52 protein-coding genes (1 of these 52 only partly in view) are annotated in these 57300 nt (G+C 70.9%); 22 read left to right on the forward strand and 30 right to left on the reverse strand.

Features of this window, described 5'->3' with window-relative positions; translation table 11 throughout:
• Positions 1-35: 35 nt before the first annotated feature.
• The 3 genes from KBX63_RS20695 to KBX63_RS20705 form a co-directional block, all read right to left on the reverse strand.
• Positions 36-1799, reverse strand: a complete 1764-nt coding sequence (locus KBX63_RS20695; RefSeq protein ID WP_210913106.1) for a carbohydrate-binding protein — start codon at positions 1797-1799, stop codon at positions 36-38.
• A gap of 160 nt (positions 1800-1959) precedes the next feature.
• A complete protein-coding gene (locus tag KBX63_RS20700) occupies positions 1960-3129 on the reverse strand; it encodes an ROK family protein (protein WP_210913108.1) in 1170 nt (389 codons plus the stop codon).
• Between the two features lie 73 nt (positions 3130-3202).
• Positions 3203-4252, reverse strand: coding sequence for an SEC-C domain-containing protein (locus KBX63_RS20705; protein ID WP_210913110.1), 1050 nt, complete (start codon positions 4250-4252; stop codon positions 3203-3205).
• Positions 4253-4480: 228 nt separating this feature from the next.
• Here KBX63_RS20705 and KBX63_RS20710 point away from each other — a divergent pair, with 228 nt between their 5' ends.
• Both KBX63_RS20710 and KBX63_RS20715 read left to right on the forward strand, forming a co-directional pair.
• Positions 4481-7009, forward strand: a complete 2529-nt coding sequence (locus KBX63_RS20710; protein WP_210913112.1) for an alkaline phosphatase D family protein — start codon at positions 4481-4483, stop codon at positions 7007-7009.
• Between the two features lie 212 nt (positions 7010-7221).
• The gene (locus KBX63_RS20715) at positions 7222-8265 is read left to right on the forward strand and encodes a DUF6461 domain-containing protein (protein WP_210913114.1); all 1044 of its coding nucleotides are present in this window, start codon (positions 7222-7224) and stop codon (positions 8263-8265) included.
• Positions 8266-8371: 106 nt separating this feature from the next.
• Here the strand turns inward: KBX63_RS20715 and KBX63_RS20720 are convergent, their stop codons facing one another.
• Genes KBX63_RS20720 through KBX63_RS36775 form a run of 3 tightly spaced genes read right to left on the reverse strand, consistent with a single transcriptional unit; the run spans position 8372 to position 8836 of the window.
• Complete coding sequence (locus tag KBX63_RS20720; RefSeq protein WP_210913117.1) at positions 8372-8572, reverse strand: DUF397 domain-containing protein; 201 nt, start codon at positions 8570-8572, stop codon at positions 8372-8374.
• Positions 8565-8738 (reverse strand): Scr1 family TA system antitoxin-like transcriptional regulator, encoded by a 174-nt coding sequence (locus tag KBX63_RS20725; RefSeq protein WP_210913119.1) that lies wholly within the window; start codon positions 8736-8738, stop codon positions 8565-8567. The genes KBX63_RS20720 and KBX63_RS20725 overlap by 8 nt, the downstream gene beginning before the upstream one ends.
• Positions 8693-8836 carry a hypothetical protein gene (locus KBX63_RS36775; RefSeq protein ID WP_374102252.1) on the reverse strand — a complete coding sequence of 48 codons (144 nt, stop codon included), beginning with the start codon at positions 8834-8836 and terminating at the stop codon, positions 8693-8695. Before KBX63_RS36775 ends, KBX63_RS20725 begins: the two co-directional genes overlap by 46 nt.
• Positions 8837-8978: 142 nt before the next feature.
• Here KBX63_RS36775 and nhaA point away from each other — a divergent pair, with 142 nt between their 5' ends.
• Positions 8979-10913, forward strand: a complete 1935-nt coding sequence (nhaA, locus tag KBX63_RS20730) for a Na+/H+ antiporter NhaA (protein ID WP_210913121.1) — start codon at positions 8979-8981, stop codon at positions 10911-10913.
• Between the two features lie 19 nt (positions 10914-10932).
• Here the strand turns inward: nhaA and KBX63_RS20735 are convergent, their stop codons facing one another.
• Both KBX63_RS20735 and KBX63_RS20740 read right to left on the reverse strand, forming a co-directional pair.
• Positions 10933-11991: a tartrate dehydrogenase gene (locus KBX63_RS20735; RefSeq protein ID WP_210913123.1), complete on the reverse strand. Its 1059-nt coding sequence runs from the start codon at positions 11989-11991 to the stop codon at positions 10933-10935.
• Entirely contained in the window at positions 11988-13652 is a 1665-nt protein-coding gene (locus KBX63_RS20740; RefSeq protein ID WP_210913125.1) for a DASS family sodium-coupled anion symporter, read from the reverse strand. Before KBX63_RS20740 ends, KBX63_RS20735 begins: the two co-directional genes overlap by 4 nt.
• A 396-nt stretch (positions 13653-14048) precedes the next feature.
• Between KBX63_RS20740 and KBX63_RS20745 the strand changes: the two genes are divergently transcribed.
• The 7 genes from KBX63_RS20745 to KBX63_RS20775 all read left to right on the forward strand — a co-directional run bounded on the left by KBX63_RS20745 (position 14049) and on the right by KBX63_RS20775 (position 22754).
• Entirely contained in the window at positions 14049-15263 is a 1215-nt protein-coding gene (locus KBX63_RS20745; RefSeq protein WP_210913127.1) for an MFS transporter, read from the forward strand.
• A 124-nt stretch (positions 15264-15387) separates the two neighbouring features.
• Complete coding sequence (locus KBX63_RS20750) at positions 15388-17064, forward strand: ABC transporter substrate-binding protein (protein ID WP_210913129.1); 1677 nt, start codon at positions 15388-15390, stop codon at positions 17062-17064.
• A gap of 6 nt (positions 17065-17070) precedes the next feature.
• The gene (locus tag KBX63_RS20755) at positions 17071-18027 is read left to right on the forward strand and encodes an ABC transporter permease (RefSeq protein ID WP_210913130.1); all 957 of its coding nucleotides are present in this window, start codon (positions 17071-17073) and stop codon (positions 18025-18027) included.
• On the forward strand, positions 18024-18911 hold the full coding sequence (locus KBX63_RS20760; RefSeq protein WP_247662779.1) for an ABC transporter permease: 888 nt from the start codon (positions 18024-18026) through the stop codon (positions 18909-18911). Before KBX63_RS20755 ends, KBX63_RS20760 begins: the two co-directional genes overlap by 4 nt.
• Positions 18908-19969, forward strand: coding sequence for an ABC transporter ATP-binding protein (locus KBX63_RS20765; protein WP_210913132.1), 1062 nt, complete (start codon positions 18908-18910; stop codon positions 19967-19969). The genes KBX63_RS20760 and KBX63_RS20765 overlap by 4 nt, the downstream gene beginning before the upstream one ends.
• Positions 19966-20967, forward strand: coding sequence for an ABC transporter ATP-binding protein (locus KBX63_RS20770; RefSeq protein ID WP_210913134.1), 1002 nt, complete (start codon positions 19966-19968; stop codon positions 20965-20967). The genes KBX63_RS20765 and KBX63_RS20770 overlap by 4 nt, the downstream gene beginning before the upstream one ends.
• Positions 20964-22754, forward strand: a complete 1791-nt coding sequence (locus KBX63_RS20775; RefSeq protein ID WP_210913136.1) for a gamma-glutamyltransferase family protein — start codon at positions 20964-20966, stop codon at positions 22752-22754. Before KBX63_RS20770 ends, KBX63_RS20775 begins: the two co-directional genes overlap by 4 nt.
• Here KBX63_RS20775 and KBX63_RS20780 read toward each other — a convergent pair.
• A complete protein-coding gene (locus tag KBX63_RS20780) occupies positions 22751-23431 on the reverse strand; it encodes a GntR family transcriptional regulator (protein ID WP_210913138.1) in 681 nt (226 codons plus the stop codon). The two genes, KBX63_RS20775 and KBX63_RS20780, sit on opposite strands and share 4 nt — an antisense overlap.
• A gap of 161 nt (positions 23432-23592) precedes the next feature.
• Between KBX63_RS20780 and KBX63_RS20785 the strand changes: the two genes are divergently transcribed.
• Entirely contained in the window at positions 23593-24219 is a 627-nt protein-coding gene (locus tag KBX63_RS20785) for a YoaK family protein (protein ID WP_210913139.1), read from the forward strand.
• Positions 24220-24247: 28 nt separating this feature from the next.
• Here the strand turns inward: KBX63_RS20785 and KBX63_RS20790 are convergent, their stop codons facing one another.
• Genes KBX63_RS20790 through KBX63_RS20805 form a run of 4 tightly spaced genes read right to left on the reverse strand, consistent with a single transcriptional unit; the run spans position 24248 to position 27508 of the window.
• A complete protein-coding gene (locus KBX63_RS20790) occupies positions 24248-24874 on the reverse strand; it encodes a response regulator transcription factor (RefSeq protein WP_074310980.1) in 627 nt (208 codons plus the stop codon).
• Positions 24871-26121: a sensor histidine kinase gene (locus KBX63_RS20795; protein WP_210913141.1), complete on the reverse strand. Its 1251-nt coding sequence runs from the start codon at positions 26119-26121 to the stop codon at positions 24871-24873. The genes KBX63_RS20790 and KBX63_RS20795 overlap by 4 nt, the downstream gene beginning before the upstream one ends.
• A 5-nt stretch (positions 26122-26126) precedes the next feature.
• Positions 26127-26582, reverse strand: coding sequence for an ABA4-like family protein (locus tag KBX63_RS20800; protein WP_210913143.1), 456 nt, complete (start codon positions 26580-26582; stop codon positions 26127-26129).
• Complete coding sequence (locus tag KBX63_RS20805) at positions 26579-27508, reverse strand: hypothetical protein (protein ID WP_210913145.1); 930 nt, start codon at positions 27506-27508, stop codon at positions 26579-26581. The genes KBX63_RS20800 and KBX63_RS20805 overlap by 4 nt, the downstream gene beginning before the upstream one ends.
• 168 nt (positions 27509-27676) lie before the next feature.
• Here KBX63_RS20805 and KBX63_RS20810 point away from each other — a divergent pair, with 168 nt between their 5' ends.
• The 4 genes from KBX63_RS20810 (at position 27677) to KBX63_RS20825 (ending at position 30133) form a co-directional block, all read left to right on the forward strand.
• Complete coding sequence (locus tag KBX63_RS20810; RefSeq protein ID WP_210913148.1) at positions 27677-28426, forward strand: glyoxalase; 750 nt, start codon at positions 27677-27679, stop codon at positions 28424-28426.
• Between the two features lie 101 nt (positions 28427-28527).
• A complete protein-coding gene (locus KBX63_RS20815) occupies positions 28528-29295 on the forward strand; it encodes a hypothetical protein (protein ID WP_210913149.1) in 768 nt (255 codons plus the stop codon).
• Entirely contained in the window at positions 29211-29507 is a 297-nt protein-coding gene (locus KBX63_RS35335) for a beta-propeller fold lactonase family protein (protein ID WP_247662780.1), read from the forward strand. Before KBX63_RS20815 ends, KBX63_RS35335 begins: the two co-directional genes overlap by 85 nt.
• Before the next feature lie 203 nt (positions 29508-29710).
• Positions 29711-30133 carry an ASCH domain-containing protein gene (locus tag KBX63_RS20825; protein WP_210913152.1) on the forward strand — a complete coding sequence of 141 codons (423 nt, stop codon included), beginning with the start codon at positions 29711-29713 and terminating at the stop codon, positions 30131-30133.
• Positions 30134-30992: 859 nt separating this feature from the next.
• Here KBX63_RS20825 and KBX63_RS20830 read toward each other — a convergent pair.
• On the reverse strand, positions 30993-31754 hold the full coding sequence (locus tag KBX63_RS20830) for a hypothetical protein (RefSeq protein ID WP_210913154.1): 762 nt from the start codon (positions 31752-31754) through the stop codon (positions 30993-30995).
• Positions 31755-32100: 346 nt separating this feature from the next.
• Between KBX63_RS20830 and KBX63_RS20835 the strand changes: the two genes are divergently transcribed.
• Positions 32101-33057: a LysR family transcriptional regulator gene (locus KBX63_RS20835; RefSeq protein WP_210913156.1), complete on the forward strand. Its 957-nt coding sequence runs from the start codon at positions 32101-32103 to the stop codon at positions 33055-33057.
• Here the strand turns inward: KBX63_RS20835 and KBX63_RS20840 are convergent.
• From KBX63_RS20840 to KBX63_RS20875, 8 genes are read right to left on the reverse strand one after another with little or no spacing between them, the layout of a single operon-like run.
• Positions 33018-34220, reverse strand: coding sequence for a VWA domain-containing protein (locus KBX63_RS20840; RefSeq protein WP_210913158.1), 1203 nt, complete (start codon positions 34218-34220; stop codon positions 33018-33020). The two genes, KBX63_RS20835 and KBX63_RS20840, sit on opposite strands and share 40 nt — an antisense overlap.
• Entirely contained in the window at positions 34217-34888 is a 672-nt protein-coding gene (locus KBX63_RS20845; RefSeq protein WP_210913160.1) for an SRPBCC family protein, read from the reverse strand. Before KBX63_RS20845 ends, KBX63_RS20840 begins: the two co-directional genes overlap by 4 nt.
• Complete coding sequence (locus tag KBX63_RS20850) at positions 34885-35754, reverse strand: MoxR family ATPase (RefSeq protein ID WP_210913162.1); 870 nt, start codon at positions 35752-35754, stop codon at positions 34885-34887. The genes KBX63_RS20845 and KBX63_RS20850 overlap by 4 nt, the downstream gene beginning before the upstream one ends.
• On the reverse strand, positions 35751-36326 hold the full coding sequence (locus KBX63_RS20855) for an NTP transferase domain-containing protein (RefSeq protein WP_210913164.1): 576 nt from the start codon (positions 36324-36326) through the stop codon (positions 35751-35753). The genes KBX63_RS20850 and KBX63_RS20855 overlap by 4 nt, the downstream gene beginning before the upstream one ends.
• Positions 36327-36329: 3 nt before the next feature.
• Entirely contained in the window at positions 36330-37196 is an 867-nt protein-coding gene (locus KBX63_RS20860; protein WP_210913166.1) for an XdhC family protein, read from the reverse strand.
• 10 nt (positions 37197-37206) lie between these two features.
• Complete coding sequence (locus KBX63_RS20865; RefSeq protein WP_210913168.1) at positions 37207-39597, reverse strand: aerobic carbon-monoxide dehydrogenase large subunit; 2391 nt, start codon at positions 39595-39597, stop codon at positions 37207-37209.
• Positions 39594-40142, reverse strand: coding sequence for a (2Fe-2S)-binding protein (locus KBX63_RS20870; RefSeq protein ID WP_210913170.1), 549 nt, complete (start codon positions 40140-40142; stop codon positions 39594-39596). The genes KBX63_RS20865 and KBX63_RS20870 overlap by 4 nt, the downstream gene beginning before the upstream one ends.
• A 2-nt stretch (positions 40143-40144) precedes the next feature.
• Positions 40145-41017 carry a xanthine dehydrogenase family protein subunit M gene (locus KBX63_RS20875; RefSeq protein WP_210913172.1) on the reverse strand — a complete coding sequence of 291 codons (873 nt, stop codon included), beginning with the start codon at positions 41015-41017 and terminating at the stop codon, positions 40145-40147.
• 118 nt (positions 41018-41135) lie between these two features.
• Here KBX63_RS20875 and KBX63_RS20880 point away from each other — a divergent pair, with 118 nt between their 5' ends.
• The 5 genes from KBX63_RS20880 to nrfD all read left to right on the forward strand — a co-directional run bounded on the left by KBX63_RS20880 (position 41136) and on the right by nrfD (position 48445).
• The gene (locus KBX63_RS20880) at positions 41136-42218 is read left to right on the forward strand and encodes an XdhC family protein (RefSeq protein ID WP_210913174.1); all 1083 of its coding nucleotides are present in this window, start codon (positions 41136-41138) and stop codon (positions 42216-42218) included.
• A 75-nt stretch (positions 42219-42293) separates the two neighbouring features.
• Positions 42294-42860, forward strand: coding sequence for a hypothetical protein (locus KBX63_RS20885; RefSeq protein ID WP_210913176.1), 567 nt, complete (start codon positions 42294-42296; stop codon positions 42858-42860).
• Between the two features lie 307 nt (positions 42861-43167).
• The gene (gene fdh / locus KBX63_RS20895) at positions 43168-46443 is read left to right on the forward strand and encodes a formate dehydrogenase (RefSeq protein ID WP_256443129.1); all 3276 of its coding nucleotides are present in this window, start codon (positions 43168-43170) and stop codon (positions 46441-46443) included.
• A gap of 2 nt (positions 46444-46445) precedes the next feature.
• Entirely contained in the window at positions 46446-47489 is a 1044-nt protein-coding gene (locus KBX63_RS20900; protein WP_210913181.1) for a 4Fe-4S dicluster domain-containing protein, read from the forward strand.
• Entirely contained in the window at positions 47486-48445 is a 960-nt protein-coding gene (gene nrfD / locus KBX63_RS20905; protein ID WP_210913182.1) for an NrfD/PsrC family molybdoenzyme membrane anchor subunit, read from the forward strand. Before KBX63_RS20900 ends, nrfD begins: the two co-directional genes overlap by 4 nt.
• Before the next feature lie 61 nt (positions 48446-48506).
• Here nrfD and KBX63_RS20910 read toward each other — a convergent pair whose 3' ends face one another.
• From KBX63_RS20910 to KBX63_RS20945, 8 genes are all read right to left on the reverse strand, one after another.
• A complete protein-coding gene (locus tag KBX63_RS20910) occupies positions 48507-50063 on the reverse strand; it encodes an OFA family MFS transporter (RefSeq protein WP_210913330.1) in 1557 nt (518 codons plus the stop codon).
• A 550-nt stretch (positions 50064-50613) separates the two neighbouring features.
• On the reverse strand, positions 50614-52191 hold the full coding sequence (locus KBX63_RS20915) for an MDR family MFS transporter (protein ID WP_210913183.1): 1578 nt from the start codon (positions 52189-52191) through the stop codon (positions 50614-50616).
• A gap of 74 nt (positions 52192-52265) precedes the next feature.
• The gene (locus KBX63_RS36030; RefSeq protein ID WP_210913184.1) at positions 52266-52886 is read right to left on the reverse strand and encodes a TetR family transcriptional regulator; all 621 of its coding nucleotides are present in this window, start codon (positions 52884-52886) and stop codon (positions 52266-52268) included.
• 9 nt (positions 52887-52895) lie between these two features.
• Complete coding sequence (locus KBX63_RS20925) at positions 52896-53783, reverse strand: alpha/beta fold hydrolase (RefSeq protein WP_210913185.1); 888 nt, start codon at positions 53781-53783, stop codon at positions 52896-52898.
• A gap of 2 nt (positions 53784-53785) precedes the next feature.
• The gene (locus KBX63_RS20930; RefSeq protein ID WP_210913186.1) at positions 53786-54652 is read right to left on the reverse strand and encodes an SDR family oxidoreductase; all 867 of its coding nucleotides are present in this window, start codon (positions 54650-54652) and stop codon (positions 53786-53788) included.
• Entirely contained in the window at positions 54642-56135 is a 1494-nt protein-coding gene (locus KBX63_RS20935; protein WP_247662781.1) for an NAD(P)/FAD-dependent oxidoreductase, read from the reverse strand. The genes KBX63_RS20930 and KBX63_RS20935 overlap by 11 nt, the downstream gene beginning before the upstream one ends.
• On the reverse strand, positions 56135-56434 hold the full coding sequence (locus KBX63_RS20940; RefSeq protein ID WP_210913189.1) for a DUF4873 domain-containing protein: 300 nt from the start codon (positions 56432-56434) through the stop codon (positions 56135-56137). Before KBX63_RS20940 ends, KBX63_RS20935 begins: the two co-directional genes overlap by 1 nt.
• The gene (locus KBX63_RS20945; RefSeq protein WP_210913191.1) at positions 56431-57159 is read right to left on the reverse strand and encodes a TetR family transcriptional regulator; all 729 of its coding nucleotides are present in this window, start codon (positions 57157-57159) and stop codon (positions 56431-56433) included. Before KBX63_RS20945 ends, KBX63_RS20940 begins: the two co-directional genes overlap by 4 nt.
• A gap of 48 nt (positions 57160-57207) precedes the next feature.
• On the opposite strand from KBX63_RS20945, the gene KBX63_RS20950 reads away from it, so the two are divergent.
• Positions 57208-57300 carry the start of a diiron oxygenase gene (locus KBX63_RS20950; protein WP_210913193.1) on the forward strand. It continues 804 nt past the right edge of the window, so 93 of the gene's 897 nt are visible here — the first part of the coding sequence; its start codon is at positions 57208-57210; its stop codon lies beyond the right edge, outside the window.

Here is a 57300-nt window from a genome sequence, read left to right on the forward strand (position 1 = left end):
GCCCGGGGGGCCGGGCGGGCCCGCGCCGGGGTACGTCAGAGGGTCTGCGGCACGTCGATCTTGTCGATGTCGGGGGAGTACCAGGTGCCGCTGTCGAACGTGATGGTGTTGGCGCCGGCCTTGAGGGCCAACTGGACGCTGACGGTCTCGGCCGTGCCCCAGTCGCCGGTGGAGGGGAACTTCAGGCTGGTGCCGTTGCCGCTGTTGGAGGAGACGGTCACCGAGCGCGCGTCGCCGCTGACGTAGGCGACGGTGATGGTGTAGATCCCGTCCTTCCGCACCCGGACGTCGTTGAACCGCACCTTGCCGCCGAGGTAGAGGTTGCCGACCTTCCTGCCGCCGGAGCAGGCGTCGCACCCGCCGACGGAGGCGTTGCCGCTCAGGGTGTTGGCCGCGGACTCGGCCTCGTAACTCGCCGGAACCAGAGTGGTGCCGCCGGGCCGGACGGTGAACAGTCGGGAGCCGTGCGCCGGCAGCGTAGCGGTGATCTTGTTCTTCTGCGTCCCGAGGTTCCTGCTGTTCCACACGTCACGGACCGACGCGTTGCCGGTGAACCCGAAGGCCGCCCAGTGGGCGGTGACGGACGCCGGCGCGTCGCCGAGGTTGAACAGCGCGACGGTGTAGCTGCCGTCGGGGTTCTTCGAGCCCCAGACCTGCTGGTCGCCGGCCGGTGTGACCGGCCGGGCCGGCGCGGCGCCGTTCTGGTCGATGGCGATGACCTCGCGGTTGGTCAGCAGGGACAGCCCGTAGTCGTCGAGGCGGGTGAGGTCGTCGCCGCTGTACAGCGGCGACTTCGAGATCGCCCACAAGGTCGCGTACGTCTGTCGCTCGGCCCGCGTGAGGCCGTCCATCTCGCCGTTGCCCACGTTGAGCGAGTCGAGGTCGTTCCAGCCGCCGGGGCCGGCCTTACGGCTCCAGGCCGGCGCGTCGTCGAACCGGTCGTCGACCGAGTTCTCCCAGGTGACCAGGGTGTTGCAGTAGCACTCGACGTCGGTGTCGATCCGCCAGCCGTTCGAGTACCGCTTCCAGTCGGCGGCGTGGTTGATGTCCAGCGACCAGGACAGTTCGAGGTGGATCGGGCGGCCGGCGGTCGCGATGGCCTGCTGCCAGGCGGCCACGTCGGCGACGTTGTCGTAGTTGTCGCCGGACTTGAACGAGCCCGGGCCGACGCCGTCGAGCTTGAGGAAGTCGTAGCCCCAGTCGGCGAACATCTGCGCCTGGGAGTCGATGTACTTCTGTGCGCAGGGGTTGTCGAAGTTCAGCTTGTAGGCGCTGTCCCAGCCGTTGGTGGTGCGCAGGTCCGGGTAGACGATGTCGGCGGTGGTGCAGCCGTCGGCGTTCCAGATCGGTGCGACGCCGTTGGCGTACGCCTCCTTCTCCAGCCCGACCGGCAGGTAGATGCCGGCCTTCAGGCCCTTGGCGTGGATGTGGTCGGCGACGGGCTTCATGCCGCGGGGGAAGCGCGCCGGGTCGGCCGCCTGCCGGGCGTGCTGGTCGAACTTCGGCACCCAGCCGGTGTCGCGCCACCAGCCGGCGTCGATGTTGACGTACTCGTAGCCGTACGGCTTCAGCTTGGCGGCGAGAGCGTCCGCCTGCTTCAGCACGTTCGCCTCGGTGAGGTAGCTGTAGTCGCCGTCGGGGTTCAGGCCCGGGTACTTGGAGGACTGCATGCTCCAACTGGTCCACCCCATGAATGGACGCTCGGCGACGGCCGCCGCCGGCACCACGTCGTTCGACCTGGGCGACTCCGTCGGCGCGGCCTGGGCCGGGACGGCGCCCGCGCCGAGGAGCACGGCCACCGCCGCGGCGATGAGAGGGGAACCGGGTCGGCTTCGCCGGCCGACGCCTTTCTGCGGCTCGTTACGGGGTGTCGACGGTGACTGCAAGGTCAACCTCCTGGGGGCACGGTGGGTCGAGTCGAGCGCTATGGACGGCCGATGGCCGGGTTGACGCCGTGGGTCAGGGGAGAACGAGCGATTGGATGCTGACCGCGGCCGCGCCGCGGGCCCACTCCTCGAAGGGCAGCGGACGGATCGAGAGGGGGCACCGCGCGGCGGCGCCGAAGGCCTGCCGCTCGAAGCTCGTGCGGATGTGGCTGTCGAACAGGTCGTACGCGGCCAGGCCCTCGCCGGACACGACGATCCGGGTGGGGCCGACCAGGTTCGCGACGGCCGCGATGCCGCAGCCGATCGCGCTGCCGGCGCGGGTGAAGACGGCCCGGACCTGCTCGTGGCCGCCGCGCGCGAGCGCCACGGCCTCGTCGATGGTGAGGTCGGGGCGGCCGGTGCGGACGCGGGCCTGCGCCACGATGGCGTCCGTGCCGGCGATCGACTCGACGCAGCCGCGACCACCGCAGTGGCAGTCGGGGCCGGTGGCGTCGACGGCGAGGTGGCCGATCTCGCCGGCCACCCCGTACGAGCCGGACACCAGTCGGCCGTTGACGACCAGTCCGCACCCGATGCCGGTGCCCACGGTGACCAGGGCGAACGACTCGGCGCCCACCCCCTCGCCGAACCAGTGCTCGGCGGCGGTCAGCGCCTTGACGTCGTTCTCCACGGTGACCGCGAGACCGGTGCGCTGTGCCACGAGCCGGCCCAGCGGCACGTCGCGCCAGTGCAGGAACGGCGAGTAGCGGACCAGGCCGGTGGTGCGGTCGATGTCGCCGGAGAGGGAGAGCCCGAGCCGACGGATCCGGGCCCGGTCGCCGGGGAAGGCGCCGAGCAGGTCGTCGGTGAGCCGGCCGACCTCGATGAGGACGGCCTCGACGTCAGGGTCGGTCAGTGGCCGGCGGGCGGTGGACCGTACCTGCGCGCGCAGGTCACAGACCACGCCGATCAGCTCGTCAGCGGTGATCTTGACACCGATGAAGAACTCGCGGTCGGCCCGGACGGCCAGCGGGCTGGCCGGCCGGCCGGCGCCCGGTCCGGTGCGCTCGGTGGCGGCCAGTTCGTGCAGGTAGCCCAGGTCGATGAGGGGGCGGGCGGCCTTGGTGACGGCGGCGGAGGACAGCCCGAGTCGACGCGCGAGTGCGACCCGACTGACCGGCCCCTCGGTCAGCACGGCCGTGAACACCGCCGTCGCGGCCGGTGCCGCCGGCGGCCCGGCCAGCGTGTCGCTTCCACGAAACATGGACGGAATCTAGGGCGAATATTTAACTTCTTCAAGTATTGATTCTGCTCAGTGCTCCGCCCTAGAGTCGGCCTCAGCTACGGGAGCGCGGCAGGCAGTCCTTCTTGTACTTCAGGCCCGAGCCGCACCAGCAGGCGTCATTGCGCTCCGGTGGCCAGGGGATCCGCGCGTCGGGTCGAGCCGCGAGTTCGCCGGCGTAGCCGGCCCGGGTCTGCGGGTCGGACGGATCGCCGTTCCGTCGGTTGGCGTGGGCGTCCAGGCCGGCCACCGTCGCGCTGAGCACGCCCAGACCGGTCCCGCCAGCGTTCGCCAGCCGGACCAGCTCCTTCTCCAACCGGGCCCGGTGCGCGTCCCAGTCCGGCCCGTACGCCTCGGTCAGGGCGGGGTGTTCGGCCAGCAGGCGGTCGAACTCGGCCCGGGGCCAGAAGAGCAGGTCCGGCTGGCCGCCCTCCCGCTGCGCCGCCCGACGGACGAGCTGGGACTCCAGCCGGTCCGCGAGATCGTCGTGCCGGTCGTGCGGCAGGTTGAGATCCCGGCGTACCCGGTGCCGCTGTTGCAGCAGGAAGAAGAGGACACCGGGCGATTCCGGGGGGCCGACCTCGACCGCGGGCTCCACGGCGGTGATGGCCTGCGCCGGGGCTCCGGCGACGGTGGCGCGCTCGCCGAGCAGGGTGTCGACCGCCTCGCTCAGCCACCTCTCCGCGATCGCCGAACGGCCACCGGAGTCCAACGCCGCGCTCACGTAGGCGGCGGCGTCGGGCTGGACGAGCAGGAGCGGGCGAAGCGCGGTCAGCTCCGCCATCGCCTCGTCCTCCCGGCCGGCGGCCTGGAACAGGGTCCGGGCCCGCAACGCTCGGGCGAACCCGGCCCGGGGATCGTCCCCCGACGGGTACGCCGCCAGGGCGCGGTCCGCGTACCGGAGCGCGGCATCCGATCTCCCCCGGATCTCGGCGATCTCGGCGGCCAGGGTCAGCGCGTCCCCGGCGTCATCCGGATCTTCCAGCCGGTCCCGCTCCACCGCATCGGCGATCTCGGCGGCGACACCGAGCGGATTGGCCGTCCCGAGCGCCGAGCGGCGAAGTTCGGCGAGGTCAGCCTTGGTGAGTACGTCTTTCGTCGGCACGATCTCACGCTACGTCGGGGTGCTCCCGGTGTGCCGGCAGATCAGCTGTAACGCCGCTCTCACGCTTCTCGGTGTTGCGACCACGCGCATTCAGGCGAACCGGCCCGGATGCCGGGTGACATCTTTCCACCCGCCGTACCTCCGCCCTTCACATGATCTTCAGGAGACGGGCGGACGGACTGCCGAGGCTGTCGGGACGATCTCGTCTCGATCAAGGCAGGTGTGGCAGTGCCCGACCCATCCACCATCAGCCGTCGACGGTTCCTGACCATCGCGGGCGGTACCGGCGGCGTGATCGCGGTGAGCCAGCTGGTCGCCGAGCTTCCCGCGGCGTACGCCGACGACCTGGACCCGGCGCCGTTCACCCTCGGCGTCGCCTCCGGCGAGCCGGACCACACCGGCGTCGTGCTGTGGACACGCCTGGCCCGGGACCCGCTCGACGCGGCGGACGGCGGTATGCCGCCGGAGCCCGTACAGGTGCGGTGGGAAGTGGCCCGCGACCCGCAGTTCCGCCACGTCGTCCGGTCCGGTGAGGTGACGGCCACGCCGACGGCGGCACACACCGTGCACGTGCTCGTGGACGACCTGGCCCCCGACCGTTGGTACTGGTACCGCTTCTTCGCCGACGGGGTGACCAGCCGCACCGGGCGTACCCGGACCATGCCGCCGCTAGGCGCAAAGGCCGACCACATGCGGTTCGTGTTCGTCTCCTGCCAGTCCTGGGCGGGCGGCCCCTACCCCGCGTACCGGGACCTGGCCGAACAGGAGCTCGACTTCGTCGTGCACCTCGGCGACTACATCTACGAGACCACCGACGGCAGCCTGACCGAGTTCCGCCGGCTGCACGCGCTCTACAAGACCTCGCCCGACCTGCGCGCCGCGCACGCCCGGTTCCCGTTCGTCATGACCTGGGACGACCACGAGGTGCAGAACAACTACGCCGGTGCGGTGCCGTCCGGGGCGGGCGATGGCCGGCCCTTCCTGGAGCGCCGCGCCAACGGCTACCAGGCCTACTACGAGCATCTGCCGCTGCGGCCCGAGCAGCGCCCCAGCGGGCCGGACATGTTGATGTACCGGCGGGTCGACTTCGGCCGGCTGGCCCAGTTCAGCGTGCTCGACACCCGGCAGTACCGCAGCGACCAGGCGCTCGGCGACGGGCGCAAGGAACCGACCGGCGAGGTCTTCGACCCGACACGCACGATGACCGGCCCCGAGCAGGAGCGCTGGCTGCTCGACGGGCTGCGCCGGTCGAAGGCCCGCTGGAACGTCATCGCCCAGCAGACCATCATGGCCGCCTTCGACTACGACCTGGGGCCGGGGCGGATCGTCAACCTCGACCAGTGGGACGGGTACCCGCCGGCCCGCTCCCGCATCCTCGACTTCATCGCCACGCACCGGGTGTCGAATCCGGTGGTCCTCGGCGGAGACTGGCACACCCACTGGGTGAACGACCTGAAGACCGACTTCACCGACCCCGCCGCGAAGACGATCGCCACCGAGTTCGTCGGCACGTCGATCTCCTCCGGCGCCGGCTGGGACGCCGACGTGCGGGCCGGCCTCGCCGCCAACCCGCACGTCAGGTTCTACAACGGCAGCTACCGCGGCTACGTGATCTGCGACGTCACCGAGCGGCGCTGGCGTGCCGACCTGCGCATCGTGCTGGACGCGCGGGACGCCCTCTCCCCGGCGTACACGATCGCGGCGTTCGAGGTGCGCGACGGCGTACCCGGGGCGTACCGGATCGACGCCGGGGACGGCATCGTCGGTCGGGTCACCGACGCCACGACCGGCGCCGCCCTGCCGAACGTGCAGGTGACCGTGTTTCGGGCGGACGGCAGTCGACTGGTGGCGAGCACGACCGACCCGTCGGGTGAGGTCCTCGCCTTCGCACCGCCGGGCAGTTACACCGTCGCCGTGAACGGGGTCGGCTACGAGCCGGTGAGCCGTCAGGTGACGGTCGCCCAGGGCACGCCGACGAAGCTCGACTTGCGGCTGACCCGGGCGGCGACCACGGCCGGAGTCGGCCGCGTCATCCCCGGCCCGCAGGCCGAGGCGAAGGCATCCGATCTGGTGCTCGGCAACGACCTGGTGGCCCTGGCCGTCTCGGCCGGCACCGACGACCCGCAACTGTCGGGGGTCACCGTCGGCAAGCCCCTGGACCTGGCCGCGATCGGACGCCTCGACCAGCTCGACTGGATCAACCTGCCGTACGCCTCGGCGACGCAGCCCCGTGGCACCAGCGCATGGCAGCAACGGACCGTTCGCTCCAGCGCCGTCGAGGTGCTCTCCGCGACCGGCCCGCTGGCGTCCGTCCGCGCCACCGGCGTCAGCACGGCCGTCGCCGACCTCCAGGTCGTCACGACGTACACCATCCGGCCGAACGAACCGTGGGTGCTGGCGGAGAGCGTCTTCACCAACCTCGGCACGGTGCCGCGCACCTTTTGGACCGGCGACGCGCTCGACCACGACGGCGCCGGCCAGCGCAGCGGGATCCCGGGGCACGGCACCATCACCAGCAGCACCCCGGCGGACTACCCGCCCGCCGCGCCGTGGATCGGCATGACCGGCTCCGACCGGCAGACCTACGGCCTGCTCTACGAGGATGCCGGGTTCGTCGCGTACGCCGCATACAACTGGGTGATGAGCCAGCGCCAGGTGACCCTCGCCCCGGGCGGGACGTTCACGCTGCGGCGCCGGATCGTCGCCGTCGACAGCGGCCCCGGCGCCGACCCGTTCGCGGTGCTCGGCCAGCTCTGACGGCTGGCGTGGGCGGGCGGCGGCGAGCCGCCCGCCCGCGCTGGAACTGGAGAAGGCGCAGGTTGAGGTCGGCGGGGTCACGTGGCAGGGTCGTGCCTCCTGCGCGAACAGTTCGACGGCTTAACCGGGACAGCAGCCTGGGACACCAAGGCCCAGCGCGACGCGGCATTCTGGGAGCCGGTCCGGTTCGAACGAGTGGGAGGCTCAGGTCCATGGCCGACGATGACGTGGAGTGGTATCAGAAGCTGCTCGAAGCGAAGCCGGAACTGATCGACGAGGTGCAGTGCTGGACAGTCATCCAGCCGTTGACGAAACCAATCACGGTGGCCGAGGTGGTGTGCCGGCTCGGTGGGGACCCAGCGGAGATCGAGCACCGGACCGGATGGGACCCCGATGCCCCGACATCGGTGGTGCACCTCAACCAGGTCGGTCCGGCCGTGGTCATGGCGGAGGTGATGGACGCCGAGGGTATCCGCGAGGAGGTGCTGCGGTGGCTGTCCGACGGCGCCGTCGTGCACAGCTCGTGGTGGGGTTCCGGCAACGGACGCAGTTTCCTGTGCTACGCCGCCTTCGGCCGGTTGATGACCCAGTTGCAGCATCTCGATGACGACCGGCCGGGCGGCGAGCAGCCCGAGGCCCTCGACGAAGATCGCGCCGCGCTGCGCGGGCTCACCGACGATCCAGACCTGGACTATCCGGCGCAGCTGGCCCTGGTGGAGCGACGCACCGGGGTCCGGCTGGACGCCGCCTGGTTGGACCAGCCGCACCCGACAGTCGTGCTGCGCAAGCCGATCCCGGACGACCCACGCCCACCGGGCAGCTTCGCCGCAACAGACCCGGACCTGGCGGCCATGCTCCTCATGGCCGACGAGCCGACACGCCGCGCCGCACTGCGCTGGGTGCTCGACCTGCTCGCCGACGAGCAGGGCCTGCGTGGCGAGCCACTGGTCAACGCGGTGCTCGAGACGTTGACGCACGACTGGCCCGCCAGCAGCGACCTGGGGCAGGAGTCTCACGCCATGAATATCCGACTGAGCGAAGAAGTCAACAACAGCCCGGGAATGTCGCCTGAACGCTGGCGACGGTACTACCGCATGCGCGCCGGTCAAGCCTTCGCCGCGACGGTCATCGACCCCAACGACCGGTTGAAGCCACTGGACACGCTCTGGTACGCCCAACAGGCGCTTCAGGAGCGATGGCCCGCCATCCGCGCCGAACTGTGGCGGCGGGCACGGCACCAACGCAGCACGCTGTAGTGCCGCCGCTGCATCGCCCGGCGCAACGAGCACACCGTCGACGAGTGGCCACACCAGGTCAATGTGGTGCAGGTGCTATCGATGTCGCCGGTGGTGGGGACGGTACTCAGTGGAACGCGTTGCGATCGACGGCCTTGATGAACTCACTCCAGGCGTGCGGCCGGAAGGTGAGGACGGGGCCCTGCCGGTCCTTGGAGTCCCGGACAGCCACCACGCGGAGAAGGTTCGTGGCGACCTCGACCCAGTCGCCGCCGTTGTCGCCGCTGCGGGTGCTCTTGCACCAGGCGGCGCCGGTCAGGTCAGTCATGCCGAATCTCACCAGCGATACTTTTGATCATGTCTCTCGATTCCGCCTCGAGAAGGGCAAGCGCATCCAGTCCTCGCCAGACGCGTTCGTAGGCGGCCAACTCGTCGGGCTTGTCGAGGATCACGAAGGAGCTCGCAACCGCCCCGGGCACCGCCTCAGACAGCACGGGCTCCAGCCGGGGGCGGCCGGCAACCGCCGAAAGAGCGACGCCTGCCGTTGAAGTCGGACCTGTACCGCCCGGTCGCGTTCTTCCTCGCTCAGCATCCCGCCAAGGCGGTAGAGCGCGTGAGCGTACTCCTTGGTTTGAACAAGCTGCTCCGGTGCGGGCCGCGCGTCATCCTGACCAGCGGTCGCCTTGTGCCCGAATCCGGACCACGTGGCGATCAGGTCGAGGAAGATTGTCCCCGTGACGAGCGACGACCCGCGCCGGGGATGGTCCGCCCGGACCGCCTGGGTCGGCCGGTTCAACTCCCCGCTGCGCTCGTTCCTGCACACCGAGACCGGCGGCGCACGGGTGGTGCTGGTCGCCACGGTGCTGGCGCTCTTGTGGGCCAACCTCGACGTGTCGTCGTACGAGTCGCTCTGGAGCACCTCCTTCTCCGTCCAGCTCGGCGACTGGCGCCTGTCACACGACCTGCGTACCTGGGTCAACAGCGGACTCATGACGTTCTTCTTCCTGGTGGCCGGGATGGAGTTGCGCCGCGAGTTCGACATCGGCGAGCTGCGGGAGCGACGTCGGCTGGCGGTGCCGGTGCTGGCCGGGCTCGGCGGCATGCTCGTGCCGATCGTGATCTACCTCGCGTTCAACGCCGGGCGCACCACGGCCGCTGGCTGGGGTGCGGTGATGGCCACGGACACGGCGCTCGCGCTCGGCGCGTTCGCCGTCTTCGGGCCGCGCTTCTCGGATCGGTTGCGGGGTTTCCTGCTGACGGTCTCCGTCATCGACGACCTGGTCGCGATCGCGGTGCTGGCGATCGCCTATCCGGAACATCCTTCGCCGCCGGCGCTGATCGTCGCGGCGGCGATCTTCGGCGTCGTCCTGCTCGTCCGGGCCTGGGGCGTGCGGTTCGGGTTGGTCTACGCGCTGCTGGGGGTGGCGGCCTGGGTAGCGGTCTCGGAATCGGGTGTCGACCCGGTCGTGGTGGGTCTGGTCATGGGGTTGCTGATCTACGCCCACGCCCCCGGGCGCAGCGAACTACAGCGGGCGAGCGACCAGTTCCGCCTCTTCAGGGAACAGCCCACCCCGCAGCTCGCCCGTGTGGCCCGGGCCGGGCTCGCCTCGGCGCTGTCGCCGAACGAACGGCTGCAGATTCTCTACCATCCGTGGGCGAGCTACGTGATCGTGCCGCTCTTCGCGCTGGCGAACGTCGGGATCGTGATCGACGGCGAGCTCCTGGCCAGGGCCGTGACCTCGCCTGTCACGCTCGGCGTCGTGGCGGCGTACGTCGTCGGCAAGCCGGCCGGGATCGCGGCCACCTCGTGGCTGGTGGCGCGACTGAGCCGCGACCGGTTCCGGCCACCGGTCGGCTGGCTCGCCGTCGCCGGGGTCGGCACGGTCTCCGGCATCGGGTTCACCGTCGCCCTCCTGATCGCCACCCACGCGCTGAGCGGCACGGCCCTGGAGGAGGCGAAGCTCGGCATCCTCGTCTCGACGATTGGTGCGTCCGTCGTCACCTGGCTGGTGTTCCGCTCTGCTGCCCGGCTCGCGCCGGCGCGGCGTGCGCGCGCGATGCTGGGCGTCGCCGAGGGCATCGTCGACCTGATGCTGCCGGTCGACCCGGAGCGCGACCACGTGCGCGGGCCGCGCGAGGCGCCGGTGACGGTCGTGGAGTACGGCGACTTCGAGTGCCCCTACTGCGGGCAGGCCGAGCCGGTGGTCCGGGAGCTGCTGGCCGACTTCGCCAACGTCCGGTACGTCTGGAGGCACCTGCCGCTCACCGACGTCCACCCGCATGCCCAACTCGCCGCCGAGGCCGCGGAGGCGGCGGGCGAGCAGAGCGCGTTCTGGGAGATGCACGACCTGCTGCTCACGCACCAGGACGCCCTCAGTCCCGCCGACGTGCTCGGCTACGCCGAACAGATCGGCCTAGACCTCGACCTGTTCCGGGAGCACATGGTCAAGTTCAAGGGCGCGAACCGGATCGCCGAGGACATCGACTCCGCGGACCTCAGCGATGTCACCGGAACCCCGACCTTCTTCATCAACGGCCGGCGCCACCACGGCGCGTACGACATCGCCGCGCTCTCGGCTGCTGTGAAGTCGGCGTTCGACAGCGCGAAGCTTCGCCCCGAGTACCGTCGCGATCCCGGGCGCCGCGGCGGGGACGGACCAGCGAGCTGAACGCGCGGGCGCGTTGCCGTCAACCGGCCACGTGGTCGACGAGGGCCGCGGTAACCTCCCGGGTGTCGGCGGTCCCGCCGAGATCGCGGGTACGGGTCGACTCCTCTCGCAGCGTCGCCTCCATGGCGGTCAACACGTCCCGCGCCGCCGCCGGGTGCCCGAGGTGGTCGAGCATCATCGCCGCCGACCACACCGCCCCGACCGGGTTGGCCACCCCCTTTCCGGCGATGTCCGGCGCCGACCCGTGTACCGGTTCGAACATGGACGGGTAGGTGCGGGTCGGGTCGAGGTTGCCGGAGGGAGCGATGCCGATCGAGCCGGCCACCGCCGCGGCGAGGTCGCTGAGGATGTCGCCGAACAGGTTGGACGCCACCACCACGTCGAAGCTGCCCGGTTGGAGGACGAATTTCGCGGCCAGGGCGTCGATGTGCTCGCTGCGCCACCGCACGTCGGGGAAGGCCGCCGCCCGTTCGGTCACCACCTCGTCCCAGAACGGCATGGTGTGCACGATGCCGTTCGACTTGGTCGCGGAGGTGACGTGGCGGCGGCGGGTACGCGCGAGTTCGAAGGCGTAGTCGGCGATCCGGCTGACCCCGGCCCGGGTGAACACCGACTCCTGCACGGCCATCTCCTCGGGGTGGCCGCGGCCGAGCCGGCCGCCGATCTCGCTGTACTCGCCCTCGACGTTCTCCCGTACGACGACGAAGTCGACCTCGCCGGCCCGGGCGTCCCGCACCGGGCTGTCGACGCCCTCGAACACCCGCACCGGACGCAGGTTGACGTACTGCCGGAACGCACGCCGGATCGGGATCAGCAGGCCCCACAGCGAGACGTGGTCGGGCACGCCGGGCGCGCCGACCGCGCCGAGCAGGATCGCGTCGTACGGCCGCAGCACGTCCAGCCCGTCGGCCGGCATCATCGAGCCCGCGCGCAGGTAGCGCTCGCACGACCAGTCGTACTCGTCGTAGCTCAGCTCGATACCGTGCCGCCGGCAGACGGTGTCGAGCACGGTACGCGCGGCCGCGGTGACCTCGGTGCCGATGCCGTCGCCGGGGATCACGGCGATCCGCTGGCTCATCGGCCGACCCCGGTGACGGCGAGCATCAGCGGCAGGAGAAGCAGGATGACGATCGCCCCGATGACGTCGAACGAGGCGCCGGAGCGGATCATCCGGGTGATCGGTACCGTGCCGGAGCCGTAGACCACCGCGTTCTGCGGCGTCGACACGGGCAGCATGAAGCCGAAGGACGCCGCGAAGGTGGCCGCGAGCGCGGGCACGAACGGATCCACGCCGGCGGCCACGGCGACCGGGATGATGATCGGCACGACGACCGCGGCGGAGGCGGTGTTGCTGGTCGTCTCGGAGATGATGATCGCGAGCAGCACGGCGAAGGCGGTGATCGCGAAGACGTTGCTCAGGCCGAGCCAGTCGGAGCTGGCGTTGCCGATGGTCTTGGCCAGGCCGGTGTCGTCGAGCAGCGCCCCGAAGATGATGCCGGTGCCGAAGAGCAGGATGGTGCCCCAGTCGATGCGGGCGGCGTCGCTCCAGTTGAGCGTGTACTCGCGGTTGCGCCAGTTGGTGGGCAGCAGGAAGAGCAGGGACGCACCGAGCACGGCGACGATGCCCTCGTTGAGCCGGCCGCTGACCGTCTCGTAGACGCTGGACTCGGTGCCCGCGACCAGGGCGACGATGCCCGGCAAGATCCACAGTGTCACCGTCACCGCAAAGGCGATCAGGGTGTTCTTCTCGGCCCGGGACAGCTTGCCCAGCCGGGCCCGCTCGGCGGCGACGTACTCTTCCACGCCCTCGATCCGGCGGATCTCCGGCTTGTTGAGCAGCAGCAGGATGGTCGCCAGGGCCAGGAACATGATCAGGCAGATCGGGAACGCCGTGGCCATCCAGCCGGCGAACGAGATCCGCTCCCCGGTCGCCTCCTCGATGAGGGCGCGGCCGATCAGGTTGGGTGGCGAGCCCACGGGCGTGAGCAGGCCGCCGACGCTGGCCCCGTACGCGAGCATCAACATCAGCGCGAACCCGACCCGCAACCGGGTCGGGTCCCAGCCCGGCTTGGTCAGGCCGCGGCTCTGCAGCAGCTTGGCGATGACGGCGAGGATGCCCAGCGCGGTGGGCAGCAGCATCGCCACCGTCGCGGTGTTGGAGACGAACGCCGACAGCAGGCACGTGATCACGCCGAAGGCGATGATCACCCGACCGGTCGTCTTGCCCACGCCGGGCAGCGACAGGATGCGGTACGCGAACCGTTGCGCCAGCCCGTGCTTGAGCATGGCCTGGGCGAGGATGAAGGCGCCGACGAAGGTGAACACGGTCGACGAGCCGAACGGCTGCAGCACGTCGCCGGCCGGTGCGACCCCCATCAGCACGATCACGCCGACGCCGATCAGCCCGCCGACCGGGATCGGCACCGCCTCGGTGATCCACAGCGCGATCACGCCGATCAGGATCCCGGCGAGGGTCTGCTGGCTGGGCGGCATGTCGAGCGGTAGGGCGAGAAAGATCAGCGCCAGTGCGGGCGCGAGGACCAGGCCGACCGTGCGGCGCCGCTTCTCGAACCGCTCCTCACCCTCGGAGAGCCGCTGTTCGGCGACGCCGCGATAGGTGGCACCACCGAGCAGCGCCTCGTCGACGTCGACCCGGGCCGCGTCGTCCGCCCGGTCGTCTCGTCGTTGCTCAGGCACGATCGCCCGTGATTCACGTCCATCTGCGTCGATGTCTGCCATCCGTCGATGGTCCGACTGTGAGCCGGGTCACGCAAGGGGCTGATCGCCAGATCCGAAACGGCCGCGACGAGCCCCGGCGAGGTCGTCAACGAGCCTGATATCTCAGGGTCATATTCATGACTCTGAGGTGTACCGCTCACAACACCGACCGCGCCTCGCCGTGTCCACCGCAGGATGCGGACGAACCGACGACCACCAGCGGGTGCCGCGGCACCGGGCTACGGCCCTCGTAACCGCCCGGCGGTGAGCCCTGCGCCACCTGATGAGGGCGTTTAGGGCCGTTGCCGCACCTCAGTCGATGGCCACGGCGCATGCTGCACGGGGGCCAGGTGCCGCCGACGGGAGGGTGCGGGCGGAGAAGGCCCGCAGCGGGGTCCGAGCCCGGAGGGACCGATCATGTCCAACGCCGGTGGCGCGATGGCACGGTCCAGTTCCACCTCAGGCGCCGTGCGGGTCGCGTTCGCCTTCTGGATCACGCTGGTGGGCACGACCGTGCCGACCCCGCTCTACCCGCTGTACGAGATGGAGTTCGGCTTTTCGTCGAGGACCGTGACAGTGGTCTACGCGGTGTACGCGCTCGGCGTGGTGGTCGGTCTGCTGGTTTTCGGCCGGCTCGCGGACCAGATCGGCCGCCGCCCGGTCATTCTCACCGCACTGGTCCTGTCCGTCGCCGCCGACGCCGTGTTTCTGGCCGCCATGGACCTGGCGATGATCGTCGTGGGCCGACTGCTCGCCGGTCTCTCCGCCGCGCTGGTCATCGGAGCGGCGACCGCGGCGCTGACGGAACTGATCAGCCCGCGGCATCCGAGGCGGGCCGCCACCGTGGCGATCTTCGCCAACCTGGGTGGTCTCGCGGCCGGCACCCTGCTGGCCGGGATCGTGTCGGACGTGGCGCCCGAACCGCTGCGGCTGCCCTGGGCGATCGTGCTGGTCCTGGCGGTGATCGCGATCATCGCGATGGTCGGAGTGCCGGAGACGGTGGCGCAGCGTTCCCCGATGACCCTGCGTCTTCAGCGGCTGTACATACCGCCGAACATCCGTGGTGACTTCCTCCGCGCCGCGATCACCGCCGGCGCGGGCTTCGCCGCGCTCGGCGTACTCACGGCGGTGAGTGGGTTGTTCCTCGGCAAGGTCCTGCACGAGTCCTCGCACACCCTGGCCGCGCTGGTGGTCTTCCTGGCATTCGCCGGCGCCGCGTTCGGGCAGCTGCTGACCCGCGTACTGTCCTCGCGCGCCGCGCTGGCCTCGGCCTGCGCCGGCCTGATCGTGGCGGCTGGCCTGCTCGCGTTCAGCATGTGGATGGCGGTGCTGGCGACGTTGATCGTCAGCGCGACGATCAACGGGGTTGCGTCCGGAGTGGCGGCCGGGGAGGGCATCGCGACGATCACGATGAACGCCCCTCCGCAGCACCAGGCCGAGGCGGTGTCGACGTTCTTCGCCATCCTGTTCACCATGCTCGGCCTGCCGGCGGTCGGGGTCGGCCTGCTGATCCAGGTCGTCGGCCTGCGCCCCGCCGGCGAGGTCTTGAGCGCGGTGGTGGCGGTGCTCGCGCTGGTCGTCCTGCTCAGCCTGCTCCGGGCCCACCCGACCCGAACGCGGGCCGCCGGCTGACGCAGTCTGGTTTGTCCACGATGCCCCGACGGGGCGCGGTGCCCGAGAGGCATCCACGAGGGTCTTGCGTGGGTCATCGTATACAACATACGCTCCCCGGCATCGCCCACTCGAGGAGCTCCCCATGACGAACCTCTCCCTCAGCGAAACGAGCCTGCCCCGGCGCCGTTCACTCCGGGCCGCGGTGGTGGCGGTCGCTGTTGCCTGCGCGGTCGTTGCCTGCTCACCGGTGTCGAACGACGGGGATGGCAACCAGTCCGGCGACAACCAGTCGGCAGGCCAGGATTCCTTCGGTACGCCGGCAGACCCCGCCGCCGTGAAGCAGGGCGGCAAGCTGCTCATCGCCCTCTCGGCAGAACCCGACGCGCTGGACCCGACACTGTCGCGAAGCCTCTACTCCCGCTACGTCTTCCAGGCGATGTGCCAGAAGCTCTACGACGTGAACGAGCAGGCGCAGGTCGTACCGCAGCTGGCGACCGCCCTGCCCACCACGAGCAGCGACGGCCGGACGGTGACCATCCCGCTGCGCCAGGGCGCCCGCTTCGCGGACGGGACGCCGTTCGACTCCGCCGCGGTGAAGGCCACCATCCAGCGGCACCTGACCAACGCCCGGTCGGCGCGCAAGAGCGAACTCGGTCCCATCGACGGCGTCGACACCCCCGACGCGCAGACCGTCGTCCTCCGGCTCAAGCAGCCGTTCGCGCCCCTCCTCGGCGCTCTCGCCGACCGCGCCGGCATGATCATGAGCGCCAGGGCGTTGCAGAGTCTCGGCGACGACTTCGCCACGGCGCCGGTCTGCGTCGGACCGTTCAAGTTCGCCAAGCGGGTGCCGCAGAACTCCATCGACGTCGTGAAGGACCCGAACTACTACGAGGCCGACAAGGTCCACCTCGACGCCATCTCCTGGCGCATCCTCAGCGACGCCAGCATCCGCGCGGCCAACCTGCGCTCCGGCGACGCCCAGGTCGCCGACAGCATCTCCACCCAGGACGTCGCCTCCCTGCGGCAGGACGCCTCGGTCTCCGTCCTGCAGTCGCAGTCCCTCGGCTACCAGGGCCTCACGATCAACATCGGCAACGTCGACGGGGTCGGCAGCGCACCCAAGCCGATCAACCGTCCCCTGGCCCAGAACGCCAAGGTTCGGCAGGCCTTCGAGCACGCCATCGACCGGAAGGCGCTGGTCGACGCCGTCTTCAACGGCATCCACACCGCCGCCTGCTCACCCATCTCGCCCGCCAGCCCGTTCTCGTCCCCGGAGGCGCAGAACTGCCCGGCGCACGACCCGGCCAAGGCCAAGCAGCTCCTCGGCGAGGCGGGCGTGCAGACGCCGTACACCATCACGATGCTCGCGTCGAACACGCCCGACACGCTGCGTCTCGCGCAGGCGCTCCAGTCCATGCTCAAGGACGGCGGATTCGATCTGAAGATCAACCCGGTGGAGTACTCCTCCCTCCTCGACGAGCAGGACCGCGGCAACTTCGAACTGCTGCAGCTCGGCTGGAGCGGGCGGATCGACCCGGACGCCAACATCACGAACTTCGTCGGCACCAGGGCGAGCCAGAACGTCGCCGGCTACAGCAACCCGCAGCTCGACGCCCTGCTGACCCAGGCCCGCCAGTCCGGTGACATCGAGGAGCGCAAGAAGCTGTACGGGCAGGCGGTCACGCTGCTCCAGCAGGACGACGCGCTGGTCTACCTCTACCGGCAGCGGAACCTCACCGCCGTCAGCAAGCAGATCCAGGGCCTGCAGGTCTTCCCGGACGGCGTGATCCGCGCGGCCTTCGCCGGATTCACCAAGTAGGTCGCCGTGGCCCGGTATCTCCTCACCCGCGCCTGGCAGTCGGCGCTGACCCTGCTGTTGTCGACGATCGTGGTGTTCTTCGGTGTACGGGCGCTCCCCGGCGATCCGGCCCTCGCGCTGGCCGGGGAGGACCGGTCGCCGGAGGCCCTCGAAGCCATCCGTCGGCACTACGGGCTCGACCAGCCGCTGCCACTGCAGTTCGCGCAGTACGTGGAACGCATGGCGCAGGGCGACTTCGGGGTGTCGATCCGCACCGGTACGCCGGTCTCGTCGATGCTCACGACCGCCCTGCCGGTGACCGTCGAACTCTCCGTCCTGGCGATCCTGCTCGCCACGGCGCTCGGCGTCGGCGCCGGGGTGCTCGCGGCGGTACGCCGCGGGCGCCCGGCGGAGTGGGTGGCCAACGGCATGGCCCTGATCGGCCTGTCGGTGCCGCACTTCTGGCTCGGGCTGCTCGCGATCCTGTACCTGTCCGTGGCGACCGGGCTGTTTCCCGCCTCCGGCTTCGTGCCGATCCTGGAGGACCCGGTGGACAACCTGCACCACATCGTCCTGCCGGCGGTGATCCTCGGGACCGGCCTCGCCGCCATCATCATGCGACAGACCCGGTCGGCGATGCTGGACTCGCTCTCCTCCGACTACGTACGGACGGCGAAGGCGAAGGGCCTGCGGCCGCGAGCCGTCATCACCCGGCACGCCCTGCGGAACAGCCTGATCGTGGTGGTGACCGTCGTGGGCCTCCAACTCGGCGGCCTGATCTCGGGCGCGGTCGTCACCGAGCAGATCTTCGGGCTGCCGGGCTTCGGCAAGATGACCATCGACGCGGTTTTCCAGCGGGACTACCCGGTGATCCAGGCCGTCGTGCTGCTCACCGCGACGGCGTACATCGTGATCAACTTCTTCGTTGACCTGCTCTACTCGGTCATCGACCCACGCATCCGGGTGACGGGAGATCCGGCATGACCGTCCTCACCGTTCCCATGGCGGAGACCGGTTCCGCCAGCATCACCCGGCGTACGCGCGTTCTGCGGCGGCTGCGACGCAACCCGCTCGCCGTCGTGAGCTTCGTCGTGCTGGCGCTCGCCGCCGTCATCGCGCTGCTCTCGCCGTGGATCGCCCCCTACTCCGTCGACCAGACCGACTTCGCCCGCACGTTCGCACCCCCCGGCAGTCCCGGCCACGTGCTCGGCACCGACGACCTCGGTCGGGACGTGCTGTCCCGGATCATGCTCGGGGCGCGGGCGTCGCTCCAGGTGGGACTCCTCGCGGTGGCCACCTCCCTGGTCATCGGTGTCCCGCTCGGTCTCGCCGCCGGTTACTTCCGCGCCTGGGACGCCGTGATCTCGCGCTTCACCGACCTGCTGCTCGCGTTCCCGTTCCTGATCATGGCGGTCGGGCTGGCGGCCATCCGGGGCGCCAGCCTCGGCAACGCCGCCGTGGCCATCGGCATCGCCCAGATCCCCGGGGTGATCCGGGTGGTGCGTTCGGACACGCTCCGGCTCAAGTCGCTGGACTTCGTCGCCGCCGCCGTCGTGGACGGCGCGAGCGACCTGTGGGTGCTCGCCCGGCACATCCTGCCGAACGCGACATCGGTGATCCTGGTGCAGGCGACGGTTGCGATCCCGGCCGCGATCCTGGGCGAGGCGGTGCTCTCGTTCCTCGGCCTCGGCATCCAACCCCCGGCCCCCAGCCTGGGCACCATGCTGGCCACCGCCCAGCAGTTCGCCGCCCGGGCCCCGTGGGCGGCGGTCCTTCCCGGTGTCGTGATCATGGGGCTGGCGCTCGCGTTCAACGTCTTCGGCGACGCGCTCCGGGACGCACTCGACCCGAAGGGAGACCGGGGATGACCACGGCCGAACGGGCAGGAGCCGTTGCGGCGGTCGCCACACCCGTCCTGGCGGTACGCGACCTGTCGGTCTCGTTCCCTACCGAAACCGGAACCGTCTCGGCGGTCGACGGGGTCAGCCTGGATCTCGCATCCGGGGAGATCGTCGGGATGGTGGGCGAGTCGGGCTGCGGCAAGAGCGTCACCGCGATGAGCATCGCGGGCCTGCTCCCCGGCAGCGCCCGGATCTCCGGGTCGGTGCGGCTGGACGGCACCGAGCTGGTCGGCACCCGCGAGTCGGCGCTTCGCCGTGTACGCGGCAAGGAGATCGCCTACATCTTCCAGGAGCCCATGACATCGCTCAATCCCGTGCTCACCGTCGGGCGTCAGATCGGCGAGGTGCTCCAGATCCACGAACGGATGTCCCGGCGAGCCGCCCGGGCACGCGCCGTCGAACTGTTGACGCTCGTCGGGATCCCGTCCGCCGCGAAACGCGTCGACAACTATCCGCATCAGCTCTCGGGAGGCATGCGCCAGCGCGTGATGATCGCGATGGCGGTCGCCTGCGGCCCGAAGGTGCTGGTGGCCGACGAACCGACCACCGCGCTGGACGTCACGGTCCAGGCCGGTATCCTCCAGGTGCTCCGGGACCTGCGCGACCGCCTCGGCACGAGCATCCTCATCATCACGCACGACCTCGGCGTGATCGCCGACATCGCGGACCGCGTCGTCGTCATGTACGCCGGGCGGGTGGTGGAGCGGGCACCGGTCACCGACCTGTTCGCGCACCCGTACCACCGGTACACGGCAGGGCTCCTGTCGGCGTCACCGACGCCGGGGAGACACGCGGGCACCGAGCGGTTGCAGGAGATTCCCGGTCTGGTGCCCGTCCTGTCGGTCCAGCCGGATGCGTGCACCTTCGCGGACCGCTGCCCCGCCGCCGACGCGCGGTGCCGCGAGTCCGCGCCGCCCCTGGAGGTGGCGAGGACCGGCGGCACACTCGCCGCGACCGGGCACCTCGCGGCATGCTGGCACCCCTGCCCGCAACCCCGGACGCAACCCGAGGAGGCGAACCGATGACGCCCCAGCCGGACGCGCTGGAACTCGAGGACCTGGTGATGCACTTCGGTCCGGTACGCGCCGTGGACGGGGTGTCCCTCACGATTCCGAGGGGTCGGGTCACGGCCCTGGTGGGGGAGAGCGGTTCCGGAAAGTCGACGGTGGGCCGATGCGTGGTGCGGCTCGTGGAACCGACCGCGGGTGTGGTCCGGATCGCCGGGACGGACGTCACGCACCTGTCCCGGCGACAGCTACGCCCGCACCGCAGTGCGGTGTCGATCGTCTTCCAGGACCCCGCCGCCTCACTGGACCCCCGCATGCTGGTGGGCGAGGTGGTGGCCGAGCCGTTGCGGCTGTCCGGGAGGCGGATCCCGCGGCGTGACCGGGAGGCCCGGGTCGCCACCGAGCTCGAGCGGGTGGGTCTGCGCGCCGAGGTGGCGCGCCGGTACCCGCATGAACTCTCCGGCGGGCAACGCCAGCGGGTCAGCATCGCGCGGGCCCTGATCTCCGAGCCCCGGTTGCTCATCGCGGACGAACCGACGAGCGCACTCGACGTGTCCGTGCAGGCGTCGGTGCTCAACCTCCTCGCCGACCTGCAACGCGACATCGGGTTCGCCTGCCTCTTCATCACCCACGACCTGTCCGCCGTCGAGTACCTGGCGGACGACATCGCCGTCATGTACCTGGGCCAGCTCGTCGAGAAGGGCTCGCGCGAGCGGATCTTCGCCCGGCCAGCCCACCCCTACACGCAGGCGCTGCTGTCGGCGGCGCCGGTGGCTGACCCGGTCCGTCAACGGCAGCGTCAGCCGGTGCTGCTCGGCGACGACCTTCCGTCCGCGCTGGATCCGCCGTCCGGCTGCCGGTTCCGCACCCGGTGCCCGCTCGCGTTCGACCGGTGCGCGTCGGAGGTGCCGGCACAGGTGGGGATCGGCGACGGCATGGCCGCGTGCCACCTGGTCCAGCCGGACGGCAGCGGGCCCGACGTCCGGGCCGCACAAACGAGTGAGGTGTTGTCATGACGTTCACCACCAGACCGACGCTGCAGGGAACCTTCGGCATGGTGTCCTCGACGCACTGGCTCGCCAGCCAGGCGGCCATGGGGATCCTCGAACGCGGCGGCAACGCCTTCGACGCGGCGGTCACCGCCGGGTTCGTCCTGCACGTCGTCGAGCCACACCTCAACGGGCCGGGCGGCGAGGTGCCGGCCATCGTGGCGACCGCCCAGGACCCGACCCCGAAGGTGCTGTGCGGGCAGGGGCCGGCGCCGGCCGGTGCCACCATCGCGCACTTCCGGTCCCTCGGGATGGACCTCATTCCCGGATCCGGCCCGCTCGCGGCCGCCGTGCCCGGCGCCGTGGACGCCTGGCTCCTCCTGCTGCGCGATCACGGCACGCTCTCCCTCGACGAGGTTCTGGAGCCGGCGATCGGCTACGCCGGCGCCGGCCACCCGCTGGTGGGCCGGGTCGGGGACACCGTGGCGGCCGTGCGGTCGCTGTTCGAGGAGCACTGGCCCACCTCCGCCCAGCTCTGGCTGCGCGACGGCCGGCCCCCGACAGCGGGGGAGCTGTTCGCCAACCCGGCCTACGCGCGTACCCTGCGGAAACTGGTTCAGGCCGGGCAGGCGGCCGGCGCGGACCGGGAGGCGCAGATCGAGGCCGCGCGGCGGGCCTGGAGTACGGGGTTCGTCGCCGAGGCGATCGACCGGTTCAGCAGGAGGCCGTTCCAGGACTCCAGCGGGAGCCCCCACGCCGGGCTCGTCACCGGCGCCGACCTGGCCGCCTACTCGGCGACCTGGGAGGAACCGGCCACCCTCGACTGGCACGGCTACTCGGTGGCGAAGACCGGCTTCTGGGGTCAGGGCCCGGTGCTGCTGGAGACGCTGTCCGTCCTCGACGCGCTCGACGACGCCGGCGCGTACGACCCGTCGACCGCGGCTGGCATCCACGCCCAGGTCGAAGCGCTCAAGCTCGCCTTCGCCGACCGCGAGGCCTGGTACGGCGACGGCGCCGACGTGCCCGCCAAGGCACTGCTCTCCCGGGAGTACGCGCGGGAGCGGGCAGCCCGGATCGGCGCCCGAGCGTCAGCCGAGCTGCGACCGGGGCGCCCCGACGCGGCGGAACCGCACCTCCCGGCCCACGTCCGACCCGGTGCCGTGCGTCGTGCCGACCCGGCCGACCCGACCACGGGGGAGCCGACGGTGCAGTCGGACGGGGTGACCCGCGGCGACACCTGCCACGTGGACGTGGTCGACCGCTGGGGCAACATGATCTCCGCTACCCCGAGCGGTGGCTGGTTGCAGAGTTCGCCCACCATTCCGGAGCTCGGCTTCCCGCTGGGCAGCCGGCTGCAGATGTTCTGGCTGGAGGAGGGGCTCGCCTCGTCGCTCGCCCCGGGTCGACGACCGCGCACCACGTTGAGCCCGACCATGGTGCACCGCGACGGGGAGCCGGTGCTGGCGTGCGGCACACCCGGTGGCGATCAGCAGGACCAGTGGCAGCTGCCGTTCCTGCTCCGCCACCTCGTCGGCGGCCAGTCCCTTCAGGAGGCCATCGACGCGCCCGCGTGGCACACCGTCAGCCTGCCGGGGTCGTTCTACCCGCGGGCCATGGAGCCCGGTGTCCTGGTGGTGGAGGACCGGTACGACGAGGACGTGCTGGCGGCGCTGCGGGCGTACGGGCACGAGGTGCGGCTCTCCGACGCGTGGAGCCTGGGCCGGCTCTGCGCGGTGACCCGCGACCCGGCCACGGGCGTGCTCGCTGCCGGCGCGAACCCGCGAGGCATGCAGGGCTACGCGTGCGGTCGTTAGCGGGCGCCGTAGCCGCCCTCGGCGTTCTCGTAGGCGGCCGCGGATGCCGCGTCGAGATGGGCGAGGGCGGCCCGCTCGGCGCGGTCGCCGTCACCTGACTCGATGGCGTCGACCAACTGGATGTGCTCGGCCCACGAGTGTGGCGCCCGTTCCGCGGCCCCCAACCGGAAGACCCACTGGACATGGAGGTACAGCGCCTTGGCGATCGACGACAGCCAGGGATTACCGCTGATCTGGAGGATCCGCAGGTGCAGGGCGCTGTTCAACTCGGCGACCCGGCGCAGGTCCTGCCGCTCCGTCGCCGCACGGCCCTGCTCCAGCAGCACGCGCAGGGCGGCAACGTCCGTCGCGGTCGCCCGCTCGGCCGCCAGCCGGGCGGCCAGTGCTTCCAGGCGCTCGCGGACGACGAACATGTCCGAGATGGTGCCGCTGCTCGGGGAGGCGACGACCGCACCGCGGCGGGGGAGGATCACGACGAAGCCCTCCGCCTCGGCGACGCGCAGCGCCTCCCGGACCGGGTTGCGGGAGACGCCGAAGTCTTCGGCCAGCCGGTCCTCGGTCAGCCGCTCCCCGGGCAGGTAGTCGCCGTCGATGATGGCGGCCCGCAGGGCGGCGAGGACCTGGTCGCGTAGCGGCAGATGTTGAGCGCCGAGCTTGTCCCGCAGATCTTCAGCCACCTGGATCGCCTCTCCGTGAATCGTCCGGGGCAAAGTGTATACGAAGAACAATCTCTGGAGGATAGCCGACAGTGTCGAGCACAGCGCCCCACGTCATCAGCCCCTCCACCACAGCGCCGGGACGGCAGCGCCTTCTGCGGCGCCGGCACGCCCTCGTGGTCGTGCTCACCTTCCTGACCGGGAGCGCCGACGCCATCGGCTTCCTCGCCCTGGGCGGAGCCTTCTCCAGCGTCATGACCGGCAACATGGTCCTGCTCGGACTCTCGGCCGGTAGAGGTGACGCCGAGCTGGCCCTGACCTCGGGATGCGCCATCGTCAGCTTCATCGTCGGCGTCCTCGCGGGTGCCCGCCTCGTCGGCTCGGCACAGCCGGACGACCCCGTCTGGCCGCGGCGGGTCACCTGGGCGCTCGTCCTGGAACTCCTGGTCTTCGTCGTGTTCCTCATCGTCTGGGAGGTCAACCTTCCCCACCACGACGACCATGTCGATCTCGCGCTCCTGTTGCTGTCGGCAGCGGCGCTGGGCGTGCAGAGCAGTGCGATTCAACGCTTCGGCGTACCGGGCCTGTCCTCCACGTACCTGACCGGGACCCTGACGAGCCTGATCGCCGGCGTCGCCGCGCGGAGCCCGTGGGGCAGCCTGCGGCCCAAGGCGCAGGTCCTGCTGGCATTGATCACCGGCGCGGCGATCGGTGCCCTGGTCGCCCTGCACCTGCCCGTGGTCGCGCCGGCGTTGCTGATCGTGCCCCTCGTGCTCGTCATCGTCGTGTCCGCGCGGATGAGGTCCTAGACGTCCAGCGAGCCGCGGGACGCGCGGGTCAGGCGCCGCGGGCGAACAGGGCCAGGCGTACCCGGTTGGGGCTGTCGGTCTTGGTCATTAAGTTGGTGATGTGCGTCTTGACCGTGGTGACGCCGATGTGCAACCGGTCGGCGATCTCGGTGTTGGACAGGCCCTCGGCAACGAGGTTCAGCACGTCCTGCTCGCGCGCGGTCAGGCCCTGTACCGGCCGCGGCGTCTCGGCGCGGGCGTGCACCGCGCGCTGGACCAGGCGTTGCAGCACCTCGGGGCTGAACGGGCTGTCACCCACGGCGGCCCGGCGGATGCCGTCCAGCAGCTCGGTCGGTGGTGCGTCCTTGAGCAGGAAGCCGCAGGCGCCGGCGGTCAGGGCGGGATAGAGGTGGTCGTCGTCGCCGAAGGTGGTCAGCACCAGGACGCGGGTGGCGGGGCGCTCGGCGAGGATGCGGCTGGTCGCGGTGATTCCGTCGACGCCGGGCATGCGCAGGTCCATGACGACGACGTCGGGGATGAGCCGTGCGGCGAGCGGGATCGCGTCGCGGCCGTTGTCGGCCTCACCGACCACCTCGATGTCGGGTTGGGCGTCGCAGAGCATGCGCAGGCCCGCGCGGATGAGGTGCTGGTCGTCGACCAGCAGGACGCGGATCACGCCGGCTCCGGCGCGGGCGACCCCGCGGGGGCCTCGCGGTCACGGGGCACCGACACGCCCGACGTCCCGGCGGGTGCGGAGGCCACGGCCGGGAGGACGGTGCGCACCCGCCACCCCGTCCCGGTCGCGCCCGCCTCCAGCCGCCCGCCGAGCACCTCGACGCGTTCGCGCATGCCGGTGATGCCGTGACCGCCCCCGGACGGCACCGCCGCTGGCACCGCGCCGCGCCCGTTGTCCGAGACCTCCCAGTGGACGGCGCCGTCGCAGACGGCGACCACGAGGTGGGCCAGCGCGGACGTCCCGGCGTGCTTGGCCACGTTGGTCAGCGCCTCCTGGGTCAGTCGCAGCACGGCCAGGCCGCGTACCGCGTCGAGTGAACCGATCGCCGGGTCGATGTCGGCCTCCACGGTGATACCGGCCTGACGGGCCCGGTCGACCGTCGCACCGAGTGCCGCCGGGAGCGCCGACGGCTCGATCGCGGTCAGCGCCGCGTCACCGCGTACCCCGTCGGGGTTGCGCAGCACCGTGACCAGCCGGCGCATCTCGGCCAGCGCGGCGGTCCCCGTGCCGTGCACGTCGTCGAACACCTCGCCCACCCGGGGGTCCAGATCCGTGAGCACGTGCCTAACCACACCGACCCGCAGCACCATCGACGCCACGTGATGCGCGACGACGTCGTGCAGCTCGCGGGCGATCGCGCTGCGTTCGTCGGCGCGCGCGGCGCGGCTCTCCGACTCGTGCCGGCGCTGCTCCGCCTTCGCCCGCTCCACGGCCTGCCGGCCGAGCTCGCGGTTGGTCCGGATGACCAGGCCGAGCAGCAGCGGCACGCCGACCTCCAGGGTCAGCCCGAACACACCGGAGGCGACCCGGCCGATCGAATCACCGATCGAGTCGGTCAGGTCGACCACGGCCAGCAGCCCGGTGGCGAGCCAGATGGTGCGTGCTCGACGCACCCGCATGGTCACCTCGAGCAACGCCCAGCTGGCGCCCACCTGGTTGATCGTGACGTCGTCGATCAGGGGGAAAGCGACCACCAGCAGCCCGGCCTGCACCGCCAGGTTGACCAGCGGCCGACGGTGCAACACCAGCCCGAGGGCGAACGCGACCACCGCGAGAACCCACTGCGTGACCGTCGGCGGGCGGCCGGCCTGCGTACCGAAGACCAGGTAGCCCACGCCGCTGAGGTCGAGCAGCACCATCCGCACGAGCGTGTCCCGTGCGTCGAAGAGCCGTCCCGCCCACCTCACAGAGGTCAGCCTAGGCGCTGCGGCTCGGGGCCATGAGCGACCGTCGGCCGCCGCCACCGGGCGCGAACCGCGAGGTAGGCGGCCAGGCCGAGCGGTCCGAGCAGGATGGTCAGCACCAGCACCGGAGCCATGACCAGCGCCGGCACCCCCCGTTCCCGGCTGTCCAGCCACGCCCACCTGCCGACGAACAGATCGAACGCGATCATGTGCGCCCAGGCCGCCGCCGCGCCGTCGGAGGTGCCAAGCAGGTCGCGTACCCCCTGCAGGGTCGGCGACGCCACGGCCGGCAGCACGTCGCCGAACGCCGGGATCACCAGCAGCGCGTAGATCACCACGACCGGCAACACGATCAGCGGCGAGGAGATGATCCGGAAGGTCCACGACCAACGCGGCAGCAGGATCATCAGCGCCCAGAACGGCGCGGCCACCGCGAACGTCAGGGTGAACAGCGTGGCGGTCATGCGGCCAGCGCCAGTTCCGGGCTGCGCCGGCGAGCCAGCACCAGGCCGGTGGCGGTCGCGGTCGCGACCACCAGGGCCGCGACGGCGGCCAGCGTGAGCGCGTCCGGGCGCAGCAGCGGCTGTCCGCGCAGGGCCTGCCAGGTCAACAACACCGTGAGTACGCCGTACGCCCCGCCCGCCACGGCCACCAGCCGTGCCCGGGTGTGCTCGTCCAGCCGCGTCCCGAGGAACCGGCTCAGCAGGATCGCCAGGATCGGCAGCGCCTGCAGGGCGTGCAGCCCCACGAAGTGCCCGATCCGCAGGTCCCCGCCGGTGGTGCTCCAGCCGACCAACGGCAGCCCAGGCCCGCCGTCGAGTACGCCGACGGCGTGCGCCCCGGAGACCCCGTCGATCCCCGGCTCCTGCATCGGCAGCACCATCGGCACCGCCGCGAGCATGCCCAGCAGCGACAGGCCGAGCCCCCACCCGACCGCGCGAGCGGCGGCCCGATCGGGGATCCGCCGCAGCAGCACCACGATCCCGATGACGAAGTGCGCGGCGAACAGCACCATGATCGCCGCACCCATCGCCGTGAAGAGGGCGGCGTTCAGTGGGCTGGTCCCGTTGTAGTGGCTGGTCGTACCGCGCAGCACCTGCCCGACGATCACCACCATCTCGATCAGCGCCATCGCGACGATGACCGTGCCCGCCCACTCCGCGACCCGGCTCCGGCGCGGCAGCAGGGAGAGCATCCAGGCGAGGGTCGTGCCGTACACCACGAAGGACACGGCGAACTTGAACGGCTTGAGCCAGATCGGCGACCCGGTGAGGACGCGCGAGTCGACGGCGATGCCGACCGCGGAGATGACGGTGAGCACCGCCATCGCGTAGACGAAAACCATCAGTGGGCGGTGCCAGTGTGCCGCCCGGCGCAGCGCGATAGTCATGTCTGTAGATGCTCCCGACCGCGCGCGCCGATCGCGTCCGACCGCGAGCCCCGGTTGCGGCCACCGGTCGGAGTGGCGCCTCCTCCCTGGGTAGGAGACGAAACACGGTCGTTCCCCTTCGTCGACGCTGGCACAATGTCCGCTCTGTCGACCGGACCGGGAGTGGCGATGACGATCAACGAGGGCCGTGTCCAGCCGAACGAGACCACGGTGCCGCTGCTGCACTGCGTGTCGCCCGAGGAGACCCTGGCATTCTGGCGTGCCCTGGGGTTCGAGGTGACCTACGAGCAGACGAAACCGTACGTCTACCTGGCCTTCCGGTGGAGCGGGTTCGATCTGCACTACGGCCGCGCGCCGCTCGGGCTGGACCCGTCGGCGGAGAACACCGGCGGTTGCCTGGTGATGGTCGACGCGGTCGCGGCGTACCACGCGGCGTTCACCGAGGCGATGCGCCGCACCTACGGCAAGGTGCTCGCCAAGGGACTGCCCCGGATGACCCGCTACCGGCCCGGCGCGTCGCGGTTCAGCATCGTCGACCCGTCGGGCAACACCATCATCTTCATCCAGCGGGATGAGCCGGCGGAGCTGGAGTACGGCGGGTCGAAGACGTTGCAGGGGTTGACCCGGGTGCTCGACAACGCGCGGATCCTGCGCGAGTTCAAGAATGACGACCGGGCAGCCTTCCGGGCGCTCAACTCGGGGCTGCGCCGGCACGGCGACAGCGCCCCGGCGATCGAACAGGGGTTGGCGCTCGCCGGGTTGATCGAACTGTCGGTAGTGCTGGGGGAGCCGGAGCGCGTGCCTGACTGGGGGACCCGTCTCCGGGCTCTGGAGCTGACCGCTCAGGAGCGTGCGCAGGTGGCGAAGGCCGTCGCCGACCCCGCCGCGCTCGGGCCGTGGTTGCCCGACGCGAGCTGAGGCCCCCCCGCGTGGTGACCTCCTGGAGCTGCCTGCCCGGGCGACAATCGTTTCGGTCGGCTCGTCGCAGGGCATGACTGGGCAGAGCCGAAGAGGTGATGATGAACCGCCACACGCCGCCACTGACCGTCCGCGCACGAAGGACGCTCGCGCTGATCCTGCCGATGCTCGGCACCGTCGCGCTCACCGCTGCCTGCACCGTTGGCGAGGACCAGCCCGGTTCGGCTTCGTCGACCCCGCAACCGACGACCGCGTCGACAGCAGCGACCCAGGTCGACCAACCGTCTCCGAGCGCGAGCACCCAGGCGACGATCCCGACGTCGGCCTTCGTCGAACTGCCACCCGACCTGCGCAAGTCCCCCCGACGGGCGACGCCCGTCGCGGACGCCCTGCCGACGATGTGCGGCAACGAGTTCGGCACCGGAGGCCGACAGGTCACCGCGAGCGCCTCGATGACCGTCACCTACAGGACGCCAGGCGAACCGGCCAGCAACGTGCCGCAAGGCATGATCCACCAAACGATCTTCACCTTCGATGGCGACGGCGCCTCGGACTACATGCGACGGCTCCGCGCTGCTGTGGAGGCCTGCCCCTCCTACCAGGAGGCCGGGAACCCCGTCGACGTCGAGGGGCGAGCTGTGCCCGGTGTCGGGGACGAGGCGTTGCTGCTGACCAGGACGTGGGCCGAGACGAGCCTGAACGGAGAACGCACCGGCGGCACCGCGTCCAGCCAGATCGCCGTGGCACGCGTCGACGGGGCGGTGACCGTGCTCAACGATCAGGGATGGGAGGGCACCAGCGGCAACCCCGCCATCCTGGACCGGGTCTTGCGCGACAGCGTCCAGACCATCGACGCCTGGCAGCGATAGCCCATGACCAGACAGGCGTCGGCGACTACTTCTACGTGGCCAACGCCGGCAGCTCCACCATCAGCGCCTACCGCGTCGACGACCACGGCAAGCTCGAACTGGTCAAGGCGGTCGCCGCCGACACCGGCGGCGGGTCGATCGACATGACCACCAGCGACGGCTTCCTGTACGTCCAGAACGCCGCCGCCGGCAACGTGCAGGCTACGAGGTGAACAAGGACGGCTCCCTGACCCTCGTCACCACGGTGGAGGGCCTGCCGAAGTTCGCCGACGGCATCGGCATGGAAGGCATCGCCGCGTCCTGACCCCGCCACGCGCTGGTCCCGGTCCTCGCCGACCGGGACCCGCGCGTGTTCGCGCCCCGCACGCACGTCGAGGGGTCACTCGCGGCTCGTCGTACCGCGTACCCTCCCCGCATGGACGTCGTCGATGATCTACCGCGTGCCGAGTTCGCGTTCCCGGGGCCGCTGCGGGACCAACTGGTGGCCGCGATCCTGTCCGGTGCGAAGACCTCGACGTCCGCCCTGCTGGTCGGATACGAGGTCGGGAACGAGCCGCTGCCCGAGGTTGGCCAGCGATCTGCGGTAGTGGACTCCGAGGACCGACGGGTCGCCGTGATCGAGCTGACCGAGGTGCGGGTGCTCCGGCTCGCTGACGTCGACCTGCAACACGCCCTGGCCGAGGGCGAGGGAGACGAGTCGGTGGCGCAGTGGCGAGCGGGGCACGAGACGTTCTGGCACAGTGCGGAAGTGCGCGCGGAGTTGGGCGATCCCGGCTTCACGGTGAACGACGACACCCTGGTGGTGACCGAGCGCTTCCGGCTGGTGCACGTCGTCTGAGCCCCGCTTCGCGGCCTTTCCAGCTCCGCTGACCGCATGCTCGGCCCTGCCGGGACAGCACCGGTGGTCAGCGGTGCCTACTCTCACAGCCGTGGGAGCAATCAAGCCGTGGCACCTGTCCATCCTCACCCTCTGCTGTCTCCTGCCAACGGCGGCGGCGATCGCTGGTGGAATCTGGGCGGTGCGTCGAGGACGCACCCGCCGCTGAGCGGTCGACGAGGCGGCCGGAGGCCGATCCCGCTGCGGGGCAGGTTCAGCTCCGCAGCGGGGATCAGAAGGCCACCGGTCGCGGGAGGCGGCCTCGATGAGCGGGATCATCGCGAACGCGGCGTCGGACAGACCACCGAATCCCATTCCGTAGAAGTAGCCGCCGCCCTTGAACCGTCGTACCGCCGCCAGTACCGACTCGTCCGCCACCCCCGGGAACACCCGGCTGGCATTGGAGAACGACACCACCGTCGCCGCCTGCGCCCAGGCGGCGAGCGCGAGGCCGAACACCGTGGCGGCGTCCCAGCAGCGCTGTGTGCCGTCCTTGCTGAATAGACTCTTCATCGAACCGGACGTGTCGATGAGGATCAGGGTCCGCCCGTCCAGGGTGGGAACGCCGGCAAGCCGATTGGTAGAGGGGCGAGCCAGGCGGGCGGGCTGCCAGGGCAGCGTTGCGCAGGCTCTGCGCCGGGGCTGTCACACACCGTGGGGCAGGACGAGGGTTGCAGGGGATGATCCTGCCCCTTCACATCGCGCCGCCACATCGGTTGTCAGATTCAAGCGGCGCCGTTCGATCGAGATGCCGGCGTAGCGGGTGGAGAAGGCGTCAGTCGGTCAGTTAGTTGTCCATTCAGCCGACCTTACCACAGCTTCACCCATAGATCGAACGGCCGTGCTGGTACTCCCACAGAAGCTCATAGTTGTGCCCGATCTTCGGGTTCTTCTTGACGAAGACTGCTGTCGGGCTTCCATTTCCCAGCTCGCCCTGATCTCTGCGGACAACTTTCGCGCCCGGCCCAAATCCCGTCCGCTCGATACGCCAAACTGCCAGCGGACGCAAGTGCTGCGGAAGGCTGATGGAAAGCGTCAGTTCGTCGATGCGTTCCTGCACCGTTTTTGCAATGAAAGGGTCGAACTTCTCTCCAGAGTCAGTCAGCCGCTGCACGATCTCCACGCAGGATCTTTCACCCTTTTGCATCTCGTGACCGAGGTCGACGTAGTACGCGGCCCAGCCTGACGACTTCTTCACCTCGCCAAGAAGACGGTGGCCCTTCGATGTGACCTCCAAGGGAGCCTCCGAGCCACTCCCAGACCACAGGTATTGATTGCGGAAGAGGAACGCGCCGTCTCTTGTCGCCTCAATGTAGATCTTCACAAAATGGGTATGCTGGTGCGGGTCCTGCTCATCGATCTCGTAGTGGAATTCTGCACTGATCCACTTGTATCCGCGCTGGATTTCCACGATGCGTGATCGGCGTTGGAGAAGAAGGGTGGCTGAGAGGGCGCCGAGCGCCAGCCCAGTCAGGAGCCCGACGGCGAGCATGATTATGGAGGTGCGGGTTCCAGCCTCGTCTGGGAGTTGCGTCACCAGCCAGCCAGCAAACCCAACCGCCAGTATCGCTAGGGCGATCACGCCGCCGACATCTGCCCAGAATGACAACGTTCGCCGCGAACCAGTCAACTCAATCCCAATTTATAGCTCCAGCCGCCGGGCGGTAGCACAAGGGGAGGATAAGAACAGTCGACGGAATGCTGACACCAGCTGCTGTCGCTGTCAATCCGACTTGGAGTTCCAGTACTGTCAGCTTATAGATTCGGCAGCCGAGCGACGAAGCCCATCGGTGCGCGGCTGCGGCACCGAACTGGCCTGCGCTCGGGTGAACCGGCGCTGGCGGCGGGGCAGCCCAGCGGGGGATGATCGAGGTTCGTCTCGATGGAGAGCCGAGCCACGCGATCGGGCGGGGAGGTGGGTGACGCCGATGACCCCGACGCAACTGCGCGCGTATGTCGCCGTGGTCCGGCTGGGGTCCGTCAAGCAGGCCGCCGCTGAGCTTGAGGTGTCCGAGTCGGCCGTGTCGCTCCACGTCGCACAGTTGCGCAAGGAGTTCGGGGACAAGCTGTTCACCAAGACGGCGGCGGGGCTCGCGTTCACCCCGGGCGGGCTCCGGCTGGCCAGTCGCGCGGCGGAGCTGTTGGGTCTGCAGGATCGGACGATCCTCGAGGTGAGCGCCGCGAAACGCGGCCGGCGGCTGCTGCGGGTGGCCGCGTCCAGCCTGTTCGCCGAGTTCGCCGCGCCGGGGCTGATCGAGCTGTTCGCGAAGCGGGCCGCCGACCTCGATGTCGAGCTGAGCGTGCGCAACCCGGGCTCGTTCGAGTCGTTGTTGCTGACCCGGTCCGCGGACATCGCGGTCGGGCCGCAGCCGCCGGTTGTCGACAAGGCGATCACCTGCCGGCCGATGATGAACTACCGGCTCGTGGTCGTGGTCGGCCCGGATCATCCGCTGGCCGGTGTGTCGGCGTCCCCGGGGCAGTTGCGGGAGCAGACCTGGCTGCTCGGCCCGTCGGCGGCCACCGACCTGGGCGCGGTGCCCGCGATGCTGCGCCGGCTGGCCGTGCCCGACGACCGGCAGCAGATCTTCCAGAGCCACGCGGCGGCGCTGGGCGAGGCGAAGCGGGGCAGGGGTGTCTCGCCGGCGCTCTCGTTCACCGTCGCACCGGACGTGCGCGAGGGTCAGCTCCAGCAGGTGACGGGGCCGCACGCGACCGTCGAGGCGGTGTGGCACTCGCAGGTGCTCGCCAGTCCCGGCCCCCTGTCGGCCGCCGCCGAGCTGTCGCGGTTCTCGTCGACACCTCGGGCGATTCAGGCGATGATGCGCGGCGCGGGCGTCAGCATCGGTCACTTCAAGCCGTCGGTGCACGTGACGCTCTGGAGCTGACGGGCGGCGAGCAGCAGGTCCTGGAACGTCCCGGCCGGCAGCAGCCGGTCGCAGTAGGGGAGCGCGGCGGCCATGCCGCCCGCGCGGGGAGCGAAGCCGGGGGCGCCGGCGCGCGGATTCAACCAGACGATCCGGTACGCGCGGCGGCGCAGTCGGGCCATCACGGCGGCGAGTTCGTCGGGCGGGTCGCTGTCCCAGCCATCCGAGCCGATCACCAGCACGGCCCCGCGGGCAGCGTCCCCGTGCGGGGAGCTGAGCAGGGTGCGGAGGTTCGTGGCGATCCGGGTGCCGCCGTACCGGTCGGTGACGGCCGCGCTGGCCTGCGCGACCGCCTCGGCGGCCGAGGTGTGTCGCAGCACCACCGTGAGCCGGGTCAACGTCGTCGCGAACGCGAACGCCTCCGCCTCGGCGACGACCGCGAACGCCCGCATCAGGTGCAGGTACGCGGTCGCCTGCGCCCGCATCGAGTCGCTGACGTCGCAGAGCAGCACGACCCGGCGCGGTCGCCGCACCGGCCGCTCGCGGACGACCTCGACGGGTTCCCATCCGGTGCGGCGTGCCTGGGTGATCGTGGGCCGCAGCGCGATCCGCCGTCCGGTCGGGCTGACGGCGTGCCGCCTGGCGCGGCGGGTCGGCCAGCCGGCGACGGCCTCGCGGAGGGCGTCGCCGAGCAGCGTGAGCCGTGCGGCGTCGAGCTCGTCGAACGGCCTCTCGGCGAGCCCGACGAGGGCGCTGGGGCGCCGCTCGGGCAGCCGCAGCGCGGTGTCGGACTCCGGCGCCTGGGCGACGGCCGGCGGCAGCGTCGCCCACGGCAGTCCGCCGCCCGGACCGTCGTCGGCCGTGCCGGTGGGCACCGGCACGTGTACGTCGTCGCGGTCTCCCGTCGGGATCGCGGACCGGTGCGGCGGTGGCAGCGGCGACGCGTCCCCGAACACCGCTGCGAAGACAAGGTCGAACGCGTTGAGATCGGCGTGCCGCCGGACGAGGCTGATCCGGGCGGTCCAGTAGAGCGTGGACCTCGAGTCGGGCGGGCTGGCGTCGAGCGCCCGGACGAAGTCGTCGATGTCGGTGAGCCCGGCCGGGATGCCGGCCTGCCGCAGTCGGCCGGCGAACGCCACCGCGAACGCGGCCCGGTCGATCCCGCGCAGCAGGGCAGGACTCACCGGCGCGCGACCAGCCAGACGATCACCGCGCCGACCGCGACGAGGCCGACGATCACCGGTACGAGCCGCTTGGTGATCGAACCGCCGGCGATGCTGAGCAGGTCGAGCGCTTCCGGTTCGGCAGCCCGCGTGCCACGCAGGGTGGCGGTCGAAGGCTCGGCAGCCGACGGCTCGACCGGCGACTGCACCCGGGTCACGGCGGCTCCGGCGGCCGACGGCGCCTGCTCGGCCGCCAGCTTGGCCTCGAGGTTGGCGACGAACTGGGCCAGCAACCTGCCCGACACCTCCTTGATCATGCCGCTGCCGAACTGGGCCAGCTTCCCCGAGATCTTCAGGTCGGTGTCCACGCTGACGAGCGTCCGGTCGCCGTCCGGTCGCAGGTGGGCGGTGACCAGCGCGGAGGCGTTCCCCGTCGACCGGGCGTCACGGCCCTTCGCGTCGATCACTCCGTGGTACGCCGCGTCGTCCTTCTCGACGAACTGCGCGGTGCCCGCGAACTCCGAGATGACCGGCCCGACCTTGACCTTCACCCTGCCCCGGTAGACGTCACCGTCGACGCCGGTCAGTTGGGCGCCCGGCAGGCACGGCGCGATCCCTTCGAGGTCGGTGAGCACGGCCCAGGCCCGCTCGATCGGAACGGCGACCGCGAACTCATTGGTGATCTTCATACCTGACTCTCCTGGTGGCTGCCGAGCGCGGCGGCGACGACGGCGCGGTCGTCGGCGGTCTTGGCGATGGTGCCGATGGTCCGGGAGACCTCGGTGGTGGCCAGGTCGGCGGCGCCCAGCACGGACAGCGCGGAGACCCAGTCGATGGTCTCCGCCATCCCCGGCGCCTTCTCCAACCCCAGGCCCCGCACGCCGCCGATGAACTGGACCGCCGTACGGATCAGCGGCTCGGTCGCACCCGGCACGGCTCGGCGGACGATCTCCACGGCCCGGTCCGGTTCGGGGAAGTCGATCCAGTGGTACAGGCAGCGGCGACGCAGCGCGTCGTGCAGTTCCCGGCTGCGGTTGGAGGTGAGCACCACCACGGGCGGCGTGCGAGCGGTGAACGTACCGAGTTCGGGGATCGTCACCCCGGCCTCGCCGAGGAACTCGAACAGCAGCGCCTCGAACTCGTCGTCGGCGCGGTCGATCTCGTCGATCAGCAGGACCGGCGGTACCGGTCCCTGATGGCGTACGGCCCGCAGGATCGGCCGTTCCTGGAGGAACTCGGCGCTGAACAGGTCCGCGTCGGTGAGCCGGGCGTGCTGCGCCTCGGCGAGCCGGATCGCCAGCAGTTGCCGCTGGTAGTTCCACTCGTAGAGCGCCTCAGCGGCGGTCAGCCCCTCATAGCACTGCAGCCGGATCAGTGGTGTCTCCAGCGCCCGGGCCAGCGCCTTCGCGGCGGCGGTCTTGCCGACACCGGGCTCGCCCTCCAGCAGCATCGGCCGGCCGAGCCGCAACGCCAGGAACAGAGCCATCGCCATGCCGTCATCGACCAGGTAGTCGACGGCGTCGAGGCGGTGCCGGACGGTCAGCGCGTCCTTCACGGCTCTCCCGCCAGCAGCCGCTCGTAGTCCGCGCGGGTGTCCACGTCGATCGGCACCGGCCCGTCGGCGGGCACCTCGGTCACCGGGTGGCGGCCGGAGTGCAGCAGCTTCCACACGGCCTTGTCGCCGTGCAGGTCGTACAGCTCGGGAAGGACCTCGCGGCCGAAGCGGAACGGATGGCCCAACCCGTCGGCGTACCGGCACACGGCCAGCGGGGTGGCCGCCGCGGCGACCCGGCGGACGTCGGCGGCACGTACCCCGGGCTGGTCGCCGAGGAGCAGCACGAGCGCGTCGGCGCGCGGGTCCACCGCCCGGGCGGCCGTGCTGACCGACGACCCGCAGCCGCTGCTGAATGCCGGGTTCTCGACGACCTGGCACCCGGTGAGGTCCACCCGGTCGCGGATCCCGCTCGCCGCGCCGCCGAGGGTCACGAGCAGTTGGTCGAAGCCACACGAGCGGGCCAGGTCGAGGGTCGCGTCGAGCAGCGTCCGTCCCCGGTACGGGAGCAGCTGCTTCGCCTCGCCGAGACGGACCGACGCCCCCGCGGCGAGCACCAGGCCGGTCGTGAACACGGGCTACGCCGCCGTGAAACGCGCGAGGCAGCCGGCGCAGCAGAACCAGACGTCCTGCCCGTCGATCCGCACGTGCGGCGTTTCCGGCCCGACCAGCACGGTCATCCCGCACACCGGGTCGACGGCCTGCTGCGGCCTCGCGGCCGGCGCGCCCGACGACGGGCTCAGCCCGTCCACCCGGATCGCCCGGACCACCTCGGACATGATGGACAGTGCGATCTCCTGCGGCGTACGCGCGCCGATGTCCAGCCCGGCCGGCGAGTGGACGCGGGCCCGCTCGGCGTCGGTCAACCCCAGTTCGTCGAGCACGACCGCGCCCCGTTTGTGGCTGGCGACCAGCGCGACGAACCCCACGCCGGCGTCCAGCGCGGCCCGGATCGCGTCCTGCTCGCCCCTGCCCAGCCCGGCCACCACGACGGCGGTGCAGCCCGCGTGGTCGTCGGACGTGACGACGTCGAAGTCCAGGAACGCCGCCAACGTCGCCACCGCGGCGGCGATCGGTGTGCCACCGACCAGCCGCAGCGCCGGTGCCGGCAGCATCGGCCGAAGGAAGACCTCGACGGCGCCACCGGAGTGGCACGGGTTCACCACCACCCGCGCCCCCGGCGCCTCGGGGAACGGGGCCGCGCCGTCCGGCAGCACCCGCAGCAGCAGGGCGTCACCGTCGCGCAGGGCGTCGAGCGCGGCGGCCCGCACCGAACTCTCGGCGCACACCCCACCCACGAAGCCCTCGATCGAGCCGTCCGCCCGGATCACCGCGGCGTCGCCCGGCCGGGCCGACGTCGGCTCCTGGGCGCGGACCACCGTGGCCTGCACGAACGGCTCACGGGAGGCGGTCAGCTCCCGGGCGCGGTCCGCGATGGTGGTCATCCTCGGCCCCTCAGACCGGCGGCCGGGCCTGGCCGCGCATCGCGTCCCAGACCCGCGACGGCGTCAGCGGCATGTCGGCGTGTCGTACGCCGAAGGGCTTGAGGGCGTCCACGACCGCATTGACGATCGCCGGGGGAGAACCGACCGTCGCCGACTCGCCGACGCCCTTCGCGCCGATCGGATGGTGCGGCGACGGGGTGACGGTGAAGCCGGTCTCCCAGTCGGGCACCTCGAGTGACGTCGGGATCAGGTAGTCCATCAGCGACGCGCCGAGGCAGTTGCCGTCCTCGTCGAACGCGATCATCTCCATCAGCGCCATGCCGACCCCGTCGGTCAGCCCGCCGTGCACCTGCCCCTCAATGATCATCGGGTTGATCCGGGTGCCGCAGTCGTCGACCGCGATGAACCGTCGCACCTTCACCTGCGCGGTGCCGGGATCGATGTCCACCACACAGATGTACGCCCCGTGCGGGTACGTCAGGTTCGACGGATTGTAGCAGATCTGCGCCTCGAGTCCGCCCTCGATGCCCTCGGGCAGGTCACCCGCGCCGTGCGCGCGCATGGCGATGTCCTGGATCGTGACGGACGTGCCCGGGTCGCCCTTGACGTGGAACGCGCCCTTCTCCCACTCCAGGTCCGCCACCGAGACCTCGAGCATGCCCGAGGCGATGATCCGGGCCTTGTCGCGGACCTTGCGCGCCACCAGGGCGGCCGCCGCGCCCGACACGGGCGTCGAGCGGCTGCCGTACGTGCCGAGGCCGAACGGGGTGTTGTCGGTGTCGCCGTGCAGCACCTCGATGTCGGCCGGCGGGATCCCGATCTCCTCGGCGACGATCTGCGCGAACGTGGTCTCGTGCCCCTGGCCCTGGGACTGCACGCTGAGCCGTACCACGGCCTTGCCGGTCGGGTGGACGCGCAGCTCGCAGCCGTCCGCCATGCCCAGCCCGAGGATGTCCATGTTCTTGCGGGGTCCGGCGCCGACCGCCTCGGTGAAGAACGCGATGCCGATCCCCATCAGCTCGCCCCGTGCTCGCTTCTCCTCCTGCTCACGGCGCAGCTCGGCGTAGCCCGCCATGTCCATCGCCAGCCGCATGGTCGGCTCGTAGTTGCCGGAGTCGTACACCCAGCCGGTCCTGGTCGTGTACGGGAACTGCTCCGGCTTGATGAAGTTCTTCAGCCGCAGTTCGGCCGGGTCCATGCCCAGCTCGTCGGCGAGACAGTCGACGATCCGCTCGACCAGGTAGACCGCCTCGGTGATTCGGAACGAGCAGGCGTACGCGACGCCGCCGGGCGCCTTGTTGGTGTAGACCGCCGTCATCCTGCAATAGGCGGCCTCGATGTCGTAGCTGCCGGTGAAGACCCCGAAGAAGCCGGCCGGGTACTTCACCGGCGCGGCGGTGCCGTTGAACGCGCCGTGGTCGGCCAGCACGTTGGTACGGATGCCGAGGATCCGGCCGTCCCGGGTCGCCGCGATCTCACCGCGCATGATGTAGTCGCGGGCGAAGCCGGTGCTGATCAGGTTCTCCGACCGGTCCTCCATCCACTTCACCGGTTTGCCCGTGACGATCGAGGCGACGATCGCGCAGACGTACCCGGGGTAGATCGGTACCTTGTTGCCGAACCCGCCGCCGATGTCCGGCGAGATCACCTGGATCTTGTGCTCCGGGATGCCCGCCACGATGGCGTAGAGGGTGCGGTGGGCGTGCGGCGCCTGGGTGGTGGACCAGAGCCGCAGCTTGCCGTCGACGGCGTCGAAGTCGGCGACCGCCCCGCACGTCTCCATCGGCGCGGGGTGCACCCGGGGATAGACGAGATCCTGGCTGACCACGACGTCCGCGCGCGCGAACACCGCCTCGGTGGCCGCCTCGTCGCCGGTCTCCCAGTCGAAGCAGTGGTTGTTCGCCTTACCGTCGAGGTCGTCGCGGATCAGCGGGGCGTCCGGCTCCAACGCGCGACGGGCGTCGATCACCGGGTCGAGGACGTCGTACTCGACGTCGATCAACTCCAACGCGTCGCGCGCCGCGTACCGGTCCTCGGCGACGACGAACGCGACCTCCTGGCCCTGGAAGCGCACCTTGTCGGTGGCGAGCACGGCCTGCACGTCGTTGGAGAGGGTCGGCATCCAGGCCAGGCCCTGCTGGGCCAGCATCGCCCCGGTGACCACCGCCCTGACCCCGGGCGACGCCTCGGCGGCGCTCGTGTCGATGCTGACGATCCGGGCGTGCGCCACCGGAGCCCGGAGGATGGCCAGGTGCAGCATGCCGGGCAGTTGAACGTCGTCGACGTACCGGCCGCGACCGCGGAGAAACCGTGGGTCCTCCTTGCGCAGCATCCGGCCGTACCCGACGGGTTTCTGGTCGTTGTCGTGGAACGTGTCCGCGCGCTCGTGCACGGTGGTCATGCGACAGCCCCCGCAGTCTGGCCGGCGTCGGCGATCTCGCCAGCCTCGCTCGATTCGGTGGTCTCGGCGACCCGGGCGGCGGCCTCCGCCTCGGCCACGGCGGCCCAACGGACCGAGCGCACGATGGTGGCGTAACCCGTGCATCGGCAGATCTGACCCGAGATCGCCTCCCGGATCTCCGTCTCGCTCGGATCCGGGTTGCGGTCGAGCAGCGCTCGGGCGGTCATCAGCATCCCCGGGGTACAGAAGCCGCACTGCAGGCCGTGGCACTGCATGAAACCCTCTTGGACCGGGTCGAGCTGGGCGCCCGTGGCGAGGCCCTCGACGGTACGCACCTGGTGGCCGCCGGCCATCGCGGCGAGCACCGTGCACGACTTCACCGGCTCGCCGTCCAACCAGACCACGCAGGTGCCGCAGTTGCTGGTGTCGCAGCCCCAGTGCGTGCCGGTCAGACCCAGCACGTCCCGCAGGAAGTGCACCAGCAGCAGTCGGGCCTCGATCTCCCGGGTGACCTCGACGTCGTTGACGGTCATCGTGACCTGCATGCTCAGCTCCTCGCCCGCTCGACGGCCCGGCGCAGGGTCCGTCTGGTCAGCTCGGCGGCCAGATGCCGCTTGTAGTCGGCGCTGCCGCGCTGGTCGGTCGCCGGATCGCAGCTACCCGCGGCGATCGCTCCCGCCTGCTCGAACAGGCTCTCGGAGGGCTCCCGCCCGCGCAGGGCCGCCGAGATCTCCGGGATGCCCGTCGTGTTCGGGCCGACCGCCGCGAGCCCGACCCGGGCGTCCACGATCGCGCCGCCGTCGAGCCACACCGCCGCGCCGGCTGACACCACGGCCCAGTCGCCGGCCCGGCGCTCGACCTTCTCGTACGCGCTGCCGCATCCGGGCCGCACCGGCAACCGCACCTCGACCAGCATCTCGCCGTCCGCGACGGCCGTCTCGTACGGCCCGACGTGGAACTCCTCCATGGACACGACCCGTTCGGCGCCGCCCGGGCCGCGAATCACGCACCTCGCGTCCAGGGTCGTGCAGACCGCCGAGAGGTCCTCGGACGGGTCGGCCTGGCAGAGCGAGCCGCCCAGCGTGCCCCGGTTGCGCACCACCGGGTCCGCGATCACCCGCTCGGCGTCGGCGAAGATGGGGAACGCCGCGGCCAGCTGGGCGGACTCGAGCAGCTCCCGATGCCGGGTGAGCGCGCCGATCCGTACCTCGTCCGGGCCCGTCTCGATGTAGCCGAGTTCGGCGTGCAGATCGTTGATGTCGATGAGGTAGTCGAAGTTGGCCAGCCGGAGCTTCATCATCGGCAGCAGGCTGTGCCCTCCGGCGATCAACCGCGCCGTGCTGCCCAGCCGCTCCAGCAGGCCGATGGCATGGTCCACACTGGTGGCTCGCTCGTACTCGAACGGTGCCGGCACCTGCATGTCGCACCTCCGTGGTCCCGGAAAATCTGATCCGGACGCCGGCCGAAGTCAACGGCGACCTAAGCAACTGCTTAGGTCGCCGTTGACGGTGCCGCCGACACTCGCGGATCGTGCGGCCATGAGGGACATCGTCGACGGACTGATCGGCTGGCGCGCCGGCAGTGTCGCGTTCGCCGTCGCGACCGTCGTCCGAACCTGGCGGTCGGCGCCCCGGCAGGCCGGCGCCGCCATGGCCGTCTCCGCCACCGGCGAGGTCCTGGGCAGCATCTCGGGCGGGTGCGTCGAGGGCGCCGTCTACGAGCTCTGCCGGGCGGCGGTCGAGACCGGCCGGGCCCACACCCAGACCTACGGCGTCAGCGACGACGACGCGTTCGACGTGGGCCTGACCTGCGGCGGCACGATCGAGATCCTGATTCAGCCGGACGTCGCGATGACCGAGCCCGACGAGGTGCTCACGGCGATCCGGGACGGCCGGCCGGTCGCCACGGCAGCGGTCGAGAACGCGCAGCTGGTGGTCTGGCCCGACCGGGTCGCGGGCAGCCTCGGCGCGGCCGACCTGGACGACGCGGTGGCCCGCCACGCCACCGGCATGCTCACCCTCGGTACCACGGGCATGATCCACCTCGGCCGGCAGGGGGAGGAGCGACTCGACGAGGTGTCCGTGTTCGTCCAGTCGTACGTGTCCCCACCCCGGATGATCATTTTCGGCGCGATCGACTTCGCCGCCGCGACGGCCCGGATCGGCCGGTTCCTCGGCTACCACGTCACGGTCTGCGACGCCCGCCCGGTGTTCGCCACCCGTACGCGTTTCCCGGACGTCGACGACCTCGTCGTCCAGTGGCCGCACACGTATCTGGAGTCGACGACCGTCGACGACCGCACGGTGCTCTGCGTCCTGACCCACGACCCCAAGTTCGACGTGCCGCTGCTCCAGGTCGCCCTGCACACCCCCGCCCGCTACATCGGCGCGATGGGCAGCCGTCGTACGCACTCCGTCCGGCTGCGACGGCTGCGCGAGGAGGGCGTGAGCGAGGCCGCCCTGGCCCGGCTCTCCTCGCCGATCGGGCTGGACCTGGGCGCGCGGACCCCGGAGGAGACCGCCGTGGCAATCGCCGCCGAGATCACCGCTCAGACCTGGGGTGGGTCGGGTCGCCCGCTCAGCGACCTGGCGACCCCGATCCACCACACCCGACCGACCTAGATCATCATGCGCAGGGCCAGCGCTGCGGTGACCGCCAGCTCACCCGAAGGGTGCTCATCGCCGGCGTGCCGTGCCGTGCCGGCCGCGACGCGGGCGGTTGCGGGCCGCGAGGCGCGTGCCTGGATGCGGCATCCGCCGCGGCTGCAGTATCTGGCGTTCGCGGTGGTGTACGGGGCGCTGCTCGCCGGCCTTCCGCTGTTGTCCGACGTGGATCTGCTGCTGCCGTGGGCCGGACCGCTCGCCGTGCTCGGCGCGGCGGCGATGTCGGCTGGGCTGGTCGGACTGGACGGCACCGCACTGTGGCTGCCGCTCACCACACCGGGCGGCGAACGTGCCGAGGTCCGGGGTCGGGCCTTGGCGTGGTTGCTTATGGTCGCCCCGATCGGGGTGCTGCTGACCGTCGCCGGCGTCAATCCTCGCGCCCCAGGTCGACCCGCTGACCGTGCTCTCCACCCTGCCGGCTCTGCTCGGCGCGGGCGCGTCGGTGCCGGTGTGGGTGTCGCTGCTGCGGGTGCGCCCGGTAGCCGACCCACGGCATCCCACCTCGGCGCGCGCACGACGGTGGGGTTGAAAATGATTGGTGTGGGCGTCGCGATGCTGCTCGCCGGCCTGGTGTTGTGGGATCGCCGGCCCGCGCGTTGACGCCCGTCGGGGCGGTGCCGCTCCGGTAAGCGATATACCTGTGAGGTATGAATATGACTCTCTGGTATACGGCTTACCAGCGACACTCCCACCGGAGAGGGCACGGAGGCTGCTGTCGCAGCCGGTCCGACCGGGCGACCTGACGTCAGGGCAATGTCCCCGCCGGTTCCATACACCATGCCTTTCCCGGCCTGTGCAAAAAGGGGCGGGGGAGGCATGTCTCTTCTGATCTCGCTGCGACCGGCCTGGTACCTCGTCTAGTGTCAGGCTGTTCATATTTGGTGTGATTAGTCTGGAAGGTGCGGCGATGGGGGTGCGGAGCTGGTTCGAGGGCTGGCCGGTCTATCGCCAGCTGACCGGCACGGACCCGCTCGGCCGGGGCGCCGCGTCCAAGTCCGCGGGCTCCCTGTCGCTCACCGCCCGCACCGACACCGCCGACTCGATGGCCAAGTCCGTCTGTCCCTACTGCGCCGTCGGCTGCGCCCAGCGGGTGTACGTCAAGGACGGGCAGGTCAGCCAGATCGAGGGCGACCCGGACAGCCCGATCTCCCAGGGTCGGCTCTGCCCGAAGGGCGCGGCCAGCAAGAGCCTGGTGACCAGCCCGCTGCGGGAGACGAAGGTCCGCTACCGCCGGCCGTACGGCACCGAGTGGGAGGACCTCGACCTCGACACGGCGATGAACATGATCGCTGATCGGGTGCTGGCGGCCCGGGACGAGACGTGGGAGGACGTCGACGCCGAGGGGCGGCCGCTCAACCGGACGTTGGGTATCTCCAGCCTGGGTGGGGCGACGCTGGACAACGAGGAGAACTACCTCATCAAGAAGTTGTTCACCGCGATGGGGGCGCTCCAGATCGAGAACCAGGCCCGTATTTGACACTCCGCCACCGTCCCCGGTCTGGGGACCAGCTTCGGTCGCGGGGGCGCCACCCAGTTCCAGCAGGACCTCGCCAACTCCGACGTCATCGTCATCCAGGGCTCGAACATGGCCGAGGCGCATCCGGTGGGCTTCCAGTGGGTGATGGCGGCCAAGCGGCGCGGCGCGAAGGTCTTCCACGTCGACCCACGATTCACCCGGACCAGCGCGCTGGCTGACTCGTACCTGCCGATCCGGGCGGGCACCGACATCGCGCTGCTCGGCGGGGTGGTGCGCTACATCCTGGAGAACGAACTCGACTTCCGTGAGTACGTGGTCTCGTACACCAACGCCGCCACGATCGTGACCGAGGAGTACCTCGACACCGAGGATATGCACGGCCTCTTCTCCGGCTTCAAGGAGGAGAACGCCAGTTACGACCAGAAGAGCTGGCGGTACGAGGGGATCGGGCAGAACGCCGCGACCCGGGACACCGAGACACAGCGGGAAACCGCTGCCGGGCTGGAGCACGAGTCGCACGGCGCACCGGTGAACGGGCAGACCGAACGGGACGAGACGTTGCAGCACCCGCGCTGCGTCTACCAGATCCTCAAGCGGCACTTCGCCCGTTACACGCCGGAGATGGTGGAGCGGGTCTGCGGCATCTCGCAGGAGAAGTTCCTGGAACTGGCCCAGGCCTGGACGCAGAACTCCGGCCGGGAGCGGACCGGCATGCTCGTCTACTCGGTGGGTTGGACGCAGCACAGCGTGGGCGTGCAGTACATCCGTACGGGCGCGATCATCCAGCTGCTGCTCGGCAACATGGGCCGTCCGGGTGGTGGGGTCATGGCGCTGCGGGGGCATGCCAGCATCCAGGGCTCGACGGACATCCCGACCCTGTTCAACCTGCTGCCGGGTTACCTGCCGATGCCACACCACGCCGACCACCCGACCTTCGACGAGTGGGTGGACAGCATCCGGCACCCGGGGCAGAAGGGCTTCTGGGGCGACGCGCGCACCTACGGGGTGAACCTGCTCAAGGCGTACTGGGGGGACGCGGCCACCGCCGAGAACGACTACTGCTACGGCTACCTGCCGCGGATGACCGGTGACCACGGGACGTACCAGCAGGTGCTGAACATGATCGACGGGAAGGTGAAGGGGTACTTCCTGCTGGGGCAGAACCCGGCGGTCGGTTCGGCGCACGGCCGGGCCCAGCGTCTCGGCATGGCGAACCTGGACTGGTTGGTGGTGCGGGACCTGTTCATGATCGAGAGCGCCACGTTCTGGCAGCACGCGCCGGAGATCGAGACCGGCGAAATCGTGCCGGAAGAGTGTCGTACCGAGGTGTTCTTCCTGCCCGCCGCCTCGCACGTGGAGAAGGAGGGCAGTTTCACCCAGACGCAGCGGCTGTTGCAGTGGCGGGAGAAGGCCGTCGAGCCACCGGGCGACGCCCGCTCCGAGCTGTGGTTCTTCTACCACCTCGGGCGCATCATCCGGGAACGGTTGGCCAGGTCGACCCGACCCCGCGACCGGGCGCTGCTCGACCTGAGCTGGCACTACCCGACGCACGGGCCGAGCGCCGAGCCGAGCGCCGAGTCGGTTCTCTACGAGATCAACGGCTACGAGGTGGCCAGCGGCCGGCCGTTGTCGACGTTCACCGAGATGAAGGACGACGGCTCCACCGCCGGCGGCTGCTGGATCTACACCGGTGTGTACGCCGACGGCGTGAACCAGGCCGCCCGGCGCAAGTCCCGCCACGAGCAGGACTGGGTGGCCGCCGAGTGGGGTTGGGCCTGGCCGGCGAACCGGCGCATCCTCTACAACCGCGCCTCCGCCGACCCGGACGGTAATCCGTGGAGCGAGCGCAAGAAGTACGTCTGGTGGGACCCGGACAAGGCCGAGTGGACCGGCTACGACGTGCCGGACTTCGAGAAGAAGAAGCCGCCGTCCTATCGGCCGCCCGCGGGCTCCTCAGGCGTGGCAGCACTCGCCGGTGACGACCCGTTCGTCCTTCAGGGCGACGGCAAGGGCTGGCTGTACGCGCCCACGGGCGTGCTCGACGGGCCGATGCCCACGCACTACGAGCCGGTCGAGTCGCCGGTGCGCAACCCGCTCTACCGGCAGCAGGCCAACCCGACCCGCAAGGTCTACACACACCCGATCAACACGCTCAACCCGAGCCCACCGGAGGAGCACAGTCAGGTCTTCCCGTACGTGTTCACGGTCAGCAGGCTCACCGAGCACCACACCGCGGGTGGGATGAGCCGGACGGTCCGCCCGCTGGCCGAGCTGCAACCGGAGATGTTCGTCGAGGTGTCCCCGGAGTTGGCCGCCGAGGTCGGGCTGGCGCATCTGGGCTGGGCCCACCTGGTCACCACGCGCGCCGCCATCGAGGCGAAGGTGCTGGTGACCGACCGGCTCACGCCGTTGCGCGTGGACGGCAGGATCATCCACCAGGTGTGGCTGCCGTACCACTTCGGCTTCGAGGGCCTGGTGACCGGCGACTCGGCCAACGACCTGTTCGGCATCAGCCTCGACCCCAACGTCCTGATCCAGGAGAGCAAGGTCGGCACCTGTGACGTCCGGCCCGGTCGACGGCCGAGGGGCCAGGACCTGCTGGACCTCGTCGTCGACTACCGGCGGAGGTCCGGGGATCTCGGCCCGCACTATCCACCGCAGGTCACGACCGACGCCGCCGACAGCGGCCGCGACCGGGAGGTCTGACGATGCCCCATGTCAACAGCCTGTACGGCCCGCTCGACCCGGCGCTCGACGCCGGCTACGTCGATGCGCCGCCGCGGATGGGGTTCTTCACCGACACCAGCGTCTGCATCGGCTGCAAGGCGTGCGAGGTGGCCTGCAAGGAATGGAACCTCGTGCCGGAGAGCGGCCTGGACCTGCTGGGCATGTCGTACGACAACACCGGCGCGCTGACCGCGAACTCGTGGCGGCACGTCGCGTTCGTCGAGCAGCCCCGCTCGGTCGGCTGGGCGACGCCGGCGTTCCGCGACACCCCGGACGGGCCGCCGGTCAGCCCGGAGACGGCGGCGGTCGGGGCGCACACCAGCACCGACACCGGGACGTACCCGGGTCTGCCGCCCGGCTCGCCGGCAGCGGCGGCCCGGATGTCGGGTGGGCCGGAGTTCCTCGGGATGCCGGGTGCGCAGCCGCCGGGTCGGGGTGCCGGTGCGGAGGGGCGTACGGATTTCCGTTGGTTGATGATGTCGGATGTGTGCAAGCACTGCACGCACGCGGCGTGTCTGGACGTCTGCCCGACGGGTTCGCTGTTCCGCACGGAGTTCGGCACGGTGGTGGTGCAGGAGGACATTTGCAACGGGTGTGGTTACTGCATCTCCGCCTGTCCGTACGGGGTGATCGATCAGCGTAAGGACGACGGTCGGGCGTGGAAGTGCACGTTGTGCTACGACCGGTTGGGTGTGGGGATGACCCCGGCGTGTGCGCAGGCGTGCCCGACGGAGTCGATCCAGTACGGGGAGTTGGACGAGCTGCGCGAGCGGGCCGCCGCGCGGGTGGCGACGTTGCATGAGCGGGGGGTGCCCGAGGCGCGACTGTACGGGCACGACCCGAACGATGGCGTCGGTGGTGACGGGGCGTTCTTCCTGCTGTTGGATGAGCCGGAGGTGTACGGCCTGCCGCCGGACCCGATCGTGACCACCCGCGACCTGCCGGCCATGTGGAAACGCGCCGGGCTCGCGGCGATGACGATGGCCGCCGCCACGGCAGTCGCGTTCCTGGGCAGGCGGCCATGACCGACACGACGTCACCCGTGCCGCCGGCCGACTTCAGCTCCTACTACGGCCGGCCGGTCCTCAAGCCGCCGGTGTGGAAGCGCGACATCGCTGGCTACCTGTTCACCGGCGGCCTCGCCGCCGGGAGTGCGCTCATCGGCGCGGGCGGCCAGCTGACCGGACGGCCCGGGCTGCGGACAGTGAGCCGCTGGACAGCCCTCGGCGGCGTCGCCGCCAGCACGTACCTGCTGGTTCACGACCTCGGGCGGCCAGCGCGGTTCCACCACATGCTCCGGGTCGCCAAGCTGACCTCGCCGATGTCGGTCGGCACCTGGATCCTCACCGCGTTCGGGCCCCTGGCCGGCGTGGCCGCGGTCGCCGAGCTGGCGCCGCTGCTCCCGCAGCACGGTGCGCTCGGCCTCGCCCGCCGATTGGCGCCGCCCATCGGCAACGTCGCCGGCCTGGCCGCCGCGGCCACCGCGCCGGCGCTGGCCACGTACACCGGGGTGCTGCTCGCCGACACCGCCGTGCCGTCCTGGCACGACGCGTACCCGTCATTGCCGTTCGTCTTCGCCGGCAGCGCGCTCGCCGCCGCGTCCGGGGTCGGGCTGATGGCGGCGCCGGCTGCGGAGACCGCCCCGCTGCGACGGCTCGCCCTGGCAGCCGCGACCATCGAACTTGTCGGCGGTCGCCGCATGGAGAGGCTGGGCCTGACCGGCGAGCCCTACGCGCACGGACGCAGTGGCCGACTGGTCCGGGCGGGGCGCGCGCTGCTCGCCGTTGGGACCGTCGCGGCACTGGTCAGCCGGCGCAGCAGGATCCTGTCGGCGGTCTCCGGCGCCGCCCTCGTGGCATCGTCCGTCGCCACCAGGTTCGGCGTCTTCGAGGCCGGAATGGCGTCGGCGCGGGATCCGAAGTACACGGTCGTGCCGCAACGGGAGCGGCTCGACCAGAACGGGCCGACGGCCGGCCGTTAGCGCGGAGCGCGTCGGTGTCCGTCACCCGGGCGCCATCATCCTGGCCGGGGCGTGGACGACCTCAGCCGGTGAACAGCTTCGCGGCGGTGATGGCGGTCTGGACGATGCCGTACCCGAGCAGCGCCGCGACGAGCAGCCAGGAGATCCAGAGTCGCCCCGTCTGGTTGCCGACCTGCTTCGGCACCGGTGGTTGACTGTCCGAACCAAGGGCGACCGGCTCGGTGACAGTGGCACGCGCGACGGGCGAGGTCGGTCCCCGGTCAGGCTCGTGGAACCGGTCCGGCACGGGACGGACCAGCAGGTTGGCGATGAACCCGATGGCGAGGACGCCGACCATCGTGAACAGCGCGGGCCGGTACGCCGACGCGGTGAGGGTGCCGGGCTTGCCCTGCGTGTCGAGGATCCCGTTGACGATCAACGGCCCGGCGATGCCCGCCGCCGACCAGGCGGTCAGGAGCCGGCCGTGGATGGCGCCGACCTGGAAGGTGCCGAACAGGTCCCGCAGGTAGGCGGGAGCAGTGGCGAAGCCGCCGCCGTAGAACGAGATGATGGCGGCGGCGATCAGCACGAAGACCGCCGTCGCGGCGTGGCCGGCCACGGCGAGCAGCGCGTAGAGCACCATGCCGACGCCGAGGTAGACCATGTAGATGGGCTTGCGGCCGATGAGGTCGGAGGTCGTCGACCAGACGAAACGCCCGGCCATGTTGAACAGCGACAGCACTCCCACGAAACCGGCAGCCGCCGACACCGAGACGGCGCTGACCCCGTTGTCCCGGAAGAAGTCCTGGATCATCGGGCTGGCCTGTTCCAGGATGCCGATGCCCGCGGTGACGTTGCAGAACAGCACGATCCACAGCAGCCAGAACGAACGGGTGCGCACGGCGTTCGACGCGGACACGCTCGCCCGTGTCACCAGCGGCCGGTTGGCGACGCGCGCGGGGTCGAACCCGGCGGGCCGCCAGTCCGGCGCGGGGACGCGGACGTTGAACGGCCCGAACATCATGATCACGAAGTATCCGATGGCGAACGTGACGAAGAGCGCCACCAGGGCATGCCCCGACGCCACTGCGGCCGGGTTGGCGGGGTTGTAGCCGGGGTCGTAGAGGGAGAGCAGTTGGCGGGCGAGCGGGCCGGCGACCAGGGCTCCGCCGCCGAAACCCATGATAGCCATCCCGGTGGCGAGGCCGGGCCGGTCCGGGAACCACTTGATCAGGGTGGAGACCGGCGAGATGTAGCCGATGCCGAGCCCGATGCCGCCGATGACGCCGTACCCGAGGTAGAGGAGCCAGAGTTGCTGGGTCGCGATACCGAGCGCGCCGACAAGGAACCCGGTGGCCCAGAAGCAGGCCGAGACGAACATCGCCCGGCGCGGTCCGTTCCGCTCCACCCACCTTCCACCCACGGCGGCGGACGAACCCAGCATGACGATGGCGATGCTGAAGATCGCCCCGATCGCCGTCTGGCTGGTGTCGAAATGCGCGATGAGGGAGTTCTTGTAGACGCTTGTCGCGTAGACCTGCCCGATACAGACGTGCACAGCCAGCGCTGCGGTCGGGATGAGCCAGCGGCTGTACCCCGGCGGGGCGACGGTGTGCCGAGGATCGAAGACCGAGAGCATGGGCATCGTCCGCACCTCCTGCGGCTGCGTGGGCCGGCATCAGCGCAGAACCGGCCGAAGCCTCGCACCGTCACAGCGCCCACTGGGCAGAATCCGCGCATTACCCGGATCACCACCGGGTCGGGGAATTCGTCGGAGTCCCCGCGGGTGGCCGAGCGGCTCTCGCCGCCACAGGGGCGGCCTGACGCAGGTCCGGCGTCAGCCGTTGATCGGCTGTATCCCACGTTACGTGGCAACCCGTCGACAGCTCGTCGTTACGGCAAAACGCGACCACGTCATCGGCGGCGCAGCGGCATGGCCGAGGGCTCGCTACGGAACCAGACCGGCTCGCGGGGAGGGCAGGGCACGACGCCCGTCCTCTCGCCAGCGGAGGAGCCAGTGGTCAGCTCGCACCCTTTGCTCTGCTTCAACCGATGCAACGCTCACGGCCCGAAACCGTTGCGCGGGTTGAAGCAGAGCAAGGCGGCAGCGAATGCCCACGCCGGTCCAGCGGTGTGGGCGCAGGTCGGGCGCGGGTCAACCGACCCGCCCCCGACCGATGCCGTACAGCTCAGTGAGTCGCGGCCTTCGCGGCCGCCTCCTCCTGGGCGCGTCGTTCGTCCCCACTGAGGGTGTGTAGCGGCTTTTCCTTGATGAACAGCACGACGATCAGTGCGATCAGCGCGATCGGGGCGCCGACCAGGAACAGGTCCGCGGTGGCGGTGCCGTACACGTCCTGCACGATGCGCAGCACCGGCTCGGGCAGGGTGGACAGGTCGGGCACCTCGGCGGAGCCGCCGCCGGCCGCGGCCGGGCCGAGCCGCTCGGTCGTCAGTGAGGTCACCCGGTTCGCCAGGACCGCGCCGAGGGCACTGACCCCGATGGCGCCGCCCATGCTGCGGAAGAACGTCAGTACGGAGGTTGCGGCACCGAGCTCGTGAGCGGGCACGTCGTTCTGCGCGGCGAGCACGAGGTTCTGCATGAGCATGCCGACCCCGATGCCCAGCACGGCCATGTAGATCGACAGGACGACGACGCTGGTGTCGGCGTCGATGGTGCCCAGGAGCAGCATCCCGACGGTCATCACGGCGGCGCCGGCCACCAGGTAGGCCTTCCACCGGCCGAACTTCGTGATGAGCTGACCGGCCACCGTCGACGAGACGAGCAGACCGAAGATCATCGGAAGGCTCATCAGGCCCGCGACGGTCGGCGACTTGCCCAGCGAGATCTGGAAGTACTGGGACAGGAAGACGGTGCCACCGAACATCGCGACACCGACCAGCACGCTGGCGGCGGTGGCCAGCGAGACCGTGCGGTTGCGGAAGATGTCCAGCGGAACGATCGGCTCCGCCGCCCGCGATTCGACGAAGACGGCAAGCGCCAGCAGGACCAGACCGCCGAGGACCATTGCGGCCGTCCAGCCCGAGGCCCAGGCGAACTTGTTCCCGGCCAGCGACGACCAGACCAGCAGGGTGCAGACGCCCGCGGTGATGAGCACGGCGCCCAGCCAGTCGATCTTGAACTTGCGGCGAGCGACCGGGAGGTGCAGCGTGCGCTGCAGCAGGACGATGGACAGGATGGTGAACGGGACCCCGATCAGGAAGCACCACCGCCAGCCCAGCCATGACGTGTCGACGAGCAGGCCCCCGATCAGCGGCCCGGCGATGGTGCCGACCCCGAAGACCGCGCCGAAGATGCCGGCGTAGCGGCCCAGCTCGCGCGGCGGGATCATCGCCGCCATGACGATCGTGGCCAGCGCCGTCATGCCGCCGGCGCCGATGCCCTGCACGACCCGGCTGATCAGCAGCACCTCGACGTTCGGCGTGAAACCCGCGATCAGCGAACCCACCACGAACAGGCCCAGCGACAGCTGGATCAGCAGTTTCTTGCTGTAGAGGTCGGCCATCTTGCCCCAGAGCGGCACCGTCGCCGTCATGGCGAGCAGTTCGCTGGTGACGATCCAGGTGTAGACGGTCTGGCTGCCGTTGAGGTCGGCGATGATCCGCGGCAGCGCGTTGGCCACCACCGTGGAGGCGAGGATGGACACGAACATGCCGACCATCAGGCCGGAGAGGGCCTGGAGAACCTCGCGACGCGACATGCGCGTGCTGACGTCGGCTACGTCAGCGGGCGGGGCGGTGGTGGTCATTGACGCTCCCTTGTCGGGGTCTTGTTGGAGGGCTGGCCCCGGCACAGTTGCACCGGAGCCGGGGGCTGGTGTGGTCAGGACGGGTGTGGTGGATCCGGCAGGCCGGCGGCGACCGCGGCGAACGCCTCGTCCACGAAGTCGCGCAGGGGTCGGCTGTCGTCGCCGGCAGCCCAGCGCAGCATCGCGGTGCGGAAGGTGGCGCCGGCCACAGCGGTGACCAGCGCCGGGTGGCCGTGGTCGGGATCGACGCCGAGGCGGACGGCGATGGCGGCGATCATGGCCCGCTCGGTCTCGATGTTTCCCGCCATCAGCCGGGGCAGCAGCGCGGGGTTCTGGGCGATGACGGCCAGCCGCAGCCGCCACAACTCCCGGTCGACCTGCATCGTGTCGACCGCCTCATCAAGGGCGAGTCGCACGGCCTGCAACGCCGGCACCTCCTGCGGAGCGGTGGCCAGCCGCGCCACGACCGGCGTGCCGTCCAGCGCCGGGTCGTCGGTGAGCGCCTCATCCTTGCAGGTGAAGTAGTTGAAGAAGGTACGCGAGGAGACGTCGGCGGCCTCGCTGATCTCCTCCACCGTCACGTGCTCCAGGCCGCGTTCGGCGACCAGCCGCAACGCGGCGGCGGTCAGCGCGGCCCGCGTCTGCCGCTTCTTGCGGTCACGACGCCCGGTGGCAGCCTGGTCGGTATCGGTCACCCGGGGAGGCTAGGAGGGAACTTGCGGAGCCTGCAAGTTTTTATTCTGTGAAGTGATGTTCCTGACTCCGCGTCGGGCCGTAGCCGGAGGGCCCGGCGGCGCCGAAGGCACGGCACCGGTGGTCTCCAGGATGAGCGTGGCGACCAGATCCGGGTCGTCACTCATCGGCACGTGGCCGCAACCGGGCAACGTCACCACCCGGGCCGCCGGCAGGCCGGCCCGGGCGCGCTCGGCCTGGTGGACGCCGAAGATGCGGTCGCAGTCACCCCAGCCGATGGTCACCGGCACCGTCGTGTCGGCCAGCCGGAGACCGTCGAAGCGGTAGTCGCGGGCGGCCCGGGCCACGGCGTTGAAGCCGAGCCCACGCCGCAGGGCGAGCGCGTCGCCCAGCGCGCGGTCGACGTCCAGCAGCCTCGGGCGGGCAACCAACGGCGCGAAGCACATCGTCCGCAGGTACGCCGAGCGCAGCGCGAGCCGCATGATCGGAGTGGGTAGGTGCGAATTGACCCGCAACATCGTGAGGATGGCCAGTGCCCGGCGGCGCTCAGCGGGGGTGAAGAAGCCGGCGGGGGAGAAGGCGGTGGCCGAGGCGACCGCCCCGGTGGCGGCGAGCTCCAGGCTGATCGCCCCACCGAGGCTGTAGCCGGCCACGTGCGGACGCTCCAGCCCCCATCCGGTCAGGACCGGCAGGATCCCGGCGACGGTGGCGGCCATGTCGGCGGGCATGCCGGCGTCGGGCACCGGGGAGTTCCCGAAGCCGGGCAGGTCGAGCGCGATCACCTCGTGGTGGGCGGTGAGCCGGTCGAACACCGGTTCCCAGGCCTGGTGGCGGTGACCGATGCCGTGGATGAGCACGAGCGGGTCACCGCCGCCCGCGCGACGAAAGTGAACGGTCATGACTACCCCTCCACGGACGTCCTGCCGAAGGAACGCCCGAGCTGGCGTACCTCGTCTTCCATCTGGTTGACCATGCTGTGCCCGCCGAACCGGGTGATCAGCGCGTCCGAGAGCCCGCTCAACACCACCGGCCGCAGCGCCTGCACCACGGCGAGCGAACGTGGCACGTAGACCTTGCGCTTGCGGCGCTCGATGCCCCGCAGCAGGGCGTCGACGCACTGCTCGACGGGTACGACGGTGGACAGCGGCCACGGCAGCCGGCGCAGCGCGCTGCGGAACGACGCCAGGTCGTCGCGGATGTCGCGGACCAGGTCGGTGTCGATCCAGATCGGATGCGCGGTGCCGACGGTGACGCCGCGCTGGCGGGCCTCCAGGCGCAGTACGTTCGCGAACTGCTCCACGCCCGCCTTGGACGCGCAGTAGGCGGCCATGCCGGGCATCGCCGCGAAGGCGGCGGCTGACGAGACGATCAGGACGTGGCCGCGGGCGGCCGTGACGTGGGGCAGCGCCGCGCTGACCGTGCGGATCGCGCCGCAGAGGTTCACCTCGACGGTACGGACCAACGCGTCGACCGGCCCCACAGCGACGGTGCCGAGGTTCGCGATGCCGGCGTTCGCCACGACCACGTCGATGCCGCCGAGGCGGTCCACGGTGGAGGCGACGGCGGCGTCCAGAGCCGTCTGGTCGGTGACGTCGCACTCGTACCAGTGCGCGTCGAGCTCGGCGCTGAGCTGCTTGAGCAGTTCGGCTTCCAGGCCGACGAGGGCAACCTGGGCGCCACGGGCGACGGCCGCGCGGGCCAGTTGAGCCCCGATGCCACGTGCCGCACCGGTGATGAGCAGGGTTCTGCCCGCCAGGTCATACCGCATCAGCGTGCTCCCGTTCCGGTTCGTTCGGGATGTTGCCGGCCGTGGCTGTCCGGTAGTCGGCCGGGCGGAAACGGCGCAGCCGCATCCGGAAGCTGGTGGCGAAGCCCGGCCAGATGGTGGTGTTGCGGCCGGTGGTGTCGAGGTACCAGCTCGAACAGCCGGTCTGCCAGACGGTGCCCGCCATCTTCTGCTCGATGCGTTCGGTCCAGCGCCGTTGGGCGTCGTCGGTGGGCTCGATGGTCTGGATGCCCTTGGCTCGCATGTGCCGCAGCGCCGCGAGCACCAGGTGCAGCTGGGCCTCGATCATCAGGACCACGGAGGTGTGCCCGAGCCCGGTGTTCGGGCCGAGCAGGAAGAACAGGTTGGGGAAGCCGGCGATGGCGGTGCCCCGGTACGCATGCATGCTGGGGGTCCAGGCCTCGGCGAGGCTGCGCCCGCCACGGCCGTGGATGCGCGCCACGATGGGGGAGTCGGTGACGTGGAAGCCGGTGCCGAGGATGACGGTGTCCGCCGGGTGGTGAACGCCATCGGCGGTGACCAGGCCGTCGGGCACGATCCGAGCGATGCCGGCGGTGACCACGTCGACGTTCGGCCGGGTGAGCGCGGGCCAGTAGTCGTTGGAGATGAGGACCCGCTTGCAGCCCATCGTGTAGCGGGGGGTGAGCTTGTCCCTCAGGTGCGGGTCGGTGACCTGGCGCCGCAGCGTACGTAGCGACAGCCGTGCGGCGAAGCGGTTGACCGCCGGGTGCAGGAAGCCCAGACCCATCGTGTCGCGTACCAGGTAGAGAGCGGCCCGGACGGCCCGCTGGGCCCCGGGCACGGTGCGGAACACGGCCTGCTCGACCCGGCTGATCCGGCGCGACAGCCTGGGCATGATCCACGCGGGGGTGCGCTGGAACAGCGTCAACGTCTCGGCCATCGGCTGGATCTGCGGCACGAACTGGATCGCGGATGCGCCGGTGCCGATGACCGCGACGTGGCGGCCGGTCAGGTCATGGTCGTGCTGCCAGCGGGCGGAGTGGAAGACCGTGCCGGCGAAGTCGTCCATCCCGGGCAGGTCCGGGATGGCGGGGTCGCTGAGCGGGCCGGCCGCACAGATCAGGACCCGTGCGGTGTGGTCGCCGCCGGAGGTGCGCAGCAGCCAGCGTTGGCGCTGGTCGTCCCAGCTCGCCTCCCGGACCTCGTGGCGCAACCGCAGCTTGGGCCGTATCCCGAAGCGGTCGACGCAGCCGCGCAGGTAGTCCCAGATCTCCCGCTGACTGGAGAAGGTGTTCGACCAGCGGGGGTTGGGGGCGAAGGAGAAGGAGTAGAGGTGCGACGGGACGTCGCAGGCGCAGCCGGGGTAGCTGTTGTCACGCCAGGTGCCGCCGACGTCGTCACCCCGGTCGAAGACGAGGTAGTCGGTGAAGCCGGCACGCTGCAACCGGATGGCGGCGCCCAGGCCGCCGAAGCCGGCGCCGATGATGGCAACGCCTGTCTCCATCACTCCTCCAGAGGCTCGGGCACGGCATCCGGTCCGGTTGCCGGCGGCCAGGGCGGTTCGCCCACGCCGGTGATCCGTACGCCGCCCCACGGGTCGACCTCGGCCAGTCGGGCGGGCCGGACCCGGTCGGCGATTCGCAGCTCGACGTCACGCTGGCCGGAGCGCAGCAGCTGGGCCACCCGCGGGTCGGGCTCGATCCGCCCACCCCAGTGGTAGCGGCCGTCGACCGGCTCCCACCTCCCGCTGAGGTGCACCCGGACCGTGGTGCCCGCGACGCCCGCCGGGCCGTGGTAGCTCACGGCGCGATCCGTTCGTGGGCGCGGGTGAGCTCGCGCGGCAGGTCGGCGCTGGCGCGTACGCCCTCGATGCCGTTCCAGAGCAGAGTGGTCAGGTAGTCGGTGAGGGCGGCCCGGCTGATCGGCTGGCCGTGCGTGGTCCACCAGTCGCCGACCGCCTGCACGAAGCCCACCAGGCCGTACGCCCACGGTTCGGCGGGGCCGGCGTCCAGGCCCAGCGCGCGCAGCCGGTCGCCGATGACGCGAGCCAGCCCGGCGGCGACCTGCTGGCTGGTCCCGGCGACCACCTGGTGGATGGCGGGGTGGCCGGACTGGTGCATCAGGAACCGGTAGAGCGTGGGCTGCGCCTCGATCACCCCGAGGTACGCGTCGATGGTCGCCTGCACCAGGCCGCGTTCCTCGCGGACCTGCTCCACCGCGGGCGCCACGGTGTCGATGATCCGGGCTGCCACCACCTCGCTCACCGCGACCCAGAGCTGAGACTTGTCGGCGAAGTAGCGGTAGAGGACCGGCTTGCTGACGCCGGCGGTGGCGGCGACCTGGTCCATGTCGACCTCCGGCCCGTGCCGCAGCAACGCCTGCACGGCGGCTCCGATCAGGTCGCGCCGTCGCTGCTCACGATGGTCGGCCCACCGGTCCCGGCGGCCGTTGGCCTTCGCCTTGCGGCCCTCGTCGAGGGCCGGGACGGCCGGATCGGTTCCATTGACATCCTTGAGCGGCGATTGCATGCTACTACTCGTAACAGTTACCCGACGTCACGTCAATATGGAGGAGCCATGGACGCGGGGCCGGCGGAATCCGAGCGTGCGGCGGTCGCCGAGCGACTGCTCACCTCATCGCTACGCACCAGCTACGACCCGGTCGTCGAG

Source organism: Micromonospora sp. U21 (genome assembly GCF_018070045.1).
In the GTDB taxonomy this organism is placed as follows: domain Bacteria; phylum Actinomycetota; class Actinomycetes; order Mycobacteriales; family Micromonosporaceae; genus Micromonospora.

Bases quoted from the DNA above. Each gene is read 5' to 3' on its own strand.
- KBX63_RS20700 (WP_210913108.1), bottom strand. From the start codon at position 3,129: ATGTTTCGTGGAAGCGACACGCTGGCCGGGCCGCCGGCGGCACCGGCC.
- KBX63_RS20715 (WP_210913114.1), top strand. From the start codon at position 7,222: ATGGCCGACGATGACGTGGAGTGGTATCAGAAGCTGCTCGAAGCGAAG.
- KBX63_RS20720 (WP_210913117.1), bottom strand. From the start codon at position 8,572: ATGACTGACCTGACCGGCGCCGCCTGGTGCAAGAGCACCCGCAGCGGC.
- KBX63_RS36775 (WP_374102252.1), bottom strand. From the start codon at position 8,836: ATGCTGAGCGAGGAAGAACGCGACCGGGCGGTACAGGTCCGACTTCAA.
- KBX63_RS20735 (WP_210913123.1), bottom strand. From the start codon at position 11,991: ATGAGCCAGCGGATCGCCGTGATCCCCGGCGACGGCATCGGCACCGAG.
- KBX63_RS20740 (WP_210913125.1), bottom strand. From the start codon at position 13,652: ATGGCAGACATCGACGCAGATGGACGTGAATCACGGGCGATCGTGCCT.
- KBX63_RS20745 (WP_210913127.1), top strand. From the start codon at position 14,049: ATGTCCAACGCCGGTGGCGCGATGGCACGGTCCAGTTCCACCTCAGGC.
- KBX63_RS20750 (WP_210913129.1), top strand. From the start codon at position 15,388: ATGACGAACCTCTCCCTCAGCGAAACGAGCCTGCCCCGGCGCCGTTCA.
- KBX63_RS20760 (WP_247662779.1), top strand. From the start codon at position 18,024: ATGACCGTCCTCACCGTTCCCATGGCGGAGACCGGTTCCGCCAGCATC.
- KBX63_RS20765 (WP_210913132.1), top strand. From the start codon at position 18,908: ATGACCACGGCCGAACGGGCAGGAGCCGTTGCGGCGGTCGCCACACCC.
- KBX63_RS20770 (WP_210913134.1), top strand. From the start codon at position 19,966: ATGACGCCCCAGCCGGACGCGCTGGAACTCGAGGACCTGGTGATGCAC.
- KBX63_RS20775 (WP_210913136.1), top strand. From the start codon at position 20,964: ATGACGTTCACCACCAGACCGACGCTGCAGGGAACCTTCGGCATGGTG.
- KBX63_RS20800 (WP_210913143.1), bottom strand. From the start codon at position 26,582: ATGACCGCCACGCTGTTCACCCTGACGTTCGCGGTGGCCGCGCCGTTC.
- KBX63_RS20805 (WP_210913145.1), bottom strand. From the start codon at position 27,508: ATGACTATCGCGCTGCGCCGGGCGGCACACTGGCACCGCCCACTGATG.
- KBX63_RS20810 (WP_210913148.1), top strand. From the start codon at position 27,677: ATGACGATCAACGAGGGCCGTGTCCAGCCGAACGAGACCACGGTGCCG.
- KBX63_RS20815 (WP_210913149.1), top strand. From the start codon at position 28,528: ATGAACCGCCACACGCCGCCACTGACCGTCCGCGCACGAAGGACGCTC.
- KBX63_RS35335 (WP_247662780.1), top strand. From the start codon at position 29,211: ATGGGAGGGCACCAGCGGCAACCCCGCCATCCTGGACCGGGTCTTGCG.
- KBX63_RS20825 (WP_210913152.1), top strand. From the start codon at position 29,711: ATGGACGTCGTCGATGATCTACCGCGTGCCGAGTTCGCGTTCCCGGGG.
- KBX63_RS20835 (WP_210913156.1), top strand. From the start codon at position 32,101: ATGACCCCGACGCAACTGCGCGCGTATGTCGCCGTGGTCCGGCTGGGG.
- KBX63_RS20845 (WP_210913160.1), bottom strand. From the start codon at position 34,888: ATGAAGATCACCAATGAGTTCGCGGTCGCCGTTCCGATCGAGCGGGCC.
- KBX63_RS20860 (WP_210913166.1), bottom strand. From the start codon at position 37,196: ATGACCACCATCGCGGACCGCGCCCGGGAGCTGACCGCCTCCCGTGAG.
- KBX63_RS20865 (WP_210913168.1), bottom strand. From the start codon at position 39,597: ATGACCACCGTGCACGAGCGCGCGGACACGTTCCACGACAACGACCAG.
- KBX63_RS20870 (WP_210913170.1), bottom strand. From the start codon at position 40,142: ATGCAGGTCACGATGACCGTCAACGACGTCGAGGTCACCCGGGAGATC.
- KBX63_RS20875 (WP_210913172.1), bottom strand. From the start codon at position 41,017: ATGCAGGTGCCGGCACCGTTCGAGTACGAGCGAGCCACCAGTGTGGAC.
- KBX63_RS20880 (WP_210913174.1), top strand. From the start codon at position 41,136: ATGAGGGACATCGTCGACGGACTGATCGGCTGGCGCGCCGGCAGTGTC.
- KBX63_RS20900 (WP_210913181.1), top strand. From the start codon at position 46,446: ATGCCCCATGTCAACAGCCTGTACGGCCCGCTCGACCCGGCGCTCGAC.
- nrfD (WP_210913182.1), top strand. From the start codon at position 47,486: ATGACCGACACGACGTCACCCGTGCCGCCGGCCGACTTCAGCTCCTAC.
- KBX63_RS20910 (WP_210913330.1), bottom strand. From the start codon at position 50,063: ATGCTCTCGGTCTTCGATCCTCGGCACACCGTCGCCCCGCCGGGGTAC.
- KBX63_RS20915 (WP_210913183.1), bottom strand. From the start codon at position 52,191: ATGACCACCACCGCCCCGCCCGCTGACGTAGCCGACGTCAGCACGCGC.
- KBX63_RS20925 (WP_210913185.1), bottom strand. From the start codon at position 53,783: ATGACCGTTCACTTTCGTCGCGCGGGCGGCGGTGACCCGCTCGTGCTC.
- KBX63_RS20930 (WP_210913186.1), bottom strand. From the start codon at position 54,652: ATGCGGTATGACCTGGCGGGCAGAACCCTGCTCATCACCGGTGCGGCA.
- KBX63_RS20935 (WP_247662781.1), bottom strand. From the start codon at position 56,135: ATGGAGACAGGCGTTGCCATCATCGGCGCCGGCTTCGGCGGCCTGGGC.
- KBX63_RS20945 (WP_210913191.1), bottom strand. From the start codon at position 57,159: ATGCAATCGCCGCTCAAGGATGTCAATGGAACCGATCCGGCCGTCCCG.